Annotated in this window: 53 protein-coding genes and 1 other RNA gene; 38 read left to right on the forward strand and 16 right to left on the reverse strand. The window is 58.6% G+C overall.

What is annotated here, in order from left to right; translation table 11 throughout:
* Positions 1–42 precede the first annotated feature (42 nt).
* Positions 43–175, forward strand: a non-coding RNA gene (locus RTX96_RS18555) — RtT sRNA.
* A gap of 62 nt (positions 176–237) precedes the next feature.
* Here the strand turns inward: RTX96_RS18555 and RTX96_RS18560 are convergent.
* The 5 genes from RTX96_RS18560 to hemC all read right to left on the reverse strand — a co-directional run bounded on the left by RTX96_RS18560 (position 238) and on the right by hemC (position 7803).
* Complete coding sequence (locus RTX96_RS18560) at positions 238–3156, reverse strand: RHS repeat-associated core domain-containing protein (RefSeq protein WP_312671763.1); 2919 nt, start codon at positions 3154–3156, stop codon at positions 238–240.
* Between the two features lie 560 nt (positions 3157–3716).
* Positions 3717–4913 (reverse strand): protoheme IX biogenesis protein HemY, encoded by a 1197-nt coding sequence (gene hemY, locus RTX96_RS18565; protein WP_103821724.1) that lies wholly within the window; start codon positions 4911–4913, stop codon positions 3717–3719.
* Between the two features lie 2 nt (positions 4914–4915).
* Positions 4916–6103, reverse strand: a complete 1188-nt coding sequence (hemX, locus tag RTX96_RS18570) for a uroporphyrinogen-III C-methyltransferase (protein WP_312671764.1) — start codon at positions 6101–6103, stop codon at positions 4916–4918.
* A 21-nt stretch (positions 6104–6124) separates the two neighbouring features.
* Positions 6125–6865: a uroporphyrinogen-III synthase gene (gene hemD, locus RTX96_RS18575; protein WP_103821726.1), complete on the reverse strand. Its 741-nt coding sequence runs from the start codon at positions 6863–6865 to the stop codon at positions 6125–6127.
* A complete protein-coding gene (gene hemC, locus RTX96_RS18580; protein WP_312269772.1) occupies positions 6862–7803 on the reverse strand; it encodes a hydroxymethylbilane synthase in 942 nt (313 codons plus the stop codon). The genes hemD and hemC overlap by 4 nt, the downstream gene beginning before the upstream one ends.
* A 344-nt stretch (positions 7804–8147) precedes the next feature.
* Here hemC and cyaA point away from each other — a divergent pair, with 344 nt between their 5' ends.
* On the forward strand, positions 8148–10694 hold the full coding sequence (gene cyaA / locus RTX96_RS18585) for a class I adenylate cyclase (protein WP_312671765.1): 2547 nt from the start codon (positions 8148–8150) through the stop codon (positions 10692–10694).
* 68 nt (positions 10695–10762) lie between these two features.
* Here the strand turns inward: cyaA and cyaY are convergent, their stop codons facing one another.
* Positions 10763–11083, reverse strand: a complete 321-nt coding sequence (cyaY, locus tag RTX96_RS18590; protein WP_103821729.1) for an iron donor protein CyaY — start codon at positions 11081–11083, stop codon at positions 10763–10765.
* Positions 11084–11218: 135 nt separating this feature from the next.
* Between cyaY and lptM the strand changes: the two genes are divergently transcribed.
* The 8 genes from lptM to corA all read left to right on the forward strand — a co-directional run bounded on the left by lptM (position 11219) and on the right by corA (position 18130).
* The gene (gene lptM, locus RTX96_RS18595; protein WP_103821730.1) at positions 11219–11422 is read left to right on the forward strand and encodes an LPS translocon maturation chaperone LptM; all 204 of its coding nucleotides are present in this window, start codon (positions 11219–11221) and stop codon (positions 11420–11422) included.
* 35 nt (positions 11423–11457) lie between these two features.
* A complete protein-coding gene (gene dapF / locus RTX96_RS18600; protein WP_103821731.1) occupies positions 11458–12282 on the forward strand; it encodes a diaminopimelate epimerase in 825 nt (274 codons plus the stop codon).
* Positions 12279–12986, forward strand: a complete 708-nt coding sequence (locus RTX96_RS18605) for a DUF484 domain-containing protein (protein WP_103821732.1) — start codon at positions 12279–12281, stop codon at positions 12984–12986. The genes dapF and RTX96_RS18605 overlap by 4 nt, the downstream gene beginning before the upstream one ends.
* A complete protein-coding gene (xerC, locus tag RTX96_RS18610) occupies positions 12983–13885 on the forward strand; it encodes a tyrosine recombinase XerC (RefSeq protein WP_312671766.1) in 903 nt (300 codons plus the stop codon). Before RTX96_RS18605 ends, xerC begins: the two co-directional genes overlap by 4 nt.
* Positions 13885–14601 (forward strand): 5-amino-6-(5-phospho-D-ribitylamino)uracil phosphatase YigB, encoded by a 717-nt coding sequence (gene yigB / locus RTX96_RS18615; RefSeq protein WP_103821734.1) that lies wholly within the window; start codon positions 13885–13887, stop codon positions 14599–14601. The genes xerC and yigB overlap by 1 nt, the downstream gene beginning before the upstream one ends.
* Before the next feature lie 62 nt (positions 14602–14663).
* Positions 14664–16826 carry a DNA helicase II gene (gene uvrD, locus RTX96_RS18620; protein ID WP_103821735.1) on the forward strand — a complete coding sequence of 721 codons (2163 nt, stop codon included), beginning with the start codon at positions 14664–14666 and terminating at the stop codon, positions 16824–16826.
* A 148-nt stretch (positions 16827–16974) separates the two neighbouring features.
* Positions 16975–17031: a YsgD/CorL family protein gene (ysgD, locus tag RTX96_RS18625; RefSeq protein ID WP_212743980.1), complete on the forward strand. Its 57-nt coding sequence runs from the start codon at positions 16975–16977 to the stop codon at positions 17029–17031.
* A gap of 148 nt (positions 17032–17179) precedes the next feature.
* Positions 17180–18130: a magnesium/cobalt transporter CorA gene (gene corA, locus RTX96_RS18630; protein WP_103821736.1), complete on the forward strand. Its 951-nt coding sequence runs from the start codon at positions 17180–17182 to the stop codon at positions 18128–18130.
* A 38-nt stretch (positions 18131–18168) separates the two neighbouring features.
* Here the strand turns inward: corA and rarD are convergent, their stop codons facing one another.
* Both rarD and yigI read right to left on the reverse strand, forming a co-directional pair.
* Positions 18169–19062, reverse strand: a complete 894-nt coding sequence (gene rarD / locus RTX96_RS18635) for an EamA family transporter RarD (protein WP_103821737.1) — start codon at positions 19060–19062, stop codon at positions 18169–18171.
* 57 nt (positions 19063–19119) lie between these two features.
* Positions 19120–19587 (reverse strand): acyl-CoA thioesterase YigI, encoded by a 468-nt coding sequence (gene yigI, locus RTX96_RS18640; RefSeq protein WP_103821738.1) that lies wholly within the window; start codon positions 19585–19587, stop codon positions 19120–19122.
* Between the two features lie 160 nt (positions 19588–19747).
* Here yigI and pldA point away from each other — a divergent pair, with 160 nt between their 5' ends.
* Genes pldA through rhtC form a run of 3 tightly spaced genes read left to right on the forward strand, consistent with a single transcriptional unit; the run spans position 19748 to position 23160 of the window.
* Positions 19748–20617, forward strand: coding sequence for a phospholipase A (gene pldA / locus RTX96_RS18645; RefSeq protein WP_103821739.1), 870 nt, complete (start codon positions 19748–19750; stop codon positions 20615–20617).
* Positions 20618–20652: 35 nt separating this feature from the next.
* Positions 20653–22479, forward strand: a complete 1827-nt coding sequence (gene recQ, locus RTX96_RS18650) for an ATP-dependent DNA helicase RecQ (protein ID WP_103821769.1) — start codon at positions 20653–20655, stop codon at positions 22477–22479.
* A 60-nt stretch (positions 22480–22539) separates the two neighbouring features.
* A complete protein-coding gene (rhtC, locus tag RTX96_RS18655; RefSeq protein ID WP_103821740.1) occupies positions 22540–23160 on the forward strand; it encodes a threonine export protein RhtC in 621 nt (206 codons plus the stop codon).
* 38 nt (positions 23161–23198) lie between these two features.
* On the opposite strand, the gene RTX96_RS18660 is transcribed toward rhtC, so the two are convergent.
* Positions 23199–24095 (reverse strand): Rpn family recombination-promoting nuclease/putative transposase, encoded by an 897-nt coding sequence (locus tag RTX96_RS18660; protein WP_312671767.1) that lies wholly within the window; start codon positions 24093–24095, stop codon positions 23199–23201.
* Positions 24096–24260: 165 nt separating this feature from the next.
* Positions 24261–24881, reverse strand: coding sequence for a homoserine/homoserine lactone efflux protein (gene rhtB, locus RTX96_RS18665; protein WP_103821741.1), 621 nt, complete (start codon positions 24879–24881; stop codon positions 24261–24263).
* A 108-nt stretch (positions 24882–24989) separates the two neighbouring features.
* On the opposite strand from rhtB, the gene pldB reads away from it, so the two are divergent.
* The 3 genes from pldB (at position 24990) to RTX96_RS18680 (ending at position 27792) form a co-directional block, all read left to right on the forward strand.
* Positions 24990–25982, forward strand: coding sequence for a lysophospholipase L2 (gene pldB, locus RTX96_RS18670; RefSeq protein ID WP_312269778.1), 993 nt, complete (start codon positions 24990–24992; stop codon positions 25980–25982).
* 38 nt (positions 25983–26020) lie between these two features.
* On the forward strand, positions 26021–26821 hold the full coding sequence (yigL, locus tag RTX96_RS18675; RefSeq protein ID WP_312269779.1) for a sugar/pyridoxal phosphate phosphatase YigL: 801 nt from the start codon (positions 26021–26023) through the stop codon (positions 26819–26821).
* Positions 26822–26892: 71 nt separating this feature from the next.
* Complete coding sequence (locus RTX96_RS18680; RefSeq protein ID WP_312671768.1) at positions 26893–27792, forward strand: carboxylate/amino acid/amine transporter; 900 nt, start codon at positions 26893–26895, stop codon at positions 27790–27792.
* Here the strand turns inward: RTX96_RS18680 and metR are convergent.
* Complete coding sequence (metR, locus tag RTX96_RS18685; protein ID WP_312671769.1) at positions 27677–28633, reverse strand: HTH-type transcriptional regulator MetR; 957 nt, start codon at positions 28631–28633, stop codon at positions 27677–27679. The two genes, RTX96_RS18680 and metR, sit on opposite strands and share 116 nt — an antisense overlap.
* A 116-nt stretch (positions 28634–28749) precedes the next feature.
* Between metR and metE the strand changes: the two genes are divergently transcribed.
* On the forward strand, positions 28750–31011 hold the full coding sequence (gene metE / locus RTX96_RS18690) for a 5-methyltetrahydropteroyltriglutamate--homocysteine S-methyltransferase (RefSeq protein WP_312671770.1): 2262 nt from the start codon (positions 28750–28752) through the stop codon (positions 31009–31011).
* A 46-nt stretch (positions 31012–31057) separates the two neighbouring features.
* Here the strand turns inward: metE and RTX96_RS18695 are convergent, their stop codons facing one another.
* Positions 31058–31825, reverse strand: a complete 768-nt coding sequence (locus RTX96_RS18695) for a DeoR/GlpR family DNA-binding transcription regulator (RefSeq protein WP_312671771.1) — start codon at positions 31823–31825, stop codon at positions 31058–31060.
* Positions 31826–31957: 132 nt separating this feature from the next.
* Here RTX96_RS18695 and RTX96_RS18700 point away from each other — a divergent pair, with 132 nt between their 5' ends.
* From RTX96_RS18700 to RTX96_RS18725, 6 genes are read left to right on the forward strand one after another with little or no spacing between them, the layout of a single operon-like run.
* Positions 31958–32935 (forward strand): ABC transporter substrate-binding protein, encoded by a 978-nt coding sequence (locus tag RTX96_RS18700; RefSeq protein WP_312671772.1) that lies wholly within the window; start codon positions 31958–31960, stop codon positions 32933–32935.
* A gap of 3 nt (positions 32936–32938) precedes the next feature.
* Positions 32939–34651, forward strand: a complete 1713-nt coding sequence (locus tag RTX96_RS18705) for an iron ABC transporter permease (RefSeq protein WP_312671773.1) — start codon at positions 32939–32941, stop codon at positions 34649–34651.
* A complete protein-coding gene (locus RTX96_RS18710) occupies positions 34639–35664 on the forward strand; it encodes an ABC transporter ATP-binding protein (RefSeq protein WP_312671774.1) in 1026 nt (341 codons plus the stop codon). Before RTX96_RS18705 ends, RTX96_RS18710 begins: the two co-directional genes overlap by 13 nt.
* Entirely contained in the window at positions 35661–36716 is a 1056-nt protein-coding gene (locus RTX96_RS18715) for an MBL fold metallo-hydrolase (protein ID WP_312671775.1), read from the forward strand. The genes RTX96_RS18710 and RTX96_RS18715 overlap by 4 nt, the downstream gene beginning before the upstream one ends.
* The gene (locus RTX96_RS18720) at positions 36713–37270 is read left to right on the forward strand and encodes a histidine phosphatase family protein (protein ID WP_312269788.1); all 558 of its coding nucleotides are present in this window, start codon (positions 36713–36715) and stop codon (positions 37268–37270) included. The genes RTX96_RS18715 and RTX96_RS18720 overlap by 4 nt, the downstream gene beginning before the upstream one ends.
* A complete protein-coding gene (locus RTX96_RS18725; protein ID WP_103821751.1) occupies positions 37260–37715 on the forward strand; it encodes a polynucleotide kinase in 456 nt (151 codons plus the stop codon). Before RTX96_RS18720 ends, RTX96_RS18725 begins: the two co-directional genes overlap by 11 nt.
* Positions 37716–37733: 18 nt before the next feature.
* Here RTX96_RS18725 and RTX96_RS18730 read toward each other — a convergent pair whose 3' ends face one another.
* Positions 37734–38546 (reverse strand): dienelactone hydrolase family protein, encoded by an 813-nt coding sequence (locus tag RTX96_RS18730; RefSeq protein ID WP_312671776.1) that lies wholly within the window; start codon positions 38544–38546, stop codon positions 37734–37736.
* Positions 38547–38798: 252 nt separating this feature from the next.
* On the opposite strand from RTX96_RS18730, the gene udp reads away from it, so the two are divergent.
* From udp to tatD, 9 genes are all read left to right on the forward strand, one after another.
* Entirely contained in the window at positions 38799–39560 is a 762-nt protein-coding gene (gene udp / locus RTX96_RS18735; RefSeq protein ID WP_103821753.1) for a uridine phosphorylase, read from the forward strand.
* A gap of 134 nt (positions 39561–39694) precedes the next feature.
* Positions 39695–41071 carry a DNA recombination protein RmuC gene (rmuC, locus tag RTX96_RS18740; protein ID WP_409418573.1) on the forward strand — a complete coding sequence of 459 codons (1377 nt, stop codon included), beginning with the start codon at positions 39695–39697 and terminating at the stop codon, positions 41069–41071.
* A 66-nt stretch (positions 41072–41137) separates the two neighbouring features.
* The gene (gene ubiE, locus RTX96_RS18745; RefSeq protein WP_103821754.1) at positions 41138–41893 is read left to right on the forward strand and encodes a bifunctional demethylmenaquinone methyltransferase/2-methoxy-6-polyprenyl-1,4-benzoquinol methylase UbiE; all 756 of its coding nucleotides are present in this window, start codon (positions 41138–41140) and stop codon (positions 41891–41893) included.
* 13 nt (positions 41894–41906) lie between these two features.
* Positions 41907–42512, forward strand: a complete 606-nt coding sequence (ubiJ, locus tag RTX96_RS18750) for a ubiquinone biosynthesis protein UbiJ (RefSeq protein ID WP_042395926.1) — start codon at positions 41907–41909, stop codon at positions 42510–42512.
* Complete coding sequence (ubiB, locus tag RTX96_RS18755; RefSeq protein ID WP_312671777.1) at positions 42509–44155, forward strand: ubiquinone biosynthesis regulatory protein kinase UbiB; 1647 nt, start codon at positions 42509–42511, stop codon at positions 44153–44155. Before ubiJ ends, ubiB begins: the two co-directional genes overlap by 4 nt.
* Positions 44156–44226: 71 nt before the next feature.
* Complete coding sequence (tatA, locus tag RTX96_RS18760) at positions 44227–44481, forward strand: Sec-independent protein translocase subunit TatA (protein WP_312671778.1); 255 nt, start codon at positions 44227–44229, stop codon at positions 44479–44481.
* Positions 44482–44484: 3 nt separating this feature from the next.
* Entirely contained in the window at positions 44485–44997 is a 513-nt protein-coding gene (gene tatB, locus RTX96_RS18765) for a Sec-independent protein translocase protein TatB (protein WP_103821757.1), read from the forward strand.
* Between the two features lie 2 nt (positions 44998–44999).
* A complete protein-coding gene (gene tatC, locus RTX96_RS18770) occupies positions 45000–45764 on the forward strand; it encodes a Sec-independent protein translocase subunit TatC (protein ID WP_103821758.1) in 765 nt (254 codons plus the stop codon).
* Positions 45757–46536, forward strand: a complete 780-nt coding sequence (gene tatD, locus RTX96_RS18775; protein ID WP_312671779.1) for a 3'-5' ssDNA/RNA exonuclease TatD — start codon at positions 45757–45759, stop codon at positions 46534–46536. The genes tatC and tatD overlap by 8 nt, the downstream gene beginning before the upstream one ends.
* On the opposite strand, the gene rfaH is transcribed toward tatD, so the two are convergent.
* Positions 46533–47021 carry a transcription/translation regulatory transformer protein RfaH gene (rfaH, locus tag RTX96_RS18780; RefSeq protein ID WP_103821760.1) on the reverse strand — a complete coding sequence of 163 codons (489 nt, stop codon included), beginning with the start codon at positions 47019–47021 and terminating at the stop codon, positions 46533–46535. The genes tatD and rfaH overlap by 4 nt on opposite strands.
* Positions 47022–47191: 170 nt before the next feature.
* Here rfaH and ubiD point away from each other — a divergent pair, with 170 nt between their 5' ends.
* Entirely contained in the window at positions 47192–48688 is a 1497-nt protein-coding gene (ubiD, locus tag RTX96_RS18785) for a 4-hydroxy-3-polyprenylbenzoate decarboxylase (protein ID WP_103821761.1), read from the forward strand.
* Between the two features lie 54 nt (positions 48689–48742).
* A complete protein-coding gene (fre, locus tag RTX96_RS18790) occupies positions 48743–49444 on the forward strand; it encodes an NAD(P)H-flavin reductase (protein WP_312671780.1) in 702 nt (233 codons plus the stop codon).
* A 53-nt stretch (positions 49445–49497) separates the two neighbouring features.
* On the opposite strand, the gene fadA is transcribed toward fre, so the two are convergent.
* Together fadA and fadB are read right to left on the reverse strand one after the other, a co-directional pair.
* Positions 49498–50661 (reverse strand): acetyl-CoA C-acyltransferase FadA, encoded by a 1164-nt coding sequence (gene fadA / locus RTX96_RS18795; protein WP_312671781.1) that lies wholly within the window; start codon positions 50659–50661, stop codon positions 49498–49500.
* A gap of 9 nt (positions 50662–50670) precedes the next feature.
* Positions 50671–52860, reverse strand: a complete 2190-nt coding sequence (gene fadB, locus RTX96_RS18800; RefSeq protein ID WP_312671782.1) for a fatty acid oxidation complex subunit alpha FadB — start codon at positions 52858–52860, stop codon at positions 50671–50673.
* A 187-nt stretch (positions 52861–53047) separates the two neighbouring features.
* On the opposite strand from fadB, the gene pepQ reads away from it, so the two are divergent.
* Genes pepQ through hemG form a run of 4 tightly spaced genes read left to right on the forward strand, consistent with a single transcriptional unit; the run spans position 53048 to position 57049 of the window.
* Positions 53048–54379: a Xaa-Pro dipeptidase gene (gene pepQ / locus RTX96_RS18805; RefSeq protein ID WP_103821765.1), complete on the forward strand. Its 1332-nt coding sequence runs from the start codon at positions 53048–53050 to the stop codon at positions 54377–54379.
* A complete protein-coding gene (locus tag RTX96_RS18810; RefSeq protein WP_103821766.1) occupies positions 54379–54993 on the forward strand; it encodes an IMPACT family protein in 615 nt (204 codons plus the stop codon). The genes pepQ and RTX96_RS18810 overlap by 1 nt, the downstream gene beginning before the upstream one ends.
* Before the next feature lie 41 nt (positions 54994–55034).
* Positions 55035–56486, forward strand: a complete 1452-nt coding sequence (trkH, locus tag RTX96_RS18815) for a Trk system potassium transporter TrkH (RefSeq protein ID WP_103821767.1) — start codon at positions 55035–55037, stop codon at positions 56484–56486.
* Between the two features lie 11 nt (positions 56487–56497).
* Positions 56498–57049, forward strand: a complete 552-nt coding sequence (hemG, locus tag RTX96_RS18820; RefSeq protein WP_103821768.1) for a menaquinone-dependent protoporphyrinogen IX dehydrogenase — start codon at positions 56498–56500, stop codon at positions 57047–57049.
* The last annotated feature ends 156 nt before the right edge of the window (positions 57050–57205 follow it).

Consider the following 57205-nt stretch of genomic DNA (forward strand, 5'->3'; position numbering starts at 1 on the left):
CGCCGACCACATTTAGAAACCCCGCTTTATAGCGGGGTTTTTTTTCGCCTGAATTTCCAGAGGATGAGAACCTCCGGGGCAGGAGGTTCGACTTGAGCGGAGCGAAAGAACGTTGCTTTAGCAACGGCCCGCAGGGCGAGCCACGGAGTGGCGAGTAATCCTCTCTCGCCGACCACATTTAGAAACCCCGCTTTATAGCGGGGTTTTTTTTCGCCTGAATTCCTGACAGTTTCTGGCTTACCGTGCGTCTGTGGCTACGGCAGGCCATAGCCTTATCATTTCATGGCTTGCTCCTAGCGCATTCTGCAAGACAATGTCTCGCGATACGGGATGCGGTTGATTAGCGATTTCGATAATTAACTCTCCGGACATTGTCATTTCATATCTGGACGTTTCCATCTGACCATTGATCTCCAGGCCTATTAATCCTGATCGAGAACGACCTCGCAGAAATTGGGTTGTTATAAAATCATAGACTTCTTGCCAGCTGTTTGTTGCGGCTGCGCTCGTAACACGCTGAAAAACATGATAACTTTCATGCGGCTGATTCTCCGGCGGCGTGTTTCTGTCTATTAAGCTTATTTGACCTGACTGATAATCCAGAACATAAATATCGTCATTGCTTCTTGTCACTGCAACGACATGCCCTCCTCCCGGAGAGAAAACGTTCTGCTGAACGTTAGCTGGACGTCGATACGCTAATCCTACGGCTTCATTGTTGGCTAATTCTCTATTCAAATAATCATAGGTTGCCTGCCAGCGATTTTGATGTAACCCCATGTTCTCATTAAAATTCTGCGTACTTACGTGTACGCTTGCTTGGTTAAATAGTAATTCGATTTCATCCAGTGAGGCAGAGTCCTGTTGCATGATCTCCGTATAGTTAACAATATCATTGACATCTGTATTCACTAACGCGGCTATCGTGCAGTAATAACAATTCTGGTTTAACTGATAGGGATTCATAAACTGGGCGACGGTTGGGAACATCGCAGCAAAACGCTCCATTAAATTAGAACCAAAAAAACCGGTGAAATTTTCAGGTAATGGTCTTAGATTAAACGAGTTCATTACTTCGAGCATATGACTGGCCCACTCTTGGTTTGTATAGAGGCCAGTACTATCTTTGAGCGTTAACGGGTTATTCCCTACCATTCGGAACAGGTTCAGCCCGTCCACCTCGCCTGCCGGATCGGCGCTCACCCAGCGGCACAGCCACGGGGCGTAGTAGCGGTGACCGTAGTAGTACAGCCCGGTGCCGTCCCGCTCCTTGCCCGAGTAGCGCACGGTCTTGTAACTGGCCTCCACCTCGCTGCGCGCCGCCCACACCGCCGTGCCGCCGAAGGGATAGTACTCCTCCCGGCTGATAATTCCGCCCCCGGCGTCCAGCTCCAGCATCAGCGAGCCGGTGTTGTCATCCACGCTCCAGCGCACCTGGTTGTTGTCAATAGCATCCGGTTTACCTGCTTCCCAGTGCAGCACCCGGATACCCGCCCGCCCCGCCTGGCCGGTGATGACGTGCAGCTCCTCTGTCGGCTCCGCAGGCGGCGCCTCGCCCGCGGTCTCCTGCCAGCATCTGCGCAGCTCCAGCCCCGGCAGGTAGCGGACATCGGCCACATTCCACAGCCCGCTGCTGCCGTTCGCCAGGGTCCGGGTCTGTCTGCGCACCCGCCGGCTGCCGCTGTACTGGTACAGCTCCCGGTCGTTCTGCGTGACGTCCGGGTCGCGGCTCACCAGGGTCAACGACTGCAGGTTGTTGCTGCCGTCCCAGGCCAGCGGGTCGGTCTGGGACGCTCCGGCCTGCAGTTTCTGCAGGTTGCCGTTGCTGTCAAACCACTTCGCCACCTCATCCGGGCTCTGCGCGCCGCCGTCGTTCCGCTGCACGCTGCGGTTCGAGGTCTCCGCTGTGGTCATGGTGCGCGTGTAGCTTCCCGCCCCGCTGTGCGTCATCGTTTTCAGGTTACCGCTGTCGTCATACTCATAGCTGCGGGCGTAGCTGACATACTGGCTGCCGTCCGGCATTACCGGCAGGGCGCTGTACTGCATGCCGGTGTTGCCCGCGTTCTCGCGCCCCTCTGCGCTCAGCAGCTGGTACAGCGCGTCATAGGTATAATCACGCACGCCGTCCGTGGCCTGGTTACGCCAGTAGCCTGTCGCCACGCACCCGTCGGTCAGCAGGGTGACGTTGCCGGTGAAGTCATACTTCCAGCTCAGGTCCTGCAGGCGGCGGCCATCCGCATCCTTTGCCAGAATACCGGACAGCCACTGCGTCTGCGGGTCATAGCTGTACCCGGTGGTCACGCCGTTGCCGGCGGACTCTGTCAGCACCTGACCCGCCGCGCTCCATGTCACGTCCGTCAGCAGGGTCTGCGTCTCCCCGCCCGCCGGGGTCACCGTCTGATAACCGATATTGCCGCTGATGTCATACCGCCAGGCCTGCACATGGTTCATGGCATCCGTCTGGTTCAGCACCATGCCCCGGGCATCGGCGGCAGTGGCCGTGGTATACACATCTGCCTCCAGCAGTGCTGCTGCATCCGCCTGCCAGTCCGGTAACGCCTCTGCCGAAGACAAAAAGCGCTGCGTCTGGCTGAGCACCGCCCCGCTCAGCGCCACCGCGTTCACCTGCGCCAGGCCGCCATCATCATACTGCGCCACGCAGACTCCCCGCAGGTTGTCCTCCTGCGAGCCGTCATCCGCCGGACCGGCGTCGCCGTACCCGCTGCGCCAGCTGACCCGGATGTCACCGCTTCCGCTCAGCTGCTCGCTGCCGTATGAAGGGCGGCCCAGCGCATCGTACGCCACGGTCTGCACCGTGCCGCGCCCGTCCCGGCGCCACACCGGACGGCCTGCCGCGTCAAACAGTGTCACCAGATCCCCACTGTCGCTGCTTTCACGGTGCAAAACCTGACCTGTCAGTGAGGGGGTGCTCCGCAGATTTGCTGGCGTCGCGTCGTTAGCAGACCAGGCGGCAAACAGGCGCGGGTCACGGAGTGACACCACCCGGCTGGCCTCATCCATCTGCGAATGGGTGACCAGCAGGCGCAGCGGATCGCCGTCCTGCTCACGGTTCCAGTTGAGGACGCGCACGGCCAGTCCCCGGTTATCGTGTACGCTGACCACCGGCGTGCCGGTGGCAAGAGTGGGATCGCTCATGTGGTTTTACCCTTTCTATTTTTAGAGGAGAAAACATAAGGCACTATTAACCAGAGCGTAGAGGGCATTAACGTAGTGAAGAGAGCAAAATAGAGCAGGGGAGATCTAAAAAAGACAGAAGCTGGTGTATATGTCGCCAATCAACGACACGAAATCTTTTGTTTTAAAATGGCTTATTATTTTTACGTTATCTTCGTCGCTATAAGGCGACACTTTTGCTGCTTCCTTCGCACTTCTCACTGCATTTCAGGGCAATTTCGTGACACCTTCCATAATTCCTAAATGAATACAGCCTGCTAGTTTTAAGAGTGAAAAAGTGGCACGCCTTGTGCAATAATATACCTGTAGATGCTCATTCCATCTCTTATGCTCGCCGCAAGGCCTCATATACTCAGGAATGACGCAGAGCCGTTTAATGGTGCTTATCGTCCACAGACAGATGTCGCTCCGGCCTCATCAAACACCATGGACACAACGTTGAGTGAAGCACCAATTTGTTGTCACGCAGACCTGTTTAATGCCCGCTCTGGTTTCAGAGCGGGCGTTTTTTTATGGCGGGTTTACTGCGGGGGATTGTTCTGCAGAGTATGCATCAGGCCGTCGCGACGCATGGCGGCCGCTTCTTCTGGTTGCTGTAGGCGGTCAAGGGTATCGGCCAGCCAGGCATAATCAAACGGATCCGGACGCTGCTTCAGCGCGGCGCGGAACGCCAGGCTCGCCTCCCGCCACTCTCCGTGCTTCATCAGCGACTGGCCAAGCGTGCTCCACAGCAGCGGGCGATCGCCCTGAGTCTTAATCTGCTGGCGCAGCGCCTTCTCTACCTGCTCTGGGTTGTTGGTCTTCAGACGCGGGATCAGCAGCACCAGCCGATCGTCATACTGACGCTTCAATCCGTCGAGAAGGATCTCCTGCGCGGTATCATGATCGTCACACTCAATCAGATGCTCGGCCATAGCCGCCTGGAGCGCGACCTGATGGCGGGTTTTGCGGCTCTGGTGCTTCCACCAGGTTTTCAAGCCGCTGCTGCCCCCTTCGGCCCGGGCCTGATCCATCATGCCAATCCATGCCCGCTGGGCCAGCGCTTCGTGATGTGCTTCATCACCGACGCCCGCTTTCGCCATTGAAGGGATACAGTCCAGCAGAGAATTCCATGCCCCGGTACGGGTATAGGCCTGCTCAGCCAGACGCAGCACCTCCGGATGGCGCGGCGTAATCTCCAGCAGATTATCGACGCCGTGGCGCGCGGCGTGATTTTCGTTACGCGCCAGCTGCAGACGCACGCGAGTGATCTCTACCGGAATAGGATCGTGCTCGGCCAGTTCGGAGGCACGCTGCAGATGCTGATTAGCCCGGGCTTCGTCACCACGCTGCTGGGCTGCTTCAGCGGCCAGCAGGTAGTTCACCATCGGCTGTTCGGCATGATCGGCGTTTTTCGCCATCAATTTTTCAACCTGCTGATAGTCGCCCTCGGCCAGCTTGAGCAACGCCTGCTCGGTCTGCTTGCGGGCGCGGCGGCGTTTGCGGCCGGTGAACCAGCCGCGGGTGCGCGCGCCGGTATGGAAAATACGGCGCAGCAGCCACTCAACGGCAAACAGAACCACCATAGCGAGGATCAGGATGATCACCAGCCCCGTCACGCTGGTTTCAATATTGTAGTTATCGGTCTGGATCAGCACATAGCCCTGGTGTCCGGCTACCATAGGTCCGATAACGATACCGGCGAGCAGCAGTGCAAAGAGGAGCAATACTTTTAGCATGATTATTCCCCCTGCTGCGGCGCAGCTTCATTCGCCGCCGGCGCTGACGGTGCCGCTGGCGCTGCGTCATTGGCCGCCGCCGCAGGCTGGGCCAGCAGATTACGCACGCGCGTCTGCATCAGCTTCTCCAGAATTGGCTGGCTTTGCAGAGCATCCGGCAGCGTCATAGTAATGTTCTGCTGGCTGAGCTTATCGACCTCTTCGAGGAACGCTTTGGTGCTGGCGTCATCGGTATCGTAGTAAGCACGTACCCAGCTGGAAACATTATCCAACGCCTGTTTGTAGGTCTCTTCCTGATGACGCGGCACGGCCTGGGCGGCAACCAGCAGGCGTGAACGGATGTTCTCCCGCAGGTAAATATCCTGGTTCGGGGCGAGCAGGGGAACCGCAGTTTCATCGCGACGGCGAACGGTAATAAAGCTGTCCATAAAGTTGTGCCAGCTCTTTTGCAGGTTTACCCGCCATTCGCTCAGCGAGCTGGAGAGCTCGCCGCTATCGTTATCCATCGGCGCATCGTCATCGTTGTTATCCGCCAGACGCAGATTATCGATCTGGTTAGAGAGCTGGTTAACCTTGAGGATGATGCCGTCGTAATCCACCTGCGCCACGCCGGAGAGGCTGGCGACGTCGTCGGTGATGGCGCGGCGGGCAGCAATCAGGCTTGGATCGTTCATATCGGCCAGGCTTGCATCGGCGCTTTTCAGCAGCGCGGCAGCGGTAGTGACGTCGCCATCGCTCCACAGCTTACGCCCGGCCAGCTTCACCAGGAAATCGGCCTGGGCCAGCAGCCAGGTTTTGGCGTCGGTTCCGGAGATGGTCGCCACCTTCTGCGATAGCTCATCAAGCTGCTTATTCTGCTCGGCCTGCTGGCGCTCTGCGGCGGCCAGGGCATCGCTCTGCTGCTTGATAATGCCTTCAAACTGCGTTTTCTGTGTCTCCTGCGCCTTTTGCAGCGCAGTAATTTGGCTTACCAGCGCATCGCTGGTGGCTGACTGCGTTGAGGTCTGCTGTTTCACCCAGCCATAAAGCCCCACGCCAGCGGCCAGCGCAATGGCGATGGCAATCGCGCTCAGCGCAAGACTGGTCTTAATGGCGCGATCCTTCTTCTCAGCTTTTTCTGGCTGTGGCGTGGTATCCACGGCCTCCCTGGTCTCTTCAACCACGGCAGAGGAGTGTTGTTGTTCCGTCATTATGGCTTCCCATTATGAGAGTTATTGTAATGCGCGCAGCAGCGCATCGTTGTCAGCGTTATCAGCGACCTGAATATCCTGCCAGCCCAGATCCCGGGCGAGGTGCGCCAGACGTTCGCTTACCACCAACAGACGGCAGCGAAGTAACCAGTTTTCACGATACCAGGCTGGAATCAGAGAGAAAAGCTGCTGGAGCATCTCGCCGCTGGTCACCACAATCGTTGTGACCCCGCGAGTCTGCCAGCGCATTGCCTCTTCCGCGCCGTCATAAAACTTCGCACTACGTTGATAACATTCACAAAATGTGACGTCAGCGCCGCGTGCCGCCAGCGTTTCGCCTAGCAGCTCGCGCCCGCCGTTGCCACGTAACAGCATTGCACGCTTACCTGCAATATTTTGTAATTCAGGTAATTGTAGCAACACTTCGCTAATTTCCCGATCCACCGGATAGCGTACATTGATGCCGCTTACGGTATGCAGCGCCAGGGCGGTAGTCCGTCCGATAGCGAAATAGCGGGGGGCAACCGGCCAGTGCAGGCCGTGATGCTGGAGATGCGCGTGGGCAAATGCCACGGCATGCTGCGACAGCACAAAGATAAGGTCGTTAGCAGAAAATGCGGCAAGGCGCTCAGGCAGGGTAGCCAGCTCCCGGCCTGGGGTAAATTCGATCAGCGGAAAGCTCCAGGCCACCTTGCCCAGTGCGCGCAGACGGCTCACTAATTCCTCACCGGCGGGAGAGGGGCGGGTGACCAGGATACTCATGCAGGCGCCTCTCCGTTATAGACCTCTGCCAGGATCTCACGCGCACCGTTAGCCAGCAGCTCTTCAGCGAGCGATACGCCCAACTGCTCCGCCTCTTCCGGTTTACCCCGGCGCTCACCACGAACCATCACCGAGCCATCCGGTGCGCCGACCAGCGCCCGCAGCCAGATTTCACCGGCAACCAGTTCAGCATAGCTGCCAATAGGCACCTGGCAGCCGCCCTCTAACCGCGTGTTCATTGCCCGCTCGGCTTTAACGCGCAGGGCGGTATCGTCATGGTTGAGCGGGGCAAGCAGCGTCCGGGTGCGTTCATCGTCAAGACGGCACTCAATGCCTACCGCACCCTGGCCCACGGCAGGCAGAGAGAGTTCCGGCGGCAGCGCCACGCGAATGCGTGACTCGAGATCGAGACGTTTTAGCCCAGCAACGGCAAGAATGATGGCATCGTAATCGCCGTTATCGAGTTTACCCAGCCGTGTGCCGACGTTGCCGCGCAGCGAGCGGATCTCCAGATCCGGGCGGCGTTCGGCTAATTGACACTGGCGGCGTAAACTTGACGTGCCAACTACGCTGCCTGCAGGCAGAGCGTCCAGGCTCTCATAATGGTTAGAGACGAAGGCATCGCGAGGATCTTCACGCTCGCAGATGGTGACCAGCCCCAGCCCTTTTGGGAACTCAACCGGCACATCTTTCATCGAGTGGACGGCCAGATCGGCGCGGTTCTCAAGCAGGGCCAGCTCCAGCTCTTTAACAAAAAGCCCTTTGCCGCCGACTTTCGCGAGGGGGGTATCGAGGATCACATCGCCGCGGGTGACCATTGGCACCAGCTCAACGTTAAGGCCTGGATGGCAGGCCATCAGGCGCTGCTGAACATAGTGTGCCTGCCAGAGCGCAAGGGGGCTTTGGCGTGTGGCGATTCTTAAAATATTGTCAGGCATGCTTGTTACCGTCATTATCGTCCATCGACCATCCTAACACTGTTGTCTTAGGGTGTCAGTTTTCACGGGTGATTGCGCAAGAGTGCTAAGAGGCCGTATTCTGGGATTTACACGTAACGAACGGTGCTACACTTGTATGTAGCGCATCTTTCTTTACGGTCAATCGGCAAGGTGTTAAATTGATCACGTTTTAGACCATTTTTTCGTCTGTACTCACAAAATCATAAGGACGAGAAAGGGTGACGGGTATCTTTGTAATACTAAAAATCTGAACCGGACCGCGATTGCCGACGTTTCTGTCAGCGTGGCGCTACGGAAAGGTTTAAAACATCAGGCGATACGTCTTGTACCTCTATATTGAGACTCTGAAACAGAGACTGGATGCCATAAACCAACTGCGTGTCGATCGCGCGCTGGCCGCTATGGGGCCTGCTTTCCAGCAGGTATACAGTCTGCTGCCTACATTATTGCATTATCATCATCCGCTGATGCCGGGTTACCTTGAAGGTGATGTTCCCCGCGGCATCTGCCTCTACACGCCCGATGAAAACCAGCTCCGTTACCTTAACGAGCTGGAGCTGAGCCGTGGGCTGCCGGTACAGGAGTCGCCCAAGGGTGAACTGCCGATCACCGGACTCTATACGATGGGCAGCACCTCGTCGGTCGGGCAAAGTAGCTCTTCCGATCTCGATATCTGGGTGTGCCATCAGTCGTGGCTCGATAACGACGAGCGTCAGCTGCTACAGCGTAAATGTAGCCTGCTGGAGAGCTGGGCTGCTTCGCTCGGCGTAGAGGTGAGCTTCTTCCTGATCGACGAGAACCGCTTCCGTCATAACGAAAGCGGTAGCCTCGGTGGAGAAGACTGCGGCTCTACCCAACATATCCTCCTGCTCGATGAGTTCTACCGCACTGCCGTACGTCTGGCCGGGAAGCGTATTCTCTGGAATATGGTCCCGGGCGATGAAGAGGCCAACTACGACGACTACGTAATGTCGCTGTACGCCCAGGGCGTGCTGACGCCAAACGAGTGGCTGGATCTGGGCGGGTTAAGCTCGCTGTCGGCGGAGGAGTACTTCGGTGCCAGCCTGTGGCAGCTCTATAAAAGTATCGACTCTCCCTATAAAGCAGTGTTGAAAACGCTGCTGCTGGAGGCCTACTCCTGGGAGTACCCGAACACGCGTCTGCTGGCAAAAGATATTAAACAGCGGCTGCACGACGGGGAGATCGTCTCCTTTGGTCTCGATCACTACTGCATGATGCTGGAACGGGTCACCCACTATCTGACGGCGATCGAAGACCACACGCGTCTGGACCTCGTGCGTCGATGTTTCTACTTAAAAGTGTGTGAAAAGCTGAGCCGCGAGCGCGCCTGCGTTGGCTGGCGACGCGAAGTGGTGAGTTCGCTGGTGAAGGAGTGGGGCTGGGACGAAGCGCGTCTCGCCATGCTGGATAATCGCGCCAACTGGAAAATCGGCCAGGTACGTGAAGCGCATAACGAACTGCTTGATGCCATGATGCAGAGCTATCGTAACCTGATCCGCTTTGCCCGACGTAACAACCTTAGCGTCTCCGCCAGCCCGCAGGATATCGGCGTGCTGACCCGTAAGCTGTATGCCGCTTTTGAAGCGCTGCCGGGGAAAGTGACGCTGGTCAATCCGCAGATTTCGCCGGATCTCTCCGAGCCGAATCTGACCTTTATTCATGTGCCGCCGGGCCGGGCCAACCGCTCTGGCTGGTATCTCTATAACCGCGCGCCGAGCATGGATTCGATTATCAGCCAGCAGCCGCTGGAGTATAACCGCTATCTGAACAAGCTGGTGGCGTGGGCGTGGTTTAACGGCCTGCTGACGTCACGCACGCATCTGTTTATTAAGGGCAACGGCATCGTCGATTTGGCGAAGCTGCAGGAGATGGTCGCTGACGTGTCGCACCACTTCCCGCTGCGCCTGCCTGCGCCGACGCCGAAAGCGCTCTACAGTCCGTGTGAAATTCGCCATCTGGCGATTATTGTTAATCTGGAGTACGACCCGACGGCGGCGTTCCGTAATCAGGTGGTCCATTTTGACTTCCGCAAGCTGGACGTGTTCAGCTTCGGCGAGCAGCAAAACTGTCTGGTGGGCAGCGTCGATCTGCTCTATCGCAACTCGTGGAACGAGGTGCGTACGCTGCACTTTAACGGCGAGCAGGCGATGATCGAGGCGCTGAAGACCATTCTTGGCAAGATGCATCAGGACGCCGCGCCGCCGGATAGCGTGGAGGTATTCTGCTATAGCCAGCACCTGCGCGGGTTGATTCGTACCCGCGTGCAGCAGCTGGTGTCGGAGTGCATCGAGCTGCGCCTCTCCAGCACCCGCCAGGAGACTGGACGCTTTAAAGCGCTGCGCGTCGCCGGGCAGACGTGGGGTCTCTTCTTTGAGCGCCTGAACGTATCGGTACAGAAGCTGGAGAATGCCATTGAGTTCTACGGGGCGATCTCCCACAACAAGCTGCACGGCCTGTCGGTGCAGGTAGAGACCAACCAGGTCAAGCTGCCGCCGGTGGTCGACGGTTTTGCCAGTGAAGGAATTATTCAGTTCTTCTTTGAAGAGGCGGGCGACGAGACGGGCTTTAACATCTACATTCTGGACGAGAGCAACCGGGCAGAGGTGTATCACCACTGCGAGGGCAGTAAAGAGGAGCTGGTGCGCGACGTAAGCCGCTTCTACTCCTCATCCCACGATCGCTTTACCTACGGCTCCAGCTTTATCAACTTCAATCTGCCGCAGTTCTACCAGATTGTGAAAGTGGACGGACGCGCGCAGGTGATCCCGTTCCGCAACCAGGCGATTGGTGTGGTGCCGCCGGCCAGTCCAAACAACGACGCGCCGCTGCTGCAGCACTATTTCTCCTGAAGAGAGTTTTCCTCAGGAATGCCCGGTGGTGCTGCGCTTACCGGGCCTACGAGGGCGCAAAACCGTAGTTAACGGAAGCTCACCGGCTCCCCGGCCTGCTGCGTTGCCGCCTGCTCCAGCAGATCCCAAAAATTGTCGCCGGTGCGATCGCAGATCCACGCGTCGCCTTTCAGATCGAAGTGGTAGCCGCCCTGCTTGGTGGCTAGCCAGACCTGGTGTAGCGGCTCCTGACGGTTAATGATAATTTTACTGCCGTTTTCAAAGGTCAGGGTCAGCACGCCGCCGTTGATCTCGCAGTCGATATCGCTGTCGCCGTCCCAGTTGTCCAGGCGCTCTTCAATGCTTTGCCACAGGCCATCGGCAAGGCGGTGGAATTCAGAGTCGTTCATTTTTTTTCCTTCTGATCGTGATGGCGGCAGTATAACGCGAAATAATTCCCATTGCAGGCGGCGTGCAAACTCTTGCTTTTGCGCCCTCTCCTGCGATGATAGAAACCATAAAGCATGAACTTACAGGCAACCATAATGAAAAACGTTTTTCGTTCGCTGGCGGTACTTCTGACCCTGTTTAGCCTGACGGGCTGCGGTTTGAAGGGACCTCTCTATTTCCCGCCAGCTGACAAATCTGCTCCGCCGCCAACGAAGAAAGTGGAGAACCCGGCCCAGACGACCACGCCAACGCGTAACGATCGTGGTACCGGTGACGGCCCGACTCAGGTCATTTACTGACGGTAACATTCTGTCCCTGTGCAATGGAGTCAATGATGCAGTTCTCTAAAATGCATGGCCTTGGCAACGACTTTATGGTCGTCGACGCGGTAACGCAGAATGTCTTTTTTTCACCCGAACTGATCCGTCGGCTGGCGGATCGCCATCTGGGCGTTGGCTTCGATCAGCTGCTGATCGTCGAGCCGCCTTACGATCCGGATCTCGACTTTCACTACCGGATCTACAACGCCGACGGCAGTGAGGTGTCCCAGTGCGGCAACGGCGCACGCTGCTTCGCCCGCTTTGTGCGGCTGAAGGGGCTGACCAACAAGCGCGATATTCGCGTCAGCACCGCCAACGGGCGGATGGTGCTAAGCGTCACGGAAGATGAGCTGGTACGGGTTAATATGGGCGAGCCGAACTTTGATCCCGCCGCCGTTCCGTTTCGCGCGAACAAAGCGGAAAAAACCTATATCATGCGCGCAGCCGAACAGACCATTCTGTGCGGCGTCGTTTCGATGGGGAATCCGCACTGCGTGATTCAGGTGGAGAGTGTCGACACCGCCCCGGTTGAAACGCTGGGTCCCGTACTGGAGAGCCATGAGCGCTTCCCGGAGCGCGCCAATATCGGTTTTATGCAGGTCGTTAAGCGCGAACATATTCGCCTGCGCGTCTTTGAACGCGGCGCGGGCGAGACCCAGGCCTGCGGCAGCGGCGCATGTGCAGCGGTCGCGGTTGGGATCCAGCAAGGTTTACTGGCAGAAGAGGTACGCGTGGAGCTTCCAGGCGGCCGTCTTGATATTGCCTGGAAGGGTCCGGGCCAGCCGCTGTTTATGACCGGCCCGGCAACACACGTCTACGACGGATTTATTCATCTATGAAGCACATTGAGGAAGAGCAGCAGGCGGCCCTGGCCGAACTTACCGATCGCGAGGTCGTCGATTATCTGCTGCGTAATCCTGAGTTTTTTATCCGCAACGCGCAGGCGGTGCAGATGATCGAGGTTCCGCACCCGGTGCGCGGCGCGGTATCGCTGGTTGAGTGGCAGATGGTGCGCGCGCGTAACCATATCAACGTGCTGGAAGAGAACATGACTCTGCTGATGGAGCAGGCGAGCAGTAATGAAGATCTCTTCTCCTGCCTGCTGCGCCTGCAGGGACAGATGGCCTCGGCCAGCAGTCTTGAAGATCTGCTGGTGCGTTTCCAGCGCTGGGCAAAAGAGATGGGTCTGGCAGGGGCCAGCATCCGTCTGTTTTCCGATCGCTGGCGCATCGGTGCGCCCTCTGACTTTACTCATCTGGCGCTAAGCCGCCAGGCCTTTGAGCCGCTGCGTATTCAGCGCCTGGGTCAGGAGAATCACTATCTGGGGCCGCTTAACGGGCCTGAGCTGCTGCTTCTGCTGCCTGAGGCTCGCGCTATCGGCTCCGTGGCGCTCTCCATGATGGGCCACGATGGCGATCTCGGCGTGATCATCTTCAGCAGCCGCGATGTGACCCACTATCACCCGGATCAGGGCACCCAGCTGCTGCAAGAGGTGGCGGCCATGCTGCCGGAGCTGCTGGCGCGCTGGATTGAACGCATATGATCGACTCGCCGCTGCAGCCGCTGGTAACCCGTTTTCTGCGCTACCTGAGCGTTGAGCGGCAGCTGAGCCCGATCACCCTGCTGAACTATGAGCGTCAGCTTGCGGCCATTATTACGCTGGCGGATGAAAGCAATATCAAAAGCTGGCCGCAGTGCGATGCCGCCGTGGTACGCAGCTTTGCGGTCAAGAGCCGACGTCAGGGGCTGGGGCCAGCAAACCTGGCGCTGCGGCTTTCGGCCCTGCGCAGCTTTTTTGACTGGCTGGTAAGCCAGGGCGAGCTGATAGCCAACCCGGCGAAGGGGATCTCTGCCCCGAAAGCGCCGCGCCACCTGCCGAAAAATATCGACGTTGACGACGTTAACCGTCTGCTGGATATCGATCTTAACGATCCGCTGGCGGTGCGCGACCGGGCGATGCTGGAGGTGATGTATGGTGCGGGCCTGCGTCTGTCGGAGCTGGTGAACCTCGACATCCGCCATCTCGATCTCGACACCGGCGAGGTGTGGGTGCTGGGGAAAGGCAGCAAGGAGCGCCGTCTGCCGATAGGGCGCAACGCGGTGATCTGGGTAGAACACTGGCTGGATCTGCGCGGGCTGTTTGGTACGGATGAAGAGGCGCTGTTTCTGTCCAAGCTCGGCAAGCGTATTTCGGCGCGCAACGTGCAGAAGCGGTTTGCCGAGTGGGGCATCAAGCAGGGGCTGAACAGCCACGTGCATCCGCATAAGCTGCGTCACTCCTTTGCTACCCACATGCTGGAGTCGAGCGGAGACCTGCGCGGCGTGCAGGAGCTGCTGGGCCACGCGAATCTGTCCACCACGCAGATCTATACCCATCTTGATTTTCAACACCTTGCCTCGGTGTACGACGCGGCGCATCCACGCGCCAAACGGGGGAAATAATGCGTTTTTATCGTCCACTGGGTCAGATCTCCGCGCTGACCTTTGACCTTGATGACACCCTGTACGATAACCGTGAGGTGATCCTGCGGACCGAGCACGAGTCGCTGACTTTCGTGCAGAACTATCATCCCTCTCTTAGCCACCTGCAGAATACCGACTTCCACCGTTTGCGCCAGGCGCTGCGCGACAGCGAGCCGGATATTTATCATGACGTCACGGAGTGGCGGCGGCGAGCAGTGGAGCGCGCCATGCTGGATGCCGGCCTGAGCGCGGAAGAGGCAGAGGAGGGGGCTACGGCGGCGATGGCAAACTTTGCTCTCTGGCGCAGCCGGATCGACGTCCCACAGGCCACGCACGATACGCTGGCAGCGCTAGCCAAAAAGTGGCCGCTGGTGGCCATCACCAACGGCAATGCGCAGCCGGAACGGTTTGGTCTCGGCGACTACTTTGAATTTGTCCTGCGTGCTGGCCCGGACGGGCGTTCAAAGCCGCATCAGGATATGTACCATCGGGCGGCAGAGAAGCTCGACCTGCCGCTGGGAGAGATCCTGCACGTTGGCGATGACCTCACCACCGACGTGGCGGGGGCGATCCGCTGCGGGATGCAGGCCTGCTGGATCAAACCGGAAGGCGTCAGCCTGCTGACCGCGACCGACAGTCGCTTATTACCCCACGTTGAAATTTCTCGGTTGGCATCTCTGACCTCGCTGATATAATCACCAGATAATCTGTATATATTAACAGGGGTCTGTACGGCCCCTCTCTCCCGGCGGTGCCAATGGACGTTTCTTACCTGCTCGACAGCCTTAATGACAAACAGCGTGACGCCGTGGCCGCATCGCGCAGCAATATGCTGGTGCTGGCGGGCGCAGGCAGCGGTAAGACGCGCGTGCTGGTTCACCGTATCGCCTGGCTGCTGAGCGTAGAGAACTGCTCGCCGTACTCGATTATGGCGGTGACCTTTACCAACAAAGCGGCGGCAGAGATGCGCCACCGTATCGGCCAGCTGATGGGCACCACCCAGGGCGGCATGTGGGTCGGCACCTTCCACGGGCTGGCGCACCGCCTGCTGCGCGCTCATCATCTGGACGCCAATCTGCCGCAGGATTTTCAGATCCTCGACAGCGAGGATCAGCTGCGCCTGCTGCGCCGTCTGATCAAGGCCATGAACCTTGACGAGAAGCAGTGGCCGCCGCGCCAGGCGATGTGGTACATCAACGGCCAGAAAGACGAAGGCATCCGCCCGCACCATATTCAGAGCTTTGGTAACCCGGTTGAGCAGACCTGGCAGAAGGTCTATCAGGCCTACCAGGAGGCGTGCGATCGCGCCGGACTGGTGGACTTCGCCGAGCTGCTGCTGCGCGCCCACGAGCTGTGGCTCAACAAGCCGCATATTCTCAACCACTACCGCGAGCGCTTTACTAACATCCTGGTGGATGAGTTCCAGGACACCAACAACATTCAGTACGCCTGGATCCGCCTGCTGGCGGGTGACACCGGCAAGGTGATGATCGTAGGCGACGACGACCAGTCTATTTACGGCTGGCGCGGCGCGCAGGTAGAGAACATCCAGCGCTTCCTTAACGACTTCCCCGGCGCAGAGACCATCCGCCTGGAGCAGAACTACCGCTCGACCAGCAACATTCTCAGCGCGGCTAACGCCCTGATTGAGAACAACAACGGTCGCCTCGGGAAAAAGCTCTGGACCGAAGGCCTCGACGGTGAGCTGATTTCGCTCTACTGCGCGTTCAACGAGCTCGACGAAGCGCGCTTCGTGGTGAATCGAATCAAGACCTGGCAGGAGAGCGGCGGCGCGCTGGAGCAGTGTGCGATCCTCTACCGCAGCAACGCCCAGTCGCGCGTGCTGGAAGAGGCGCTGCTCCAGGTGGGGATGCCGTACCGTATCTATGGCGGCATGCGCTTCTTCGAACGCCAGGAGATCAAAGACTCCCTCTCCTATCTGCGCCTGATTGCCAATCGTAACGACGATGCCGCCTTTGAGCGCGTGGTGAATACGCCGACGCGCGGCATTGGCGATCGCACCCTCGACGTGGTGCGCCAGGCGTCACGCGATCGTCAGCTGACACTGTGGCAGGCCAGCCGGGAGCTGTTGCAGGAGCGGGCCCTGGCCGGACGCGCCGCCAATGCGCTCCAGCGTTTTCTCGAGCTTATCGACGCCCTGGCCCAGGAGACCGCCGACATGCCGCTGCACGTGCAGACCGACCGGGTGATCAAAGATTCCGGCCTGTGGATGATGTACGAGCAGGAGAAGGGCGAAAAGGGCCAGGCACGTATCGAAAACTTAGAGGAGCTGGTGACGGCAACGCGCCAGTTTAGCTACAACGACGAAGACGAAGATCTGATGCCGCTGCAGGCGTTTCTCTCCCACGCGGCGCTGGAAGCGGGCGAGGGGCAGGCCGATACCTGGCAGGATGCGGTGCAGCTGATGACCCTACACTCGGCGAAGGGCCTGGAGTTCCCGCAGGTGTTTATCGTCGGCATGGAAGAGGGGATGTTCCCCAGCCAGATGTCGCTGGATGAGGGCGGCAGGCTGGAGGAGGAGCGCCGTCTGGCCTACGTGGGCGTAACCCGCGCCATGCAGAAGCTCACGCTGACCTATGCCGAAACCCGCCGTCTGTATGGCAAAGAGGTCTACCATCGTCCCTCACGCTTTATCGGCGAGCTGCCGGAAAACTGCGTGGAAGAGGTGCGCCTGCGTGCCAGCATTAGCCGCCCGGTGAACCATCAGCGCATGGGCACCCCGGTGGCGCAGAACGACTCCGGCTATAAGCTTGGCCAGCGCGTGCGCCATCCGAAATTTGGCGAAGGCACCATCGTTAATCTCGAGGGCAGCGGCGAGCACAGCCGTCTGCAGGTGGCCTTCCAGGGCCAGGGGATCAAATGGCTGGTAGCCGCTTACGCCCGCCTTGAAGAAGTGTAACTTTCAGAAAAATATCACTATTTTGTAACACTCTGCTACCCTTAAACGCTGAAGGCCAATTATTGCTCTTCAGCGTTCCGTTGCGTGTTGACGCCATATTTTAGCTGGCGTAACATGCGCGCACGATCACGCTAAGAGGACATTCGCCTTGGACACACCCAGTAGATACTGGCTCAATTCCCTGTCATCCAGGAACAACTCCTAAGGCTATCTCCTCGCGCTGATGGCCTTAGTGGTTGTCAGCGACAATTATTCCCGTCGCGCTGAGTCAGGCTGTTTAATGGTCTGAAACCCAATTTGTTTCTGTGTGCCCACCGAACTGTCCGATAATTTTTGTATTGGGAGTCCCGGTCATGTTGAGCGCATTTCAACTGGAAAATAACCGTCTCACCCGTCTCGAAGTTGAAGAGACACCTACCCTGATCGATGCGGTGTGGGTAGATCTGGTCGAGCCGGATGACGATGAACGTCACCGTGTGCAGACGGACCTCGGTCAGAGCCTGGCAACGCGTCCTGAACTGGAGGATATCGAAGCCTCCGCGCGTTTCTTTGAGGATGAGGACGGGCTGCATATTCACTCTTTCTTCTTCTTTGAAGATGCAGAGGATCACGCCGGTAACTCAACGGTGGCGTTCACCATTCGCGACGGCCGCCTCTTTACCCTGCGCGAGCGTGAGCTGCCCGCATTTCGCCTCTACCGGATGCGCGCCCGCAGCCAGTCGATGGTTGACGGCAACGCCTACGAGCTGCTGCTCGATCTCTTTGAAACCAAAATCGAACAGCTGGCGGACGAGATTGAGAATATCTACAGCGATCTGGAGAAGCTGAGCCGCGTGATTATGGAAGGCCAGCAGGGCGATGAGTACGACGAAGCGCTCTCTGCACTCGCCGAGCAGGAGGATATCGGTTGGAAGGTACGTCTGTGCCTGATGGATACCCAGCGCGCCCTGAATTTCCTGGTGCGTAAAGCACGCCTGCCGGGCAGCCAGCTGGAGCAGGCCCGCGAGATCCTGCGCGATATCGAATCCCTGCTGCCGCATAACGAATCCCTGTTCCAGAAGGTAAACTTCCTGATGCAGGCAGCGATGGGCTTTATCAACATCGAGCAGAACCGCATCATCAAGATCTTCTCGGTGGTTTCGGTGGTGTTCCTGCCGCCGACGCTGGTGGCCTCCAGCTACGGCATGAACTTTGAGTTTATGCCGGAGCTGCACTGGAGCTTTGGCTACCCAGGCGCGATCGTGTTTATGATGCTCGCTGGCCTGGCGCCCTATCTCTACTTTAAACGCAAAAACTGGCTGTAATCGTTCCAGGCCAGGTGGTTTTGCACCACCTGGCGTCATTACATCTTCCGCATCCGGCGCTGGGTATAGATAGCGTCCATCACGAAAATTGCCAATGCCACCCAGATAAAGGCAAAGGTCACCATCTTATCCATCCCCGGCACTTCACCGTAGAAGGTGACCGCCAGCAAGAACATTAGCGTCGGGCCGATATACTGGAAAAAGCCCAGCGTCGAGAGGCGTAGACGGGTAGCCGCACCGGTAAAGCAGAGCAGTGGAATTGTGGTCACCACGCCCGCCGCCATCAGCAGCACGTTGAGCGACCAGGGGTTACTGCCCATATGGCTGGTAGGGCTGTCAGCGATGCCAAACAGCCAGACGGCGGCGACCGGCAGCAGCCACAGGGTCTCTATTAGCATGCCCATCTGAGCATCAACGGCGATCTTTTTGCGTACCAGGCCATAGAAGGCAAAGCTGAACGCCAGCGCCAGGGCGATGATTGGCAGCGAGCCAAAGGTCCAGAGCTGTACCAGCACGCCGCAGGCGGCAAGGATCACCGCCAGCCACTGCATGCGTCGGAAGCGTTCGCCAAGAAAGATCATGCCCAGCACGATATTCACCAGCGGGTTGATAAAGTAGCCGAGGCTGGCCTCCAGCATATGGTGATTGTTCACCGCCCAGATAAACAGCAGCCAGTTACCGCCGATCAAAACCGCCGAGAGGGCCAGCAGCACAATTTTCTTCGGTGTCTGCAGCAGGATTTTCAGCCGTGACCACTGGCGGCTAACGCTAATCAGTATCACCATAAAAAAGAATGACCAGATAACCCGGTGGGTCAGGATCTCATTGGCGGGAACGTAGTCGATCAGCTTGAAGTACGCCGGTGCGATACCCCAAATAAAATAAGCGGCAAGAGCGAGTAGTACGCCCTGCCGCGTCTGCTTAGCATCCATCGGAACATCCAAATCCGTTAGCAAAAAAGTAACAGCATGTTACCTGATTTTGCCACCTCAACCTACCATGTAGGTGGCGGTGGCGCTGGCAATATAGAGCTGCTCTTCGTTATGCAACTCGACGCGAGCCACGGCAACTTTATTCCCCGCCCGCAGCAGGCTGCTGGTGGCGGTAAAGCGATTGCCGCGACCCGGACGCAGGTAGTCGACGCGCAAATCGATAGTCCCCATCTTTGCGAGGCGCGTGCGCAGCTCCTCTTCAGCAATGGTGTCATGGCGGGTGAGGGTGCTGCCAACGCAGACCAGTCCTGCCGCGACGTCCAGCGCAGAGGCAATCACCCCACCGTGAAGGATGCTTTGTGCCCAGTTGCCCACCATCATTGGCTGATTGTTAAAGCTAAGCTGGGCAAACGATTTTTCATAGCGCTCCAGCTCCAGCCCCAGCGCGCGGTTAAAGGGCATATGATAAACAAAAATTTCGCCCACCAGCTGTAAAGCTTCCTCGGCGGTAAGAACGGCTGACATTATTTTATGCGTCCGGTAGTTAATGAGTTGTTGATTTTATGCTTCTTAATTGTTGTTTTCCACTTTCAGAAACGATAGCTGCGCAGCGTTTATAGAAATATGTAAAATAGGTGTCTGAATATTACCCATCTCAACAATTTTGGTCAGGAGAGCAAAACCGATGCGGACGTATCTGCCCTGGTTTTTGTCAGCCATCGCACTGCCTTTTACAGCATTAGCGCAGGAAGCCACGGTTAAAGCTGTACACGATGCACCCGCCGTACGCGGCAGCATCATCGCGAATATGTTACAGGAGCACGACAACCCCTTTACGCTCTATCCGTATGAATCCAACTATCTGCTCTATACGGTGACCAGCGATCTTAACAAAGAGGCGATCAGCACCTACAACTGGTCCGATAATGCTCGCAAAGATGAGGTAAAATTCCAGCTCAGCCTGGCATTCCCGTTCTGGCGCGGTATCATAGGGCCAAACTCGGTGCTGGGCGCGTCCTATACGCAAAAGTCCTGGTGGCAGCTCTCTAACAGCGGTGAGTCTTCGCCGTTTCGTGAAACCAATTACGAGCCGCAGCTATTCCTCGGCTTCGCTACCGATTATGAACTGGCAGGCTGGACGCTGCGCGACGTCGAGTTCGGGTATAATCACGACTCTAACGGTCGCTCCGATCCCACCTCCCGCAGCTGGAACCGAATCTATAGCCGCCTGATGGCGCAGAATGCTAACTGGCTGGTGGAGGTCAAACCCTGGTTCGTGGTGGGCGACACCGACGATAACCCAGATATCACCAAGTATATGGGCTACTACCAGCTCAAGATCGGCTACCAGCTGGGCGAGGCCATTCTGAGTGCTAAAGGGCAGTACAACTGGAATACCGGCTACGGCGGCGCCGAGCTGGGTCTGAGCTATCCGGTCACGAAGCACGTACGCTTGTATACCCAGGTTTACAGCGGTTACGGTGAATCATTAATTGATTACAACTTTAACCAGACACGCGTAGGCGTGGGCGTTATGCTTAACGATCTTTTTTAAGGCAGAGTCATTTTTTGAAGGCAGATGGGGTTAACGTGGCGCAGGCGGAAGTATTGAATCTGGAGTCGGGGGCAGGGCAGGTTTTGCGAGAAACCTTCGGCTACCAGCAGTTCCGCCCGGGCCAGCAGACCATCATTGAGACCGTGCTCGCTGGGCGCGACTGTCTGGTGGTGATGCCGACCGGCGGCGGGAAATCCCTCTGCTATCAAATTCCGGCGCTGGTACAAAGCGGTTTGACGGTGGTGGTATCGCCGCTGATTTCGCTGATGAAAGATCAGGTCGACCAGCTCCTCGCTAACGGCGTGGCCGCCGCCTGTCTGAACTCCACCCAGAGCCGGGAGGAGCAGCAGGGCATTATGGCGGGCTGCCGCAGCGGCCAGATCCGCCTGCTTTACATCGCGCCGGAACGCCTGATGCTGGATAACTTCCTTGAGCATCTCGCGCATTGGGATCTACGCCTGGTGGCGGTTGACGAGGCGCACTGTATTTCACAGTGGGGGCACGATTTCCGCCCCGAGTACGCCGCGCTCGGCCAACTGCGCGCCCGCTTCCCCGCTGTGCCCTTTATGGCGCTGACCGCAACGGCGGATGACACCACCCGCAGCGATATAGTGCATCTGCTTGGCCTGCGCGATCCGCTGATCCAGGTCAGCAGCTTCGACCGTCCCAACATTCGCTATACCCTGCTGGAGAAGTTTAAGCCGCTCGATCAGCTTCTGCGCTACGTCCAGGAGCAGCGGGGCAAATCCGGCATCATCTACTGCAACAGTCGCGCTAAGGTTGAAGATACCGCCGCGCGCCTGCAGGCCCGTGGCTTTAGCGCCGGGGCCTATCACGCCGGATTGGACAACAGCATTCGCGCCGACGTGCAGGAGAAGTTTCAGCGCGACGATCTGCAGATCGTGGTAGCTACCGTAGCGTTCGGGATGGGTATCAACAAACCCAACGTGCGCTTTGTGGTGCACTTTGATATCCCGCGCAACATTGAGTCCTATTACCAGGAGACCGGCCGCGCCGGACGTGATGGCCTGCCTGCCGAGGCAATGCTGTTTTACGATCCGGCGGATATGGGCTGGCTGCGTAAATGCCTGGAGGAGAAGCCGCCTGGCCAGCTGCAGGATATTGAGCGCCACAAGCTCAACGCGATGGGGGCGTTTGCCGAAGCGCAGACCTGCCGCCGCCTGGTGCTGCTGAACTACTTTGGCGAAGGGCGTCAGAAGCCGTGCGGCAACTGCGACATCTGCCTCGATCCGCCGCGCCGCTACGACGGCCTGGTGGACGCCCAGAAAGCGCTCTCCGCTATCTACCGCGTCGGCCAGCGCTTTGGTATGGGCTACGTGGTTGAGGTACTACGCGGGGCGAATAACCAGCGTATTCGCGACATGGGTCATGACAAGCTCAAGATCTATGGCGAAGGCCGTGACCAGACCACAGAGCACTGGGTCAGCGTGATCCGCCAGCTTATCCACCTTGGCGTGGTGACGCAGAATATCGCCCAGCACTCGGCGTTACAGCTTACCGAGGCCGCACGCCCCTTCCTGCGTGGCGAGGTGCCGCTCCAGCTGGCCGTGCCGCGCGTCGTGGTCGTGAAGGCGCGGGCAAACCCGAAAGTCTTCGGCGGCAACTACGACCGCAAGCTGTTTGCCAAACTGCGCAAGCTGCGTAAGGCGATTGCTGATGAAGAGAATATTCCACCCTACGTGGTGTTCAACGATGCCACGCTGATCGAGATGGCCGAGCAGATGCCGATCACCGCCAGCGAGATGCTCAGCGTGAACGGTGTCGGGATGCGCAAGCTCGAGCGCTTTGGCAAGCCGTTTATGACCCTCATTCGCGAGCACGTTGACGGTGACGATGAGTAGTCAGCGGAGCTAAAAGGTGCCAGGATAGTAGCCTGATCAATCTTTCCCCACGAGTAATCTATGTTAACGCTATTTCTGACCGTGGCGCTGGTGCATCTGGTGGCGCTGATGAGCCCCGGCCCGGACTTCTTCTTTGTCTCGCAAACCGCCGTTAGCCGATCGCGCAAAGAGGCGATGATGGGCGTGCTGGGGATCACCCTCGGCGTCATGATCTGGGCAGGCGTGGCGCTGCTTGGCCTTAATCTGATCCTTGAAAAAATGGCCTGGCTGCACACCATTATTATGGTCGGCGGTGGGCTCTATCTCTGCTGGATGGGCTACCAGATGCTGCGTGGGGCGCTGAAGAAAGAGGCCATTAACGCACCTGCGCCGCAGGTGGAGCTGGCAACCGGCGGGCGTAGCTTTGTGAAGGGGCTGCTGACTAACCTGGCGAATCCGAAAGCGATTATCTACTTCGGCTCGGTCTTCTCACTGTTTGTAGGTGACAGCGTTGGTGAAACGGCGCGCTGGGGGATTTTCGTGCTGATTGCGCTGGAGACTTTTGCCTGGTTTACCCTGGTGGCGAGCCTGTTTGCTCTGCCAGCGATGCGCCGCGGCTATCAGCGTATGGCGAAGTGGATCGACGGCGTGGCCGGCGCGCTCTTCACCGCCTTTGGCCTGCACCTGATTATCTCGCGTTAAGAATCTGCCCGTCCGGGTTTAACCGGGCGGGTCAAGTTTCAGTGTGGGAGCTGCTGCAGTTCGTCTTTTGACAGGCCGGTGATCTCCGTGACCGTACTGCTATTAAAACCCCGCTGTAGCATCGCTCTGGCGATTTCTAGCATGGCAGCGCGTTTTCCTTCCTGAATACCTTCAGCCAGGCCAATCTGCTTCATATGTTCTGCAAAGGTCATCAATGTTTCTCCATGCTGCGGCACGCGCTGTGCCAGTCCAAATAACAGTGTCTGAACGTCCTGTGCTTCTCCCGCCTGTGCGATGTAGTTTATCAACGTGATGACTTGTTGTCTGCTCATCTGCTCAAGCATCAACAAAACTGTGAGCTTGTCCAAAAGCTGTGCCATATCGCGCTGACGAATATGCTTCTGAATGAGCGTCAGGGCCGCCATGCTGCGGTGCTGCATGATCTCATCGTCGGGGATAACGGTGATATCCACTAGGGGAAAGGCGGTGCTGTAGAGCTGGCGAGCAATATCTGGATCGCTAAATGCTTCCAGCCAGTTCAGGGACCAGGGGTAGGGGCTACGCCGTCCTTGATAGAACAGGATGGGGATCACCAGCGGCAGGGTTTTATGCCCAGCCTCCAGATGCTGATGCATTGCCGCTACCGCATAGCGCATTAACCGAAACGCCATGTGCTTGTCCGGTGAGCTCTGATGTTCAATAAGAATATGCACATAGCCACGCCCGCAGGTCGTCTCCAGCGAATAGAGAACGTCGCTATAGTAGGGACGCAGGCTGTCTTCAATGAAACTTCCCGATTCCAGATGCAGGGTATCAAGCTTACAGATGCGGATTAACGCGGGAGGGAGATGAATCTCAATAAAATCCCGCGCGGTTTCTACACGAGAAAGAAAGGTTTTAAATACGGCATCATGCGGTGTGGCTGTCTCCGCCATCGTTCATCATCCTTGAATGAGAGAGTCAGGCGGCATTCTGGCAGTGGTCGCGCTGGGCCAACAGCGTAGAAAAGAGGAAACTTCTCTACTTGTGGGCAGCGCTGCAGGGGGCAGCTCGAACGTGCAGCTTATTACCCTAACGCTGCGAGCAGGCCCCTGAATTTATCAGGCGTGCCTTGCCGAGGCCAGCAGCGCACCGACCAGCATAAACAGCGAGCCAAATACCCGGTTCAACGCCTTCATCTGCCTCGGCCCTTTGATCCACGCTGCGATACGCGTTGCAAGAGTGGCATAGCCAATCATCACGATGATATCTACCACAATGGTGGTGACGCCAAGCACCAGATACTGCATCACCTGAGGCTGATCCGGATTGATAAACTGCGGAAACAGCGCGGCAAGGAACACGATGCTTTTGGGGTTGGTGAGGTTCACAAAGACGGCACGCTTAAACAGTCGCCCGCGAGACTGGGTTTGGGCGAGGGTATTGAGATCCAGCGCACCGGCGGCTCGCCACTGCTGAATGCCCAACCAGACCAGATAGGCCGCGCCCGCCCACTTCAACACCTCAAAGGCCAGCAGCGAGCGGGAGAAGAGCGTGCCGAGACCAACACCCACCAGTACGATATGAATGGCCAAGCCGGTCTGCAGACCGCTAATCGACGCCGCTGCGCCCCGGTAGCCGTGGCTGATGGCGGTAGTCATGGTATTAATCGCGCCGGAGCCTGGCGAAAGGCTAAGGATGATTGAGGTAAGAAGATAGGCAAACCACCACTCGAAGGTCATGCGAAACTCCCTGAACGATATATTTTATGCAACAATACGCTATTGTTAACGTGTTGTATCACGAGTCATAAAAAAACAATTTTACAGACGACCGGGGGCGGAAACCCAATGTTTCGGCAGAAAAAGGGGTGGGAAACAAGAGAAAATGCCTTTGCGGCTTTCACGCACGGACCCTTGACCGATTTCTGGCGGCAGCGTGAAGAGGCTGAATTCACTGGCGTTGGCGATATTCCGGTGCGTTTTGTGCGCTTTCATGCCGCCGAGCACGATCGGGTGATCGTCGTCTGCCCAGGACGTATTGAAAGCTATGTTAAATATGCCGAGCTTGCCTACGATCTGTTTCATCTCGGTTTTGACGTGCTGATCATTGACCATCGCGGGCAGGGGCGCTCCGGACGGATCTTGCCCGACAGACACCGCGGCCATGTCGATAATTTTGATGACTACGTTGACGATCTGCAGGCCTTCTGGCAGCAGGAGGTCGTGCCGGGACCGTGGCGTAAACGCTATATTCTGGCCCACTCGATGGGCGGCGCGATTGCTACGCTGCTGCTGCAACGTCAGCCGCAGCGTTGCGATGCGATTGCGCTCTGCGCGCCAATGTTTGGTATTGTTATCCGTCTGCCTGAGTGGATGGTACGCCATATCCTGAACTGGGCCGAAGGCTATCAGCCGTTCCGGGAGAGCTATGCGCTAGGTACGGGACGCTGGCATGCGCTGCCGTTTAGCATTAACGTGCTTACCCATAGCCGGGTACGCTACCGGCGAAACCTGCGCTGCTATGCTGACGATCCGCAGCTTCGCGTCGGCGGGCCGACCAACCACTGGGTGCGAGAGGGCATTCTCGCCGGTGAAAAGGTGTTGGCGGGCGCGGCGCAGGATACAACACCGATGCTCCTGCTCCAGGCAGAAGAGGAGCGCGTCGTCGATAACCGAATGCACGACCGTTTCTGTGAAATTCGCGCCGCAGCGGGCCACCCCTGTGAAGGAGGCAAGCCGCTGGTCATTAAAGGTGCGTACCATGAGATCCTTTTTGAAAAGGACGCCATGCGCTCAGTCGCGCTTAACGCCATCGTTGATTTTTTCGACAGGCATAACTAATCCGGCGGCTCGCCGCCTGACCAGAGGTTAAATCTATTATGTATCAGGTTGTTGCGTCTGATTTAGATGGCACGCTACTCTCACCCGACCACTCACTCTCCCCCTACGCCAAAGAGACGTTAAAGCTGCTGACCGCGCGCGGCGTCAACTTCGTTTTTGCCACTGGCCGTCACCATGTCGACGTAGGACAGATCCGCGATAAGCTAGGTATCAAAGCCTATATGATCACCTCTAACGGGGCGCGGGTGCACGATACCGATGGCAACCTGGTCTTTACGCATAATCTGGATCGCGAAATCGCTGAGGATCTGTTTGGCGTGATGCATCACGATCCGCACATCGATACTAACGTCTACCGTGACGACGAGTGGTTTATCAACCGCCACCGTCCTGATGAGATGCGCTTTTTCAAAGAGGCCGTCTTCCAGTACTCCCTCTTTGAGCCAGGCCTGCTTGATCCAGAGGGGATCAGCAAAGTGTTCTTCACCTGCGATACCCACGAGCCGCTGCTGCCTCTGGAGCAGGCGATCAACGCCCGCTGGGGCGATCGCGTCAACGTCAGCTTCTCCACGCTGACCTGTCTGGAAGTGATGGCGGGCGGCGTGTCGAAAGGCCACGCCCTTGAGGCCGTGGCAACCGCGATGGGCCACAGCCTGAAGGAGTGCATCGCCTTTGGCGATGGCATGAACGATGCCGAGATGCTCTCTATGGCGGGTAAAGGCTGCATCATGGCCAACGCGCACCAGCGCCTGAAAGATCGCTATCCAGAGCTGGAAGTGATTGGCACTAACGGTGAGAACGCCGTGCCGCACTATCTGCGTAAGCTGTTTCTTGATTGATTAACGATTAATCAGTTGTCAACCCGTAACTCCGCTACAATGGGTGCTCATTAACCAACGAGACACCTATTGTGGCGTTACTGATTATCACCACCGTTCTGTGGGCCTTCTCCTTTAGCCTCTATGGCGAATATCTTGCCGGACATATCGACAGCTACTTCTCCGTGCTGATGCGCGTCGGGCTGGCGGCGCTGGTGTTCCTGCCGTTTTTACGCACCCGCGGCCACGGGCTGAAAACCATCGGCCTCTATATGCTGGTGGGGGCCATGCAGCTGGGCATCATGTATATGCTCAGCTTCCGCGCCTATCTCTACCTGACGGTCTCCGAGCTGCTGCTGTTTACCGTTCTGACGCCGCTCTATATCACCCTGATTTACGATCTGATGAGCCGACGGCGGCTGCGCTGGGGCTATGCGCTGAGCGCGCTGCTGGCGGTGATTGGCGCGGGGATCATTCGTTACGATCAGGTCACTAACCACTTCTGGACCGGACTGCTGCTGGTGCAGCTCTCTAACATCAGCTTCGCCATTGGCATGGTGGGCTACAAGCGCCTGATGGAGACCCGCCCGATGCCGCAGCACAACGCCTTCGCCTGGTTCTACCTGGGCGCGTTCCTGGTAGCGGTGGTGGCCTGGTTTGCGTTGGGCAATGCCCAGAAGCTGCCGGAGACGAACCTGCAGTGGAGCATTCTGGTATTTCTCGGCGTGGTGGCGTCAGGAATTGGCTACTTCATGTGGAACTACGGCGCAACCCAGGTGGATGCCGGTACGCTCGGCATCATGAATAACATGCACGTTCCGGCAGGGCTGCTGGTTAACCTTGCCATCTGGCAGGAGCAGCCCCACTGGCCGAGCTTTATCCTCGGGGGGAGTGTGATATTGGCGTCCCTGTGGGTGCATCGCCGCTGGGTCGCTCCGCGCTCCGCACAAAAGGAAGGTGGTCGCACGCATGGTTCCGCGCTGAGCGAATAAACGCCTCCGTTACCGGCTGACGCTGCTCGCCATCGCGCACCGCCGCGTACAGCCGACTCCACAGTCCTTCCCCCAGGGTCTTGGTCACGATCAGACCCTGGCGCTCAAAGCTCTCTACCACCCAGTGCGGCAGCGCCGCGATACCCATCCGGGCCGCCACCATCTGGATCAGCAGCAGCGTGTTATCCACGCTCTTCACCATCGGGTTGACGCCCGCCGGCTGCAGGAAGTGGCGCCAGATATCCAACCGGCTGCGCTGGACCGGATAGATCAGCAGCGTCTCAGCGGCGATATCCTCCGGGGTAATGCGTGCCCGTGTGGCGAGGGGATGATCCGGGGCCAGCACCAGGCGCACTTCAAAATCAAACATCGGTGAATAGTGCAGCCCGCTGCGCGGCAAAATGTCTGAGGTCAGCACCACGTCCAGCTCGCTCTGCTGCAGGGCTGGCTGGGGATCGAAGGTCACGCCGGATTTGAAATCCATCTCTACCTGCGGCCATTTGTTACGGAAATTCTCCAGCGCGGGAGTGAGCCACTGAATACAGCTGTGGCACTCAATGGCGATCCGCAGGGTAGTTTGCTGCGGCTCGCTACACTCCTGCAGCGCACGGCTAATCTGCGGCAGCACCTGATTGGCCAGCTGTAACAGGATCTCACCCTGCGGCGTAAAGCGCAGCGGCTGACTTTTACGCACAAAAAGACGGAAGCCAAGGCGCTGTTCGAGATCGCTGAACTGGTGAGAGAGGGCCGACTGCGTCTGATGCAGCGTGGCCGCCGCCGCCGCCAGCGATCCGCTGTTCCGTAACGCCTGGAGCGTTTTCAGGTGTTTAATTTCGATCATGAAAGTCCTTCACTTCGCCATGAACATTTTGCGCTTGAGGAAGATACAGTACCTGTCGAATATAGATGTGTAAACATCTGGACGTCCAAAATCCTAAAATTCACAAGGGGCATACCATGACTGTACTGAATCACACCCTCGGTTTTCCTCGCGTTGGTCTGCGTCGCGAGTTGAAAAAAGCACTAGAGAGCTACTGGGCGGGTAATATCACGCAAGAAGCGCTACTGGCGGTAGGCCGCGAGCTGCGCGCCCGCCACTGGGAGCAACAGAAGCAGGCGGGCATTGAGCTGCTGCCGGTGGGCGATTTCGCCTGGTACGACCATGTTCTGACCACCAGCCTGCTGCTTGGCAACGTACCGGCTCGTCATCAGAACAGCGATGGATCGGTCGATATCGACACCCTGTTCCGCATTGGCCGCGGCCGGGCGCCTACCGGTGAACCGGCGGCGGCGGCGGAGATGACCAAATGGTTTAACACCAACTACCACTACATGGTGCCCGAGTTCACCAAAGGCCAGCGGTTCACGCTGACCTGGACCCAGCTGCTGGATGAGGTAGACGAGGCGCTGGCCCTGGGCCATAGAGTGAAGCCCGTCCTGCTGGGGCCAGTAACGTACCTGTGGCTGGGCAAGGTAAAGGGCGAGCAGTTTGATCGCCTGAGCCTGCTGAACGACATTCTACCGGTCTACCAGAAGGTTTTGTCCGAGCTGGCTAAACGCGGCGTTGAGTGGGTCCAGATTGACGAGCCCGCGCTGGTGCTGGAGCTGCCCCAGCCGTGGCTGAACGCCTTTAAGCCCGCCTATCAGGCGCTGGCAGGGCAGGTGAAGCTGCTGCTGACCACCTATTTCGAAGGCGTGACGCCGAATCTCGATACCATTGCTGCGCTGCCGGTGCAGGGCCTGCATGTTGACCTGGTGCATGGCAAGGATGACGTAGCCGAGCTGCACCGCCGTCTGCCAGCCGACTGGCTGCTCTCTGCCGGACTGGTAAACGGCCGTAACGTCTGGCGGGCCGATCTCACCGAGAAATATGCCCAGATTAAAGATATCGTCGGCCAGCGCGATCTGTGGGTCGCCTCCTCCTGCTCGCTGCTGCATACCCCCATCGATCTGAGCGTCGAAACTCGACTGGATGGCGAAGTGAAGAGCTGGTTTGCCTTCGCCCTGCAAAAATGCCATGAGCTGGCTCTGCTGCGCGATGCCCTGAACAGCGGCGACACCGCGCCACTGGCTGCATGGAGCGCCCCGATCCAGGCGCGCCGCGATTCGACCCGGGTGCATAATACGGCGGTGGCCCAGCGGCTGGCGGCGATTACCGCCAGAGATAGCCAGCGCGTGCGTCCCTACGCGGAGCGTGCAGCGGCTCAGCGGGCGCGTTTCAACCTGCCCGCCTGGCCGACAACCACCATCGGCTCGTTTCCGCAGACCACTGAGATCCGCGGCCTACGCCTGGAGTTCAAACAGGGACGATTAGACGCGGGTAGCTACCGCACCGGCATCGCCGAACATATTAAGCAGGCAATAGCCGAGCAGGAGCGCCTGGGCCTCGACGTGCTGGTGCACGGTGAAGCCGAGCGTAACGACATGGTGGAGTATTTCGGCGAGCACCTGGACGGCATTGTCTTTACCCAGAACGGCTGGGTGCAGAGCTACGGCTCCCGCTGCGTGAAGCCGCCGGTGGTGATCGGCGACGTTAGCCGTCCGGAAGCGATCACCGTGGAGTGGGCAAAATATGCCCAGTCCCTCACTGACAAACCGGTAAAAGGGATGCTCACCGGGCCGGTGACCATTCTCTGCTGGTCCTTCCCGCGCGAGGACGTCAGCCGGGAAACCATCGCTAAGCAGATCGCGCTGGCCCTGCGGGACGAAGTGGCGGACCTGGAGGCGGCAGGCATCGGCATCATCCAGATTGATGAGCCAGCCCTGCGGGAAGGGCTGCCGCTAAGGCGCAGCGACTGGGAGGCCTACCTGGCGTGGGGCGTGGAAGCCTTCCGAATTAACGCCGCAGTGGCGAAGGACGAGACGCAGATCCATACCCACATGTGCTACTGCGAGTTCAACGACATCATGGATTCGATTGCTGCGCTGGATGCGGACGTGATCACCATTGAAACCTCGCGCTCGGATATGGAGCTGCTGGAGTCGTTTGAAGCCTTTGAATACCCGAATGAGATCGGGCCGGGGGTTTACGATATCCACTCGCCAAACGTGCCGGACGTAGAGTCGATCGAGACCTTGCTGAAGAAGGCGGCGGATCGCATCCCGGCTGAACGCCTGTGGGTTAACCCGGACTGCGGCCTGAAAACCCGTGGCTGGCCGGAGACCCGTGCCGCGCTGGCGAACATGGTGAAAGCGGCGCAGAACCTGCGTCAGGCGTGAGGCTCGTAGGCCCGGTAAGCGTCAGCGCCACCGGGCATTGCGAGGGTTAAACGTACTCCCGGCTTAGCCATCTGGTTCCCATCTGCTTAATGACCGCATGCTGCTGGGGCGTAGGGGGCCTGTCGCTGATCACGTAATCGAAATCCCCCACGCTGCCGTTCTGGCAGATCGCGTTCCGGCCAAACTTAGTGCTGTCCACCACCAGCACGCTCACCGCCGCGCTGGCCACCAGCGCCCGTCGCGCGGCAACCTCATCATCGTTATAGTCATACAGCTCGCCCGCCTCACCGATCCCGCCTATTGAAACCACGCCCGCATCGACCCGATAGCGGCTGAAAAAGGTCTGGGCATCGCTGCCGATCACATCCAGATCGCGCTTGCGGACGCGCCCGCCCGCTACCGTCAGCTCGCAGGCGGCAAGACGGCTCAGCGCTTCGGCGGCGTGCAGATTATTGGTGAATACCGCCAGCCGACTCTGTTCCGGTAGCGCCCGGGCCACCATCTCAACGGTGGTGCCGGTACCGAGAAAGCAGCTCTGGTAATCGCCCAGCAGCACCGCCGTGCGCTCACCGATCCAGCGCTTGCCCGCAATGTTGACGATCTCGCGCTGCTGATAACCAATGTTTTCGCGGGCGAAAGGGGCAACCATGCCGTGACGCCGCAGCAGCAGTCCACCCGAGGTGAGCATGCGCAGATCGCTACGTACGGTTTGCAGCGAGACGCCAAAGTGCTGCGCCAGCTGCTCAATGCTGCTTTCGCCATGCGCCGTCACCAGCTCGACAATCGCCGTGCGGCGGGATTCGGGGGTCATCATTCGCTCCTGTTAGCACCCTTTTTCATCATGCTAGCGCGCGAATGTGAAATTATTACTACGAAAAAAAGCTGGTCATATTTTTGTCAGATTTCCCTGTTTTAATCATCACAACGAAAACAGAGGGAAGAGACCATGATGAAGCACACCGCGCTGGCAGCCGTTATCGTAACCGCGTTAAGCACGCCGGCTTTCGCCGCCTCCACGCTGACGCTCTATACCAGCCAGCCGAACGAAGATGCCCAGATGACCGTCACCGCCTTCGAAAAGGCGCACCCGGACATTGAGGTCAAGTGGATCCGTGACGGAACCACCAAGCTAACGGCGCGCCTGCAGGCTGAGCTGGCGGCAGGCGGTGCTGCGCCGGACGTGCTGCTGATCGCCGATAGCGTCACGATGGAGTCTCTGAAAAAGCAGGATCTGCTTGCGGCCTATAAATCCCCTGAGGCCAGCCGCTACGATGCTCAGCTGTACGATCCGCAGGGCTACTACTATGGCACCAAGCTAATTACCACCGGCATTGCCTACAATACCCGCGCGCCGGTGAAGCCTGGCGCCTGGCAGGATCTGCTTAAGCCTGAACTCAAGAACATGACCACGCTGCCCAGCCCGCTCTACTCCGGCGCGGCGCAGATCCATATGGCGACGCTGATGAACGATCCGCAGCTCGGCTTTACCTGGTATGAAAAGCTAAAGGCTAACGGCGCGATGCCCCAGAGCGGAAACGGCGCGGTGATGAATGCCATCACCTCCGGCAGCAAAGGCTACGGCGTGCTGGTGGACTATATGGCCATCCGCGAAAAAGCCAAAGGCGCACCGATTGAGTTCGTGTTCCCGAAAGAGGGGGTCAGCATCGTCACCGAACCGGTAGCGATGCTGAAGAACGCGAAAAATCCGGACGGGGCTAAAGCCTTTATCGACTTTGTGCTGTCGGATGCGGGTCAGCGCCTGGTGCTGAAGCAGGGCTATCTGCCAGCCGATGCGAGCCTCCCGGCGCCGGAAGGCTTCCCGGCGCGGGAGAGCATCAAGCTGATGCCGTATGACCCGGCGAAGGCGCTGGCGGATACTGACGCCAATAAAAAACGCTTCGCCAATCTGTTTGGAAACCGCTAACCGATGACCACCATGACCCTCCGTCAACCCGCCAGCAGCGGTCCGCCGAAGGGGCTGCTCTGGCTGCTGCTCGGCCTGGTGGCGCTGCTGAGTCTGCTGCCGAGCCTGCGGCTGCTGGTCTCGGCGCTGCTTGACTGGCAGCAGGGGAGCAGCAGCAGCCTGTGGCGAGTGCTCAGCAACCCGACGACCTGGACCGCGCTCTATAACAGCCTCTATACCAGCGGCCTGGGTACGCTGCTCTCGCTGCTGCTGGGCGGGCTGTTTGCCTTCTGTCTCGCGCTGACCAATATCCGCCTCAAGCAGGTCTGGGTATTCCTGTTTATGCTGCCGATGATGATCCCACCCCAGGTGACAGCCCTGAGCTGGCTCCAGCTTTTCGGGCCGAGCAGCATCCTGCTTAACAGCCTCGGGATTGCGCCGTCGTTCGGCAGCGCTAATCCGCTCTACTCTCCCGAGGGCATCGCTCTGCTGCTGGGGATCCAGCACGCGCCGCTGGTCTTTCTGGCCCTGCGCACCCAGCTTCAGTGCCTGCCGAAAGAGCAGATCGAGGCGGCGCGGCTGAATGGCGCTTCGCTGTGGCGGGTGTTGATCGACATTGTGTTGCCGCTGTGCCGCACCGCGCTGTGGGCCGGGGCGGCGATAGCCTTCGTCTCCGCGCTGGGCAACTTTGGTATTCCGGCGATGCTGGGCATACCCATCTCCTACTTTGTGCTGCCGATTCAGATCTACCAGTCGCTGTCGAGTTTCGGGCCGTCGATGCTCAGCGACGTGGCGGCGCTGTCGGTGCTGATGGGCGTACTGGCGATCGGCATTGTCTCCCTGCAGGGCTATCTCCAGCGCCGACACGCGCTGCCGCTGATCGGCATGGCCGGGCGGGCGCTCGACTTCCAGCTTGGCAGATGGCGTCTCGCTACCGAGCTGCTGCTGGGGGTGGTGCTGGTCGCTATTTTGCTGGCCCCGCTGCTGGCGCTGGTGGCGACCTCGCTGGTACCAACCCTCGGCGTGCCGCTGACGGCCCAGACCCTGACCTTTAACGCTTACCAGGCGATGCTGGAGAGCGGCAGCGCCACCTGGCGCGCGCTGAGCAACAGCCTGCTGCTGTCGGTCTCTGCTGCGCTGGTGCTGATGCTGCTGAGCCTGCCGCTGGCGTGGCTGCTGGTGCGTTTTCCCGCGCGTCCGCTGCGCTGGCTGCACAGCGCCATCGACATTCCCTATACCCTGCCGGGGGTCGTGCTGGCTATCGCCTGCATTCTGCTGTTCGCTCGCCCGCTGCCCATCATCGGCATCAGCCTGAGCGGCACGCTGCTGATCATCTTCTTCGCCTACCTGGCGCGCTTTCTCACCGTCTGCCTGAAGCCGCTGCATAACAGCATGCTGCAGCTCGATCCGGCGATGGAGGAGGCGGCCAGCCTGGCCGGCGCTAACTTCTCCCAGCGGCTGCGGCATATCGTCCTGCCGCTGCTGGCCCCGGCGGCCTTCGCCGGTGCGCTGCTGGTGTTTCTGACGGCGGTGAATGAGCTGACCGTCTCGGCGCTGCTGTGGAGCGCGGGCAAGGAGACCCTCGGCGTGGTGATTTTCAACCTCGATGAGAGCGGCGATAAGGTACTGGCCTCTGCCATCTCGGTGATGGTGGTGGCACTGGTGGCGTTGGTAATGCTGATGCTGAGCGGTCTTGGCCGCTATCTACCCAAAGGAGTGATCCCGTGGCAGAACTGAAACTGGAGAGCCTGAGTAAAACATTCGGCGACCAGACCGTGGTGCACGATCTTAACCTGACCATTCCCGAAGGCGCGTTTACGGCGCTGCTCGGGCCTAGCGGCTGCGGGAAAACCACCACGCTGCGTATTCTGGCCGGGCTGGAGCGGCTCTCCAGCGGCCGCCTGACGCTGGGCAACCGGCTGCTGGCCGACGCGGCTACCCATCTGCCGCCGGAGGCGCGAAACATGGGGATGGTGTTTCAATCCTACGCGCTCTGGCCGCATATGACGGTGGCAGAGAACGTGGGCTATCCGCTCAAGCTAAAAAAAGTGAACGGCGCGGCGCGACATAAGCAGGTTATGGCTGCCCTTGAGGTGGTGGAGCTGGCGGCGTACGCCGAGCGCTCGCCACAGGCGCTGAGCGGCGGGCAGCGTCAACGCGTGGCGCTGGCGCGCTGCCTGGTCTCCGAGCCACAGGTGGTGCTGCTTGACGAGCCGCTGGCCAATCTTGACCGTCATCTGCGGGCCACAATGGAGCAGACCTTCCGCGAATTTCATCGCCGCACTGGGGCAACCTTTGTCTACGTCACTCACGACCAGGCGGAGGCGATGGCGCTGGCCAGCCATATTGCCGTGATGCACCGGGGCGCGTTAATGCAGTGGGGTACACCGCAGGAACTCTATCAGCAGCCGTACAGCGCCTGGGTTGCGGGCTTTATTGGCAAGGGCAGCGTGCTGAATCTGGCGAGCGCGGCGCAAAGCCGTCAGCTGGATGGCGCGCAGCTTCATCATGGACTGAGCGTGAGCGATGGCGTGCGCCACCCGGTGCTGGTGCGTCCCGAGCACGTTGAAATAGGCGAGGGCGGCCTGGCTGCCACCGTCGAAAACTGTATCTATCAGGGGGAGCGCTACCTGCTGGCGCTGCGCCTGGCCGATGGTCAACCGCTCACGGCCTTCCATCACCTGCCGCTGCGTGAGCAGCAGATCACCGCCGTGCGCCTGCATCAGGGCTGGCGGCTGGAGGCGGCGTGACGGCGATTGAGATTATCAGCGGGCTGCATGACAAAACGCCCGCCGCGATTCTGGTGACTACCCCCACGCAGCGCATTCTGCTGGACGCCGGGGGCTCGCTGGAGCCGGGAGCGGACGACTGGCCGGTGCCGGATCGGCTGGATGCGGTGCTGCTCAGTCACGATCACATCGATCATATCGCCGGGCTGGCACGGCTGCCCGCCTCGGTGCCTATCTACTGTAGCGCCGTAACGGCCCGCGCACTGCCGCCGGGATTGAACGTTCACCCGATACCGGTGCGTGGTCAGTTCTCCCTCGGCGAATTGACGGTGACCACCGGCAGCAGCGGCCATGCCTGGGGTGGGATCTGGTTCCACCTCGATGTGGCGGGGGGCCTGTTCTACAGCGGCGATGTCAGCCTGGAGTCGGCGCTGTTTCATTTCGATCCGCCCCCGCCTGCGGCGATAGCGCTGATGGACGCCTCGTATGGCCTGTACGACACGCCCCAGCGCCAGCAGCTTGAGGCTCTGTGGCCGCACATGCAGCTGCCGGTGCTCTGTCCGGTTCCCCCTTCCGGACGAGCTGTAGAGATGGCTCTGCTGTTGGCGCGTCGCGGTATTAAAGATGTGGTGATGGATAACGCCTGCCGGGAGATGCTGATGCTCATGGCAGAGCACAACGACGGCAGCCTGAGCCCCTGCGTGGAGCATGAGCTGCGGCAGCAGGTACGTAATCTGCCATCGTTTACCGCTGACGCGCCGGTCATTCTGGCGGCCGACCCGGACGGATTGCATGGCATAGCGGGCGAACTGCGGCGGCGCGCTGATTTTCGCCACCGTACCCTGTTTACCGGCCATATGAATCACCGTGCCCGCGAGCAGCAGCGGCGAGGCGAGGTCGATTTCTGCCGCTGGAACGTTCACCCCACGCGTCGCTGCTTACAAGAGCTGGTGGCGATGCTGGGCTGTCGCCAGCTGGTGCCGCTGTTTACCCCTGTTGAGGACGCCGCGCACTGGCAGCAGATGCTGGGCTGCGTCATCCTTACCCAGCCCCGTTTCAGGATAGAAGCATGACGCTGCTACATAAGCCTTTTGTCTTTGTTCGCCACGGTGAGACGCCGCTTAACCGCGATCGTCTGATTGGCGGACGTACTGAAGTACCGCTTACGGCGACGGGCGAGCAGCAGGCGCGCGACGCCTCGCCGCTGCTGTTAAACCACGCCTGGAGCATCGTTGCCGTCAGCCCGCAGCAGCGCGCCCGGCGTACCGCAGAGCTGGCGCTACCCGGTGTGCCGCTGACCCCGGTTGCCGATCTGCGCGAGCGGGACTGGGGCGATCTCGAGTGCCGACCCCTTAGCGAGCAGACGCCCTACGAGGAGACGCCGCCGAACGGCGAAGCCTGGCGGCCTTTCTGTACGCGCGTAACCGAGGCGTTGAACACGCTGCTGGCGCAGTACGACACGCCGCTGGTGGTGGCGCACTCCGGGGTGTTCCGCGTGATCCGCCTGCTGGCGACCGGCACCCCCCACGGCGAGCGGGTCGGCAACGTGGCTCCGCTCTGGATCCTGCCTGGCGCTACCCCTGACGACTGGAAAATTATTCCGCTGGAGAAGATGAATGCTGACTGAACAGTGTGTGATCGTAGATATCGACGGTACCCTGGCCGAATTTGACGCCGAGGCGGTACGCGAGTGGGTCTTAGGCCCGGAAAAGCAGTGGCAGCCCTTTTTTGCCCATATGGCGGAGGCGCTGCCGAGCGTGGCCATCAGCCGTCTGGTAGGGCTGCTGAGCGCTCAGCAGCAGAAGATTGTGATCTGTAGCGGGCGACCTGCCAGCTTCCAGCGCCATACCCAGGAGTGGCTGGAGCGGCACTGCATTCCTTTCGATGCGCTCTATCTCCGGCCGGACGGGGAGGATACGCTTCCGGATGAGGTCGTGAAAAAAACGCTGCTGCAGCAGATAAAAGCGGACGGCTACGCGCCCTGGCTGGTGATCGACGATCGCCAGGCGGTGGTTGATTTCTGGCGAGCGGAAGGGCTGACCTGTCTGCAGTGTGCGCCGGGCGATTTTTAAGCCGCCCGGCACGGTACGTTAGCTTCGCTTTTCGCCGTACCTGGCAAACCATGCCAGCATACGCTGCCAGCCATCTTTCGCTGACTCCTCGTGATAGCTTGGACGATAGTCGGCATTAAACGCGTGTCCGGCATCGGGATAGACCACGATTTCCGCTTCGGCGTTGGCGGCGCGCAGGGCGTGGCGCATGGTCTCCACGGTATCGAGGGGAATGCCGCCGTCCTGCGCGCCATAGAGGCCGAGAACCGGCGCGTTAAGGTCGGTGGCGATATCCACCGGATGCTTCGGGGAGTTGAGGGTTTTGTCACCCACCAGCTTGCCGTACCATGCCACCGCCGCCTTCAGCTGTGGATTATGTGCGGCATAAAGCCAGGCGATACGCCCGCCCCAGCAAAAGCCGGTGAGCAGCAGTCGGTGCGCATCGCCGCCGTTGCGCGCTGCCCAGTTGGCGACGTGGTCAAGATCGGCCAGTACCTGAGCATCTGGCACCTTTGAAACCAGCTCTTTAAACAGCGTGGAAATGTCGCTGTAGTCGTTAGGATCGCCCTGGCGGAAGTAGAGTTCAGGCGCGATAGCCAGGTAGCCCGCCTGCGCCAGTCGGCGGCAGATATCACGAATGTGCTCGTGCACGCCGAAAATCTCCTGAACCACAATGACCACCGGTAGCGGACCGTCGGCAGCCTGGGGCCGGGCATGCCAGGCGGGCATGTTATCACCCTGAGTGGGAATCGACGTCTCACCGGTCAAAATAGACTCTTCAGAGGTGTGAACTGCGGTGGAGGCGTGAGGTGAAGCTGCAGGTGCAAAGCCGGGCTGTTTTTCTGTTGTCATGGCAATCTCCGTACCCTTATTTAGCGCATCAGCTAACTATAGCCAGTACGGCAAAATCATCCTGTGCGGAAGAGACTATCTTTAAGACGAACGGGGGAAGGAGAGCATTATAGTGTGATATAAATCACCTTTTGATGAAAAATTGATGTAAACAGTTTTCTTCAGAGTGATTGATGTCACGAAAAAAAGCGATGGCCTTCTGTAGAGTACCGTTTTACTTCTGTTGATGATCGACCCACAAAGGAGTCACCCATGTCCAAGTCTGATGTTTTTCACCTCGGCCTGACCAAAAACGATCTGCAGGGAGCCACGCTGGCAATCGTCCCTGGCGATCCGGAGCGAGTGGAAAAGATCGCCGCGCTGATGGATAAGCCGGTTAAGCTGGCATCGCATCGCGAATTTACCTCCTGGCGCGCCGAAGTAGATGGCAAAGCGGTGATTGTCTGCTCCACCGGGATTGGCGGCCCGTCGACCTCTATCGCCGTTGAAGAGCTGGCGCAGCTGGGCATCCGCACTTTCCTGCGCGTGGGCACCACTGGCGCAATCCAGCCGCACATCAACGTTGGCGACGTGCTGGTAACCACCGCATCCGTGCGTCTCGACGGGGCCAGCCTGCACTTTGCCCCGATGGAGTATCCGGCGGTAGCTGATTTTACCTGTACCACTGCGCTGGTCGAGGCTGCTAAAGAGGTGGGCGCAACAACCCACATCGGCGTGACCGCCTCGTCTGACACCTTCTATCCGGGCCAGGAGCGTTACGACACCTTCTCCGGCCGCGTCGTCAGCCGCTATAAAGGCTCTATGGAAGAGTGGCAGTCAATGGGTGTGATGAACTACGAGATGGAGTCCGCCACGCTGCTGACCATGTGCTCCAGCCAGGGCCTGCGTGCCGGCATGGTAGCGGGCGTGATCGTCAACCGTACCCAGCAAGAGATCCCGAACGCGGAGACCATGAAGCAGACCGAAAGCCACGCGATTAAAATCGTGGTGGAAGCGGCGCGCCGTCTGGCTTAACGCTCCTCTCCGGCAGGTCGAACCCTTCGGCCTGCCCGTTTTGCGTATTACCTCGCAGGAAAATCCTTCCCAACTGGACACCTATCCAGCACACTCTTATTTTGCATCGGTAAGTGGTTTATGCAGGAGGCAGGGTGGATATCTCAATTTTACTCAGCGCGGCAGCGGCGATAGCCGGCTTGCTGATAGGCTGGCTGGCGACCAAATCCCATGCCGATCGTCTGCGGGCCGATCTTACCGAAGAGCGGCGCGAGCTGGATATCGAACTGAGCGCGGCGCGGCAGCGGCTGGTACAGAATCAGCACTGGCGCGACGAGTGCGAACTGCTGAATAACGAACTGCGCAGCCTGCGGGAGATCAACACTTCGCTGGAGGCCGATCTGCGCGAGGTCACCACCCGACTGGAGTCCACCCAGCTGCATGCGGAAGATAAAATCCGCCAGATGATCAACAGCGAGCAGCGCCTGAGCGAGCAGTTTGAGAACCTCGCTAACCGCATCTTCGAACAGAGCAACCGCCGCGTTGAGGAGCAGAACCGGCAGAGCCTTCACGGGCTTCTCTCTCCTCTACGGGAACAGCTGGATGGTTTCCGCCGCCAGGTGCAGGACAGCTTTGGCAAAGAGGCCCAGGAGCGCCACACGCTCGCCCACGAGATCCGTAACCTACAGCAGCTTAATGCCCAGATGGCGCAGGAGGCGATCAACCTGACCCGTGCCCTGAAGGGTGACAATAAGGCGCAGGGCAACTGGGGCGAGGTGGTGCTGGCCCGCGTGCTGGAGGCATCTGGCCTGCGAGCGGGCTATGAGTATGAAACCCAGGTCAGCATTGAAACCGAAGCCCGCGCCAGAATGCAGCCCGACGTCATCGTCCGGCTACCCCAGGGCAAAGACGTGGTCATCGACGCCAAAATGACGCTGGTGGGCTACGAGCGCTACTTCAACGCCGACGATGAGTACACTCGCGAGAGCGCCCTGCAGGAGCACATCGCCTCGGTGCGCAGCCATATCCGTCTGCTGGGGCGGAAAGATTACCAGCAGCTACCGGGCCTGCGCTCCCTTGACTATGTGCTGATGTTTATTCCCGTCGAGCCGGCCTTTTTAGTGGCTCTTGATCGGCAGCCGGAGCTGATCACCGAGGCGTTAAAAAACAACATCATGCTGGTCAGTCCGACCACGCTGCTGGTGGCTCTGCGCACTATTGCTAACCTCTGGCGCTACGAGCACCAGAGCCGTAACGCGCAGCAGATCGCCGAGCGCGCCAGCCGCCTCTACGACAAGATGCGCCTGTTTGTTGACGATATGTCGTCGGTGGGGCAGAGCCTGGAGAAAGCGCAGGATAACTACCGGCAGGCGATGAAAAAATTGACCTCCGGACGGGGGAACCTGCTCGCCCAAGCCGAGGCGTTTCGCGGCCTGGGGGTTGAGATCAAACGCGAGATCAATCCAGATTTAGCTGACCAGGCCGTGGCGCAGGATGAGGAGTTCCGCCTGCGCGCCGGACAGGAGGGTTGAAACGTAGGGCAATCGCGCCCAATCTGTTACACTTCACGAACAATTTCTTGAATAGCAGGCACTGAGATGGCGGAAGATTCACAAGAAACGACGCATTTTGGTTATCAGACTGTCGCCAAAACGCAGAAGGCGGACATGGTGGCGCACGTATTTCACTCCGTGGCCGCAAAATATGATGTCATGAACGATCTGATGTCGATGGGCATCCATCGTTTGTGGAAACGTTTCACGATTGACTGCAGCGGCGTGCGCCGTGGGCAGAAGGTTCTCGACCTTGCAGGCGGAACCGGTGACCTGACGGCGAAGTTCTCCCGTCTGGTGGGTGAAACTGGGCAGGTCGTGCTGGCCGATATCAACGACTCCATGCTGAAAGTGGGGCGCGAAAAGCTGCGCAACCTTGGCGTGGTGGGTAACGTTGAATACGTGCAGGCTAACGCCGAAGCGCTGCCGTTCCCGGACAACACCTTCGACTGCATTACGATCTCCTTCGGTCTGCGCAACGTCACCGATAAAGAGAAAGCGCTGCGCTCTATGTTCCGCGTGCTCAAGCCAGGCGGACGCCTGCTGATCCTTGAGTTCTCTAAACCGATTATCGAACCGCTGAGCAAGGCCTATGACGCTTACTCCTTCCACGTTCTGCCGCGCATCGGCGAGCTGGTGGCGAAGGATGGTGAAAGCTACCGCTATCTGGCGGAGTCCATCCGTATGCATCCCGATCAGGAGACGCTGAAGGCGATGATGCAGGACGCCGGTTTTGAAAACGCAGAGTACTTCAACCTGACGGCAGGTATCGTCGCGCTGCACCGTGGATATAAGTTCTGACAGGAGTGAGTAAATGCCCTTTACGCCTTTAGTGAGCGCTGGAATCGAAGGTGTTCTCAATACATTTTTATATCGCGAAAGGGCATTAAAACCCGCCCGCCAGCGCCTGCAGGGTAAGGTACTGCGTATTGTCCTCAAGGAGTTCTCTACGCCGCTTATTCTGGCCTTTAGCGAGCGCCAGGTCGACGTGCTGAGCGCCTGGGAGGGCGAGGCGGACTGCACCGTTATCACTCAGGCCCGGTTGTTACCGAAGCTGCGCGATCGCCAGCAGCTGACTACGCTTATACGCAGCGGCGAGCTGGAAGTGCAGGGTGATATTCAGGTTGTACAAAACCTTAGCGCGCTTTTCGATCTCGCAGAGTTCGATTTTGCGGAGCTACTTGCCCCTTACACCGGCGATATCGCCGCCGAAGGCATCGCGAAAGTTCTGCGCGGCGGTGCAAAGCGCTTTCAGCACGGCCTGCAGCGTCAGCAGCAGTACGTGGGCGAAGCCATAACGGAAGAGTGGCGGCTGGCGCCCGGTGGACTTGAAGTTGCCTGGTTTGCCGAAGAGGCCGCCGCCGTCGCGCGATCGGTTGATGCGTTAACCAAACGGCTGGAAAAACTGGAGGGCAAATGACGCCAGGTGAAATTCGACGCCTGTACTTCATCATTCAAACTTTTTTGAGTTACGGGCTTGATGAGCTCATCCCACGAATGCGTCTTACCCTGCCGATTCGGCTCTGGCGTCGCACGCTGTTCTGGATGCCAAACCGTCATAAAGACAAAGAGTTAGGTCATCGCCTACGCCTGGCGCTGCAGGAGCTAGGGCCGGTATGGATCAAATTCGGGCAGATGCTCTCTACCCGTCGCGATCTCTTTCCGCCCGTGATTGCCGACCAGCTTGCGATGCTGCAGGATCGCGTTGCTCCCTTTGACGGCAAGCTGGCCAAGCGCCAGATTGAAAAGGCGATGGGCGATATTCCCGTAGAGACGTGGTTTGATGATTTTGACATTACGCCGCTGGCGTCGGCCTCTATCGCCCAGGTCCACACTGCCCGGCTGAAAGAGAACGGCAAGGAAGTGGTGATCAAGGTGATCCGGCCGGATATTCTGCCGGTAATCAAAGCCGATATGAGCCTGATCTATCGCCTTGCGCGCTGGGTTCCGCGCCTGCTGCCGGACGGGCGTCGCCTGCGTCCGCTGGAAGTGGTAAAGGAGTATGAAAAGACGCTGATCGACGAGTTGGATCTGCTGCGTGAAGCGGCCAACGCCATCCAGCTGCGGCGTAACTTTGAAAATAGCGCGATGCTCTACGTGCCGGAAGTGTACTCCGATTACTGCAGCCAAAATATGCTTGTCATGGAACGCATATATGGTATTCCAGTGAACGATGTCGCTGCGCTGGATAAGAACAATACCGATTTGAAACTGCTGGCCGAGCGTGGGGTACAGGTGTTCTTTACCCAGGTGTTTCGCGACAGCTTTTTCCACGGGGATATGCATCCGGGCAATATCTTTGTCAGCTATGAGCATCCGGAGGATCCGCAGTATATCGGGATCGACTGCGGCATCGTCGGCTCGCTGAACAAAGAGGATAAGCGTTACCTGGCGGAGAACTTTATTGCGTTCTTCAACCGCGACTATCGTCGGGTTGCCGAGCTGCACGTTGATTCAGGCTGGGTACCGCCGGATACCAACGTTGAAGAGTTTGAGTTTGCGATCCGTACCGTTTGTGAGCCGATTTTTGAGAAGCCGCTGGCGGAGATCTCCTTTGGTCATGTGCTGCTGAACCTGTTCAATACGGCGCGACGGTTCAATATGGAAGTGCAGCCGCAGCTGGTGCTGCTGCAAAAAACGCTGCTCTATATCGAGGGTGTTGGGCGTCAGCTCTATCCGCAGCTCGATTTGTGGAAAACAGCGAAACCTTTCCTCGAAACGTGGATCAAAGATCAGGTAGGCTTCCCGGCGCTGGTCCGTTCCCTGAAAGAGAAGGGACCTTTGTGGATTGAGAAAATGCCCGAGCTGCCCGAGCTGATCTACCACAACCTGCGCCAGCATAAGCAGTTGCAGCATAATGTGGATCTGCTCACCCGCGAGATGCGTGTTAATAACGTGCGTCAGGGGCAGTCCCGCTATCTGTTTGGCATTGGGGCAACGTTGATCCTGAGCGGAACGCTCTTTTTGATCAACCGGCCGGAGTGGCAAACGGCCTCAGCCTGGCTGATTGCCGGTGGACTGGTTGCCTGGCTTATTGGCTGGCGAAAAACCCGCGTGCTGTAGCCGCACGCTTAATGGGCCGAGTATGCTGTGCGCGGCCCGCTAATTTCAGCATCTATCCTTGAGGATTGTGTATGGGTGGTATCAGTATTTGGCAGTTGGTTATTATTGCCGTCATCGTTGTGCTGCTGTTTGGTACGAAAAAGCTAGGCTCTATCGGTTCCGATCTCGGCGCGTCGATCAAAGGCTTTAAAAAAGCGATGGGCGATGACGACAAGCATGAGAAAAAATCGGCGGAGGATGCTGATTTTTCGACAAAAACCCTTGCTGAGAAGCAAGATGATGTGAAAAAAGACGAAGAAAAGCGTCGCGATAAAGAGCAGGTGTAATTCGTGTTCGATATTGGTTTTGGCGAACTGCTGCTGGTATTCGTAATCGGCCTCATTGTGCTGGGGCCGCAGCGTTTACCGGTAGCGGTTAAAACGGTGGCCGGGTGGGTGCGTGCACTGCGCTCGCTGGCAAGCACCGTACAGAATGAGCTGGCGCAGGAGCTGAAGATTCAGGAGCTTCAGGACAGCCTGAAGAAGGTCGAAAAAGCGAGTATGGATCATCTGACGCCGGAGCTGAAAGAGTCTATGGACGAGCTGCGCCATGCGGCGGAGTCAATGAAACGCTCCTACAGCGCGAACGATCCTGAGCGCGCAAGCGACGTAGCGCACACCATTCATAACCCGATTGTGAAAGGAAACGAGGAGCAGCACCAGGGTGTCACGCCTGCCGTTGCGGAGCACCAGGCCAGCGCGCCAGCGCAGGCACCGGCAACGGAGACGCCCGCCGACAGCAAGCCCGTCCAGCCCGCTGCCTCTGCCGCACATTCACCTTCATCGACAAGTGATAAACCGTAAACATGGCTGTAGAAGATACCCAACCGCTGATTACGCACCTGATCGAGCTGCGAAAACGCCTGCTAAACTGCATTATTGCGGTGCTGGCTATTTTCGTGGTGCTGGTCTATTTCGCTAACGATATCTACCAGCTGGTCTCTGCGCCGCTGATCAAGCAGATGCCCCAGGGCGCGACGATGATTGCCACCGACGTGGCATCGCCCTTCTTTACTCCGGTAAAGCTGACCTTCATGGTGTCGCTGATCCTCTCTGCGCCGGTTATTCTTTACCAGGTTTGGGCCTTCGTTGCCCCTGCGCTCTATAAGCACGAGCGGCGTCTGGTTGTGCCGCTGCTGGTCTCCAGCTCGCTGCTGTTCTATATCGGCATGGCCTTCGCCTACTTTGTAGTCTTCCCGCTGGCGTTTGGCTTTTTGACCCATACCGCGCCGGTGGGCGTACAGGTCTCGACGGATATCGCCAGCTACCTCGACTTCGTTATGGCCCTGTTTATGGCCTTTGGTGTCTCTTTTGAAGTGCCGGTGGCGATTGTCCTGCTCTGCTGGATGGGCGTGACGACGCCGGACGATTTGCGTCGTAAGCGGCCCTATGTGTTGGTCGGGGCCTTTGTTGTCGGTATGCTGCTGACGCCGCCGGACGTCTTCTCCCAGACGCTGCTGGCGATCCCGATGTACTGCCTGTTTGAAGTTGGCGTCTTCTTCTCGCGTTTTTATGTTGGCAAGCGCCGCTTCCGTCAGGACGAAGGCGAAGAAAGCGAAGACGATGTTTGATATTGGTGTAAACCTTACCAGCTCACAGTTTACTGGCGATCGCGCGCAGGTTGTGGCCCGGGCTGCCGCCGCAGGCGTTAACGGCATGTTGCTCACCGGGACCAACCTGCATGAGAGCCAGCAGGCGCAGGCGCTGGCGGCGCCTGCTGGCTGCTGGTCCACGGCGGGCGTCCACCCGCATGACAGCAGTCAGTGGCAGCCGGAGACGGCAGAGGCTATTCGTCAGCTGGCCAGCCTGCCGCAGGTCGTCGCGATTGGCGAGTGTGGCCTGGATTTTAACCGTAACTTCTCTACTCCGCAGGCGCAGGAGGCGGCGTTCAGTGCCCAGCTGGCTATTGCCGCTGAGCTCTCCCTGCCGGTGTTTCTGCACTGCCGCGACGCTCACGAGCGCTTTTTAGCCCTGCTCGATCCGTGGCTGGATAACATTCCCGGCGCGGTGCTGCACTGCTTTACCGGTTCGGCGCGTGAGGCACGCGACTGCCTGGCGCGTGGACTCTACCTGGGGATAACCGGCTGGGTCTGCGACGAGCGGCGCGGGCAGGAACTCAGTGAAATTGTCCCGCTTATCCCGGCTGAACGCCTGCTGATTGAAACCGATGCGCCTTATCTCCTGCCTCGCGATATCAAGCCCAAGCCGGCATCACGCCGCAACGAACCCGCCTTGCTGGGGCATATCCTGCAACGCGTTGCGCAGCTACGTGGGGAGGAGGCAGACTGGCTTTCAGAGGTGACGGATCAAAACGTCAAGCGACTGTTTGGTATCGTCTTTTAAGCCTTGCGGAAGTCGGTGTTTTTGACGCTCTGCACCACCTGCTGATTGAGCAGGTTCAACAGCAGCATAGATCGTGCTTCACCGTCAGGCTCGGTGAAAATCGCTTTTAGCCCCTCAAATGCCCCCTCGGTAATCACTACGCTATCGCCCGGATAGGGCGTCTGGGGGTCGGTCACGCCTTCGGGATGGTAATGCGCCAGCTGGGCGATAACCGGCGCAGGTACGGTTGCCGGGCTGGCACCGAAGCGGACAAAGTGGCTGACGCCGCGGGTGGCGTTAATCGTGGTAGTGTGGATCACTTCCGGATCGAATTCGATAAACAGATAGTTGGGAAACAGCGGCTCGCTGACCGCGGTGCGTTTGCCGCGCACTATTTTTTCAAGCGTGATCATCGGCGTCAGGCAGTTTACCGCCTGGCGTTCAAGATGTTGCTGGGCGCGTTCCAGCTGGCCCCGCTTGCAGTACAGTAAATACCAGGCTTGCATAATCACTCTGTTTTGGCTAATCGTGCGCAAGCATATCAAAACCCGATAATGATGGCTAAGTTGATTATAGAAATCCTTGCCACACGTTGACGTAACGATTCACCCTTATTTAACAAAATTACAGCATCACGCTGATGTTCACCGTATAATGGAAGGCTGACTCCGAGGCCATGATTAACTGCATGAAATACCACGACCTACGTGATTTTATGGCGCTGCTGGAACAGCAGGGCGAACTCAAACGCATTACGCTGCCTGTTGATCCTCATCTGGAAATAACAGAGATTGCCGACCGTACGCTGCGCGCCGGTGGACCCGCTCTGCTGTTTGAAAACCCAACGGGCTACGCTATGCCGGTGCTCTGCAACCTCTTTGGCACGCCGAAGCGCGTGGCGCTGGGAATGGGGCAGGAGGATGTAACGGCCCTGCGCGAGGTGGGTAAGCTGCTGGCCTTCCTGAAAGAGCCGGAGCCGCCAAAAGGCTTTCGCGATCTCTTTGATAAGCTGCCGCAGTTTAAGCAGGTACTCAATATGCCCACCAAACGCCTGCGCGGCGCGCCATGCCAGCAGAAGGTCGTCCAGGGCGAGGCGGTGGATTTAACCACTATCCCGATCATGCAGTGCTGGCCAGAAGATGCCGCCCCGCTGATCACCTGGGGGCTTACCGTTACCCGCGGCCCGCATAAAGAGCGGCAGAACCTCGGCATCTATCGCCAGCAGCTTATTGGCAAGAACAAACTGATCATGCGCTGGCTGTCGCATCGCGGCGGCGCGCTGGATTATCAGGAGTGGTGCGCGGCGCATCCCGGCGAACGCTTCCCGGTTGCCGTGGCGCTGGGAGCCGATCCTGCGACGATTTTAGGCGCGGTGACGCCGGTGCCGGATACGCTCTCTGAGTATGCCTTTGCCGGGCTGCTGCGCGGTACGAAAACCGAGGTGGTTAAGTGCATCTCAAACGATCTGGAAGTCCCTGCCAGCGCGGAGATCGTGCTGGAGGGCTACATTGAGCCGGGTGAGATGGCCCCGGAAGGCCCATATGGCGACCACACGGGCTACTATAATGAGATAGATAGCTTCCCGGTCTTTACGGTAACGCACATTACCCAGCGCGAAGATGCTATCTACCACTCAACCTACACCGGCCGCCCGCCAGATGAGCCGGCCGTGCTCGGCGTAGCGCTGAACGAAGTCTTTGTACCGATCCTGCAAAAGCAGTTTCCGGAGATTGTCGATTTCTATCTTCCCCCGGAAGGGTGTTCATACCGCCTTGCAGTGGTAACCATCAAAAAGCAGTATGCTGGTCATGCCAAGCGCGTGATGATGGGCGTCTGGTCATTCCTTCGGCAGTTTATGTACACCAAATTTGTTATTGTTTGTGATGATGACGTGAACGCGCGTGACTGGAACGACGTCATCTGGGCGATCACTACCCGTATGGATCCGGCAAGGGATACCGTGCTGGTAGAGAATACGCCGATAGACTACCTGGATTTTGCCTCGCCGGTTTCCGGTCTGGGCTCTAAAATGGGGCTGGATGCTACCAACAAGTGGCCCGGTGAAACCCAGCGTGAATGGGGGCGTCCGATTAAAAAGGATCCTGCCGTTACCGCGCGAATCGATGCTATCTGGGATGAACTTGCCATAATGAGTGACGGTAAAGGCAGCTAATGCGCCGCCGTTTTGCCTTTTATTCGTAATAAAACGACCCGACAGAGGGAGCGCATGACAACCTTAAGCTGTAAAGTGACCTCGGTAGAAGCTATCACCGATACCGTATACCGTGTTCGTCTTGTACCAGACGCGGCGTTTTCATTTCGCGCCGGGCAATATTTGATGGCGGTGATGGACGAGCGTGATAAGCGCCCGTTCTCTATGGCGTCCACGCCGGATGAGCAGGCGTTCATTGAGCTGCACATTGGTGCTTCCGAGCTGAACCTCTATGCGATGGCGGTCATGGACCGGATCCTGAAAGAGCGCGAAATCCTTATCGATATTCCGCACGGCGATGCCTGGCTGCGCGATGACGAAGAGCGTCCGCTGATCCTGATTGCGGGCGGGACGGGCTTCTCCTACGTGCGCTCTATTCTGCTGACCGCGCTGGCGCGTAACCCGGCACGGGATATCACCATCTACTGGGGTGGACGCGAAGAGAAACACCTGTACGATCTCTCTGAACTGCAAGCCCTGGCGGTTAACCACCCCAATCTGAAAGTGGTGCCGGTCGTCGAGCAGCCGGAAGAGACGTGGCAGGGTCGCAGCGGCACGGTATTGACGGCGGTACTGCAGGATTTCGGCACGCTGGCCGAACATGACATCTATATTGCTGGACGTTTCGAGATGGCAAAAATTGCCCGGGATCTCTTCTGCAACGAACGCAGTGCGCGGGAAGATCGCCTCTTCGGCGACGCTTTCGCCTTTATCTAAGCGCTGACGTTACTGGCCCGACGGTCTCTTTCCGCCGGGCCTGCATAACAGCGTTAAACTCGCTCAAACACCGTCGCAATCCCCTGACCCAGACCAATACACATCGTCGCCAGGCCAAACTGCGCGTCTTTACGCTCCATCAGGTTCAGCAGCGTGGTGCTAATCCGCGCCCCGGAGCAGCCGAGCGGATGACCCAGCGCGATCGCGCCGCCGTTGAGGTTGATCTTCTCATCAATCTGCTCCATCAGCCCCAGGTTCTTAATGCACGGCAGGATCTGCGCCGCAAAGGCTTCGTTCATCTCAAACAGATCGATGTCGCTGACCGCCAGCCCGGCTTTTTTCAACGCCAGCTGCGAGGCCGGAACCGGACCGTAGCCCATGATAGAGGGATCGCAGCCCACGACCGCCATTGAGCGCACCCGGGCGCGTGGGGTCAGGCCCAGCTCGCGGGCGCGACGTTCGCTCATCACCAGCATCGCCGCTGCGCCGTCAGAGAGGGCAGAGGAGGTACCCGCTGTCACCGTGCCGTTAGCCGGATCGAACGCTGGCCGCAGGGCGGAGAGACCTTCAACGCTGGTTTCCGGGCGGATCACCTCGTCGTAGCTAAACATTTTCGGCACGCCGTCGGCGTCGTGACCGCCGGTGGGGACAATTTCATTCTTGAACGCGCCGCTCTGGGTCGCCGCCCATGCGCGGGCGTGGGAGCGGGCGGCAAACTGGTCCTGCATCTCACGGCTGATGCCGTGCATGCGCGCCAGCATCTCGGCGGTTAAGCCCATCATGCCCGCCGCTTTAGCGACGTTACGGCTGAGGCCAGGATGAAAATCCACGCCATGACTCATCGGCACGTGACCCATGTGCTCTACGCCGCCTACCAGGCACGCCTGCGCGTCGCCGGTCATGATCATGCGTGCCGCATCGTGCAGGGCCTGCATTGACGAGCCGCACAGCCGGTTAACGGTTACCGCCGGAACGGCGTGAGGGATCTCCGCCAGCAAGGCGGCGTTACGGGCAATGTTAAACCCCTGCTCCAGGGTCTGCTGCACGCAGCCCCAGTAGATATCGTCCAGCGCCGCGGCTTCCAGCGTCGGGTTACGTGCCAGCAGGCTACGCATCAAATGCGCGGAGAGATCCTCCGCACGCACGTTACGGAACGCGCCGCCCTTTGAACGGCCCATCGGGGTACGAATTGCATCGACAATGACTACCTGTTCCATTGTGACTCCTTAAGCCGATTTCAGAACGCCTGCCGGGCGGGCTGGCGCAACGGGAGGGTAATAGGGTTCGTTATGGCGCGCTTTCTCACGCAGGCCGTCCGGCACGGCGTAGAGCGGGCCAAGGGCGGCAAACTGCTGCGCCCGATCGAGATAGCTGGCGCTGCCCTGGGTGTCGAGCCAGCGGAACGCGCCGCCGTGAAACGGTGGGAAGCCCAGGCCGTAGACCAGCGCCATATCGGCTTCCGCCGGGCTGGCGATAATGCCCTCCTCCAGACAGCGCACGACTTCGTTGACCATCGGGATCATCATCCGGGCAACGATCTCCTCGTCAGAGAAGTCGCGTCTCGGCTGGCTAACCTCTGCCAGCAGACCGTCAACGGCAGCATCTTCCTCTTTCTTTGGCTTACCTTTGCTGTCCTCTTTATAACGCCAGAAGCCCTGACCGTTTTTCTGCCCGAAGCGGCCCGCATCAAACAGTACATCAATGGCGTCACGGTAATCTTTCTGCATACGCTCCGGGAAGCCCGCCGCCATGACCGCCTGGGCGTGATGCGCGGTATCGATGCCTACCACGTCCAGCAGATAAGCCGGGCCCATTGGCCAGCCAAACTGCTTCTCCATCACCTTATCTACGCGGCGGAAATCTGCGCCGTCGCGCAGCAGCTGACTAAAGGCAGCGAAGTAGGGGAACAGGACGCGGTTGACGAAGAAGCCGGGACAGTCGTTAACGACGATAGGCGTTTTGCCCATTTTGCTCGCCCAGGCGACCACTTTGGCGAGGGTCTCTTCCGACGTTTTTTCGCCACGGATCACCTCTACCAGCGGCATGCGGTGTACCGGGTTAAAGAAGTGCATGCCGCAGAAGTTCTCAGGGCGTTGCAGAACGCTGGCCAGCTCGCTGATAGGAATAGTCGAGGTGTTCGAGGCCAGCACCGTATCCGGGCGTACCTTCTGTTCAGTCTCTGCCAGCACCGCTTTTTTCACCTTTGGATTCTCAACGACCGCTTCCACCACCACGTCGACGCGATCAAAGCCGGTGTAGTCGAGGGTTGGATGAATGGTGGCAATCACCCCCGCCAGCTTCAAACCATCGATCTTGCCACGCTCAAGCTGCTTGTTGAGCAGCTTGCTGGCCTCGCTGATGCCCAGCGTCAGAGATTTGTCATTGATATCTTTCATCAATACCGGCACGCCTTTCCATGCGGACTGGTACGCGATGCCGCCGCCCATAATGCCTGCGCCCAGCACGGCGGCCTGCTTCGGCGTATCAACGTTCTGGGTCAGCTTTTTCGCCTGGCCTTTGACATACTGATCGTTCAGGAAGATGCCTACCAGCGCGCGGGCCTCGTTGGTATGGGTTAGCGGGACAAAGCTCTGGTTCTCAAGCGCCAGCGCCTCATCACGGCCAAACCTGGCCGCCGCCTCAATGGTTTTCACCGCCGTCAGCGGGGCGGGGTAGTGCTTGCCTGCAGTCTGCATCACCATGCCTTTGGCGATGGTAAAGCTCATGGCGGCTTCAATCTTGCTCAGCTTCAGCGGCTCCAGCTTCGGCTGGCGTTTGGCGCGCCAGTCCAGATCGCCATCGATCGCCTGACGCAGAACGGCCAGCGCGCCGTCGCGCAGTTTCTCCGCCGTCACGATGCCATCGACCAGGCCAATTTTCAGCGCCTGCTCGGCACCGACATCTTTCCCGGCGGCAATGATCTCCAGCGCGCTGTCAGCGCCGAGCAGACGCGGCATGCGTACCGAACCGCCAAAGCCCGGCATAATCCCCAGCTTGGTTTCCGGCAGGCCAATGCGCAGGTCCGGCGTCGCCAGGCGATAGTCGGTGGCGAGCACACACTCGCAGCCGCCGCCCAGCGCATAACCGTTAACGGCAGAGATCGTCGGAACAGGCAGATCTTCCAGGCGGTTAAACACGCTGTTAGCGAAGTGCAGCCACTGGCTAAGCTGCTCCTCGGGAACCTGGAACAGAGAGAGGAATTCGGTGATGTCCGCGCCGACAATAAAGGCGGCTTTGTCGGAGCGCAGCAGCAGCCCGGTGAGGTCGGGGCTTTTTTCCAGCACGTCCAGCGCCTGGCCGAGACTCGCCACCGTCGCCGTATCGAGCTTGTTGACCGAGCCGGGGGCCGCGAACACCAGTTCAGCAATGCCATTTTCCAGCCAGTCGAGGTACAGGGTATCGCCTTTGTAGAGCATGTCAGTCTCCTGAATCCAGCAGGGTTACTGGTCTTACCAGATGAGACGGAGTGTGGTTATTATGTTAATAAAATGCAAATGAGAGTTTAAAAAGTTGCTGAGGCGATCACGCTTAACGGAAAACACGCAGGCGTTACCGGGTATGTTAAGATGCCGAGAATTGACGTCTAAACCAGAAGGGAAAATCATGGACTCACTGGCTGCGCTTTATAAAGATCATATCGTTACCCTACAGGAACGTGCCCGGGACGTACTGGCCCGCTTTAAGCTCGACGCACTGCTGATTCACTCCGGCGAGCTGTTCAACATCTTCCTTGATGACCATCCGTATCCCTTTAAGGTCAACCCGCAGTTTAAAGCCTGGGTGCCCGTTACCCAGGTTCCCAACTGCTGGTTGCTGGTGGATGGGGTTAACAAGCCAAAGCTGTGGTTCTACCTGCCGGTGGATTACTGGCACAACGTCGAGCCGCTGCCGACCTCGTTCTGGACTGAAGAGATCGAGATCATTGCCCTGCCAAAAGCGGACGGTATCGCCAGCCAGCTGCCTGCGGCGCGGGGCAATATCGCCTACATCGGCCCGGTGGCAGAGCGTGCGCTGCAGCTGGAGATCAAAGCTGAGAACATCAACCCGAAAGGGGTGATTGACTATCTGCACTACTACCGCGCCTATAAGACTGACTATGAGCTGGCCTGTATGCGGGAGGCGCAGAAGACGGCGGTGATGGGACACCGCGCGGCGCACGAGGCGTTTCTCTCCGGTATGAGCGAGTTTGACATCAACGTGGCCTACCTGACCGCCACCGGCCACCGCGATACCGACGTGCCCTACAGCAATATCGTGGCGCTTAATGAGCACGCCTCCGTGCTGCACTACACCAGGCTGGATCACCACGTGCCCGCTGAGATGCGTAGCTTCCTGCTGGATGCCGGCGCCGAATATAACGGCTACGCCGCGGATCTGACCCGGACGTGGGCCGCCAACGGCGACAACGATTTTGCGCAGCTGATCAAGGACGTCAACGAGGAGCAGCTGGCGCTGATCGGCACCATGAAAGCGGGGGTGAGCTATATCGAGTATCACCTGCAGTTCCATCAGCGCATTGCGAAGCTGCTCCGTCGCCATCAGATTGTGACCGACATCAGCGAAGAGGCGATGGTAGAGAACAATCTCACCGGCCCCTTCATGCCGCACGGTATCGGCCATCCGCTGGGCCTCCAGGTTCATGACGTTGCTGGCTTTATGCAGGATGATACCGGTACGCATCTGGCCGCCCCGGCGAAATATCCCTACCTGCGCTGCACCCGTGTCATACAGCCGCGCATGGTGCTGACCATTGAGCCGGGTATCTACTTCATCGACTCGCTGCTGAGCGCGTGGCGTGAAGGCGAATTTAGCAAGCACTTCAACTGGCAGAAAATTGAAGCACTGAAGCCGTTCGGCGGGATCCGTATCGAAGACAACGTGGTGATCCACGAGAACGGCGTAGAGAACATGACCCGAGATCTGAAGCTGGCCTGATGGAGAGCTGGCTGATACCGGCTGCGCCGGTGACCTTCGTTGAGGAGATCAAAAAGAGCCGCTTTATTACGCTGCTGGCCCATACCGACGGCGTAGAGGCGGCGAAAGCCTTCGTCAGCGCCGTGCGGGCAGAACATCCGGAGGCGCGGCACCACTGCGTCGCATGGGTAGCCGGGCCGCCTGATGACTCGCAGCAGCTGGGCTTTTCCGACGATGGTGAACCGGCAGGCACGGCGGGCAAGCCGATGCTGGCTCAGCTGATGGGCAGCGGCGTCGGTGAGATCACCGCTGTAGTGGTGCGCTACTATGGCGGGATCCTGTTAGGCACCGGGGGGCTGGTCAAGGCCTACGGCGGCGGCGTACAGCGTGCGCTTAATCAGCTCACCACTATCCGCAAATTACCGCTGACCGAATATACTTTGTGTTGTGATTATGCCCAGCTCGCTGGCGTAGAAGCGCTACTGGGGCAGTTCGAAGGGAAGATTGTTACCAGCGACTATCAGGCGGTCGTGCAGCTACGGGTGGCGCTTCCCCGCGCCAGGCTGGACGAGTTTTCTGCCCGGCTGGCAGATTTTAGTCGTGGTTCATTGCAATTATCAGCCATTAAAGAATAATCCCCACCTCATTTATCTGGATACCTAAGGAAGCGGCAGAGATGCATTTTCGCGCCATTACCCGAATCGTTGGACTGCTGGTGATACTGTTTTCCGGAACGATGATCCTGCCCGGACTGGTTGCGCTGATTTACCGGGACGGCGCTGGGCGTGCATTCACCCAGACCTTCTTTGTGGCGCTGGCGATCGGTTCCCTGCTGTGGTGGCCCAACCGCCGGGAGAAGGGCGAACTTAAGGCGCGGGAAGGGTTTCTGATCGTGGTGCTGTTCTGGACGGTGCTGGGCAGCGTGGGGGCCTTACCGTTTATCTTCTCCGAACGTCCCAACCTGACGGTGACCGATGCTTTCTTTGAATCTTTTTCCGGCCTGACGACCACGGGGGCAACCACGCTGGTGGGGCTGGATACCTTACCGCACGGTATTCTCTTCTATCGTCAGATGCTGCAGTGGTTTGGCGGGATGGGGATCATTGTGCTGGCCGTGGCTATTCTTCCTATCCTTGGCGTCGGGGGGATGCAGCTCTATCGTGCAGAGATGCCTGGCCCGCTGAAGGATAACAAGATGCGCCCGCGTATTGCCGAGACGGCAAAGACGCTGTGGCTTATCTATGTGCTGCTGACCGTAGCCTGCGCGCTGGCGCTCTGGTTCGCGGGTATGCCGGCGTTTGATGCCATTGGCCACAGCTTTGCGACCATCGCCATCGGTGGATTCTCCACCCATGATGCCAGCGTTGGCTATTTTGATAGCCCAACGATTAACACCATTATTGCTATCTTCCTGCTGATCTCCGGCTGTAACTATGGCCTGCACTTCTCCCTGCTGAGCGGGCGGAACCTGAAGGTCTACTGGCGCGATCCCGAGTTCAGGATGTTCATCGGCGTGCAGCTGACGCTGGTAGTGATCTGCACCCTGGTACTCTGGTTCCACGATGTCTATAACTCAGCGGTGACTACGCTAAACCAGGCGTTCTTCCAGGTGGTGTCGATGGCAACGACCGCCGGCTTTACTACCGACAGCATTGCACGCTGGCCGCTGTTCCTGCCGGTGCTCCTGCTCTGCTCGGCGTTTATCGGCGGCATGGCGGGGTCAACCGGCGGTGGGCTGAAGGTCATTCGTATCCTGCTGCTGTTTAAACAGGGTAACCGCGAGCTGAAACGGCTGGTGCACCCTAACGCGGTGTACAGCATCAAGCTGGGGAACCGCGCGCTGCCGGAGCGTATCCTTGAGGCGGTGTGGGGGTTCTTCTCTGCTTATGCACTGGTCTTTATCGTGAGTATGCTGGCGATTATCGCTACGGGCGTAGATGACTTCTCTGCCTTTGCCTCCGTGGTCGCTACGCTGAACAACCTTGGGCCGGGTCTTGGGGTCGTGGCGGATAACTTTGCCAGTATGAATCCGGTGGCGAAGTGGATCCTCATCGCTAATATGCTTTTTGGTCGTCTTGAAGTCTTTACGTTGCTGGTGCTCTTTACCCCAACGTTCTGGCGCGAATAAGGGAACACGCTATGAAAACGTTGATTCTATTCTCCACCCGCGATGGGCAAACCCGTGAGATTGCCTCCAGTATCGCCTCCGAGCTGAACGAACTGGGCGTCTATTCCGATGTGGTTAACCTTAACCGTACTGAATCTATTGCCTGGGAGGCGTATGACCGCGTGGTTATCGGCGCCTCAATTCGCTACGGTCACTTTCATCCTGCCGTGGACCGTTTTGTGAAAAAGCATCTGCAGCACCTTAATGCGCTGCCCAGCGCTTTTTACGCTGTAAATCTTGTGGCGCGCAAACCAGAGAAGAGTTCACCGCAAACCAATAGCTATACGCGTAAGTTTTTAATGAACTCGCCGTGGCAGCCGGATCGCTGCGCGGTGTTTGCCGGTGCCCTGCGCTACCCACGTTATACCTGGTACGACCGGATCATGATCCGCCTGATTATGAAGATGACCGGGGGAGAAACAGATACGCGTAAAGAGGTGGTCTACACCGACTGGTCACGCGTAAGCGAATTTGCGCGCGAAATCGCACAATTAACCAGCAAATCGGTGGCAAAGCAGGCATAAAGTCTGCAAATTGAGCGCTTGAAAAGTTTTTTGCATTTAACGCTTGTCAGCGCCGAATAACTCCCTATAATGCGCCACCACTGACACGGAACAACGGCAAGCAAGCCGCCGGGTCAGCGGGACTTCTCCGGAAGTTCTGCCAGAGAAAAGCGAAAA

Origin of the sequence: Pseudescherichia sp. (assembly GCF_032052675.1) — a bacterium.
Lineage (GTDB): Bacteria > Pseudomonadota > Gammaproteobacteria > Enterobacterales > Enterobacteriaceae > Pseudescherichia.

Coding starts and splice junctions, on each gene's coding strand:
- hemY (WP_103821724.1), bottom strand. CDS start 4,913: ATGCTAAAAGTATTGCTCCTCTTTGCACTGCTGCTCGCCGGTATCGTT.
- fre (WP_312671780.1), top strand. CDS start 48,743: ATGACAACCTTAAGCTGTAAAGTGACCTCGGTAGAAGCTATCACCGAT.
- rhtB (WP_103821741.1), bottom strand. CDS start 24,881: ATGACCTTCGAGTGGTGGTTTGCCTATCTTCTTACCTCAATCATCCTT.
- rhtC (WP_103821740.1), top strand. CDS start 22,540: ATGTTAACGCTATTTCTGACCGTGGCGCTGGTGCATCTGGTGGCGCTG.
- RTX96_RS18730 (WP_312671776.1), bottom strand. CDS start 38,546: ATGACAACAGAAAAACAGCCCGGCTTTGCACCTGCAGCTTCACCTCAC.
- ubiB (WP_312671777.1), top strand. CDS start 42,509: ATGACGCCAGGTGAAATTCGACGCCTGTACTTCATCATTCAAACTTTT.
- xerC (WP_312671766.1), top strand. CDS start 12,983: ATGATCGACTCGCCGCTGCAGCCGCTGGTAACCCGTTTTCTGCGCTAC.
- hemX (WP_312671764.1), bottom strand. CDS start 6,103: ATGACGGAACAACAACACTCCTCTGCCGTGGTTGAAGAGACCAGGGAG.
- RTX96_RS18725 (WP_103821751.1), top strand. CDS start 37,260: ATGCTGACTGAACAGTGTGTGATCGTAGATATCGACGGTACCCTGGCC.
- tatC (WP_103821758.1), top strand. CDS start 45,000: ATGGCTGTAGAAGATACCCAACCGCTGATTACGCACCTGATCGAGCTG.
- udp (WP_103821753.1), top strand. CDS start 38,799: ATGTCCAAGTCTGATGTTTTTCACCTCGGCCTGACCAAAAACGATCTG.
- ubiD (WP_103821761.1), top strand. CDS start 47,192: ATGATTAACTGCATGAAATACCACGACCTACGTGATTTTATGGCGCTG.
- RTX96_RS18660 (WP_312671767.1), bottom strand. CDS start 24,095: ATGGCGGAGACAGCCACACCGCATGATGCCGTATTTAAAACCTTTCTT.
- pldA (WP_103821739.1), top strand. CDS start 19,748: ATGCGGACGTATCTGCCCTGGTTTTTGTCAGCCATCGCACTGCCTTTT.
- ubiJ (WP_042395926.1), top strand. CDS start 41,907: ATGCCCTTTACGCCTTTAGTGAGCGCTGGAATCGAAGGTGTTCTCAAT.
- cyaY (WP_103821729.1), bottom strand. CDS start 11,083: ATGAACGACTCTGAATTCCACCGCCTTGCCGATGGCCTGTGGCAAAGC.
- RTX96_RS18560 (WP_312671763.1), bottom strand. CDS start 3,156: ATGAGCGATCCCACTCTTGCCACCGGCACGCCGGTGGTCAGCGTACAC.
- tatD (WP_312671779.1), top strand. CDS start 45,757: ATGTTTGATATTGGTGTAAACCTTACCAGCTCACAGTTTACTGGCGAT.
- yigL (WP_312269779.1), top strand. CDS start 26,021: ATGTATCAGGTTGTTGCGTCTGATTTAGATGGCACGCTACTCTCACCC.
- dapF (WP_103821731.1), top strand. CDS start 11,458: ATGCAGTTCTCTAAAATGCATGGCCTTGGCAACGACTTTATGGTCGTC.
- rfaH (WP_103821760.1), bottom strand. CDS start 47,021: ATGCAAGCCTGGTATTTACTGTACTGCAAGCGGGGCCAGCTGGAACGC.
- hemC (WP_312269772.1), bottom strand. CDS start 7,803: ATGCCTGACAATATTTTAAGAATCGCCACACGCCAAAGCCCCCTTGCG.
- RTX96_RS18705 (WP_312671773.1), top strand. CDS start 32,939: ATGACCACCATGACCCTCCGTCAACCCGCCAGCAGCGGTCCGCCGAAG.
- yigI (WP_103821738.1), bottom strand. CDS start 19,587: ATGTCAGCCGTTCTTACCGCCGAGGAAGCTTTACAGCTGGTGGGCGAA.
- RTX96_RS18605 (WP_103821732.1), top strand. CDS start 12,279: ATGAAGCACATTGAGGAAGAGCAGCAGGCGGCCCTGGCCGAACTTACC.
- RTX96_RS18700 (WP_312671772.1), top strand. CDS start 31,958: ATGATGAAGCACACCGCGCTGGCAGCCGTTATCGTAACCGCGTTAAGC.
- metE (WP_312671770.1), top strand. CDS start 28,750: ATGACTGTACTGAATCACACCCTCGGTTTTCCTCGCGTTGGTCTGCGT.
- RTX96_RS18810 (WP_103821766.1), top strand. CDS start 54,379: ATGGAGAGCTGGCTGATACCGGCTGCGCCGGTGACCTTCGTTGAGGAG.
- fadA (WP_312671781.1), bottom strand. CDS start 50,661: ATGGAACAGGTAGTCATTGTCGATGCAATTCGTACCCCGATGGGCCGT.
- uvrD (WP_103821735.1), top strand. CDS start 14,664: ATGGACGTTTCTTACCTGCTCGACAGCCTTAATGACAAACAGCGTGAC.
- rarD (WP_103821737.1), bottom strand. CDS start 19,062: ATGGATGCTAAGCAGACGCGGCAGGGCGTACTACTCGCTCTTGCCGCT.
- tatA (WP_312671778.1), top strand. CDS start 44,227: ATGGGTGGTATCAGTATTTGGCAGTTGGTTATTATTGCCGTCATCGTT.
- metR (WP_312671769.1), bottom strand. CDS start 28,633: ATGATCGAAATTAAACACCTGAAAACGCTCCAGGCGTTACGGAACAGC.
- pldB (WP_312269778.1), top strand. CDS start 24,990: ATGTTTCGGCAGAAAAAGGGGTGGGAAACAAGAGAAAATGCCTTTGCG.
- yigB (WP_103821734.1), top strand. CDS start 13,885: ATGCGTTTTTATCGTCCACTGGGTCAGATCTCCGCGCTGACCTTTGAC.
- fadB (WP_312671782.1), bottom strand. CDS start 52,860: ATGCTCTACAAAGGCGATACCCTGTACCTCGACTGGCTGGAAAATGGC.
- hemG (WP_103821768.1), top strand. CDS start 56,498: ATGAAAACGTTGATTCTATTCTCCACCCGCGATGGGCAAACCCGTGAG.
- corA (WP_103821736.1), top strand. CDS start 17,180: ATGTTGAGCGCATTTCAACTGGAAAATAACCGTCTCACCCGTCTCGAA.
- hemD (WP_103821726.1), bottom strand. CDS start 6,865: ATGAGTATCCTGGTCACCCGCCCCTCTCCCGCCGGTGAGGAATTAGTG.
- RTX96_RS18695 (WP_312671771.1), bottom strand. CDS start 31,825: ATGATGACCCCCGAATCCCGCCGCACGGCGATTGTCGAGCTGGTGACG.
- ubiE (WP_103821754.1), top strand. CDS start 41,138: ATGGCGGAAGATTCACAAGAAACGACGCATTTTGGTTATCAGACTGTC.
- pepQ (WP_103821765.1), top strand. CDS start 53,048: ATGGACTCACTGGCTGCGCTTTATAAAGATCATATCGTTACCCTACAG.
- RTX96_RS18720 (WP_312269788.1), top strand. CDS start 36,713: ATGACGCTGCTACATAAGCCTTTTGTCTTTGTTCGCCACGGTGAGACG.
- lptM (WP_103821730.1), top strand. CDS start 11,219: ATGAAAAACGTTTTTCGTTCGCTGGCGGTACTTCTGACCCTGTTTAGC.
- trkH (WP_103821767.1), top strand. CDS start 55,035: ATGCATTTTCGCGCCATTACCCGAATCGTTGGACTGCTGGTGATACTG.